52 protein-coding genes (2 of these 52 running past the window's edge) are annotated in these 57,671 nt (G+C 65.4%); 14 read left to right on the top strand and 38 right to left on the bottom strand.

The genetic code is table 11. The features are described from left to right. Window positions 1-90: the start of a hypothetical protein gene (locus K414_RS28240; RefSeq protein WP_027496391.1), read on the bottom strand. The gene continues 102 nt to the left of window position 1, outside the view; the window shows 90 of its 192 coding nt (coding positions 1-90); its start codon is at window positions 88-90; its stop codon lies off the left edge, out of view. Between the two features lie 156 nt (window positions 91-246). On the opposite strand from K414_RS28240, the gene K414_RS28235 reads away from it, so the two are divergent. Continuing rightward, window positions 247-2,262 carry an HNH endonuclease signature motif containing protein gene (locus K414_RS28235; RefSeq protein ID WP_152530427.1) on the top strand — a complete coding sequence of 672 codons (2,016 nt, stop codon included), beginning with the start codon at window positions 247-249 and terminating at the stop codon, window positions 2,260-2,262. A gap of 76 nt (window positions 2,263-2,338) precedes the next feature. Beyond that, a complete protein-coding gene (locus tag K414_RS0113410) occupies window positions 2,339-3,292 on the top strand; it encodes a HAMP domain-containing protein (protein WP_037220164.1) in 954 nt (317 codons plus the stop codon). Between the two features lie 35 nt (window positions 3,293-3,327). On the opposite strand, the gene K414_RS0113405 is transcribed toward K414_RS0113410, so the two are convergent. After that, window positions 3,328-4,257 (bottom strand): SDR family oxidoreductase, encoded by a 930-nt coding sequence (locus tag K414_RS0113405; protein WP_027496389.1) that lies wholly within the window; start codon window positions 4,255-4,257, stop codon window positions 3,328-3,330. Between the two features lie 111 nt (window positions 4,258-4,368). Further along, complete coding sequence (locus K414_RS0113400; RefSeq protein ID WP_027496388.1) at window positions 4,369-5,208, bottom strand: helix-turn-helix transcriptional regulator; 840 nt, start codon at window positions 5,206-5,208, stop codon at window positions 4,369-4,371. A 65-nt stretch (window positions 5,209-5,273) separates the two neighbouring features. Between K414_RS0113400 and K414_RS0113395 the strand changes: the two genes are divergently transcribed. Next, window positions 5,274-5,999, top strand: coding sequence for an SDR family oxidoreductase (locus tag K414_RS0113395; protein ID WP_027496387.1), 726 nt, complete (start codon window positions 5,274-5,276; stop codon window positions 5,997-5,999). 19 nt (window positions 6,000-6,018) lie between these two features. Here the strand turns inward: K414_RS0113395 and K414_RS0113390 are convergent, their stop codons facing one another. Together K414_RS0113390 and K414_RS0113385 are read right to left on the bottom strand one after the other, a co-directional pair. After that, on the bottom strand, window positions 6,019-6,519 hold the full coding sequence (locus K414_RS0113390) for a metallophosphoesterase (protein WP_027496386.1): 501 nt from the start codon (window positions 6,517-6,519) through the stop codon (window positions 6,019-6,021). Between the two features lie 54 nt (window positions 6,520-6,573). Further along, window positions 6,574-9,849, bottom strand: coding sequence for an error-prone DNA polymerase (locus K414_RS0113385; protein WP_027496385.1), 3,276 nt, complete (start codon window positions 9,847-9,849; stop codon window positions 6,574-6,576). A 127-nt stretch (window positions 9,850-9,976) separates the two neighbouring features. Here K414_RS0113385 and K414_RS0113380 point away from each other — a divergent pair, with 127 nt between their 5' ends. Next, on the top strand, window positions 9,977-12,106 hold the full coding sequence (locus tag K414_RS0113380) for an MMPL family transporter (protein ID WP_027496384.1): 2,130 nt from the start codon (window positions 9,977-9,979) through the stop codon (window positions 12,104-12,106). On the opposite strand, the gene K414_RS0113375 is transcribed toward K414_RS0113380, so the two are convergent. Continuing rightward, window positions 12,103-13,080, bottom strand: coding sequence for an IS481 family transposase (locus K414_RS0113375; RefSeq protein ID WP_027496383.1), 978 nt, complete (start codon window positions 13,078-13,080; stop codon window positions 12,103-12,105). The genes K414_RS0113380 and K414_RS0113375 overlap by 4 nt on opposite strands. Before the next feature lie 143 nt (window positions 13,081-13,223). On the opposite strand from K414_RS0113375, the gene K414_RS0113370 reads away from it, so the two are divergent. Together K414_RS0113370 and K414_RS0113365 are read left to right on the top strand one after the other, a co-directional pair. Next, entirely contained in the window at window positions 13,224-15,224 is a 2,001-nt protein-coding gene (locus tag K414_RS0113370; protein WP_027496382.1) for an SDR family oxidoreductase, read from the top strand. Window positions 15,225-15,338: 114 nt separating this feature from the next. After that, window positions 15,339-15,938 (top strand): isoprenylcysteine carboxylmethyltransferase family protein, encoded by a 600-nt coding sequence (locus K414_RS0113365; RefSeq protein WP_237606182.1) that lies wholly within the window; start codon window positions 15,339-15,341, stop codon window positions 15,936-15,938. Between the two features lie 12 nt (window positions 15,939-15,950). Here K414_RS0113365 and K414_RS0113360 read toward each other — a convergent pair whose 3' ends face one another. Genes K414_RS0113360 through K414_RS0113345 form a run of 4 tightly spaced genes read right to left on the bottom strand, consistent with a single transcriptional unit; the run spans window position 15,951 to window position 19,683 of the window. Then, window positions 15,951-16,460, bottom strand: a complete 510-nt coding sequence (locus K414_RS0113360) for a hypothetical protein (protein ID WP_027496380.1) — start codon at window positions 16,458-16,460, stop codon at window positions 15,951-15,953. A gap of 9 nt (window positions 16,461-16,469) precedes the next feature. Then, entirely contained in the window at window positions 16,470-17,222 is a 753-nt protein-coding gene (locus tag K414_RS0113355; RefSeq protein WP_145916631.1) for an alpha/beta hydrolase, read from the bottom strand. A gap of 26 nt (window positions 17,223-17,248) precedes the next feature. Continuing rightward, window positions 17,249-18,823 (bottom strand): DNA polymerase Y family protein, encoded by a 1,575-nt coding sequence (locus K414_RS0113350; protein ID WP_027496378.1) that lies wholly within the window; start codon window positions 18,821-18,823, stop codon window positions 17,249-17,251. Then, window positions 18,820-19,683, bottom strand: a complete 864-nt coding sequence (locus tag K414_RS0113345) for a hypothetical protein (RefSeq protein ID WP_027496377.1) — start codon at window positions 19,681-19,683, stop codon at window positions 18,820-18,822. Before K414_RS0113345 ends, K414_RS0113350 begins: the two co-directional genes overlap by 4 nt. A 205-nt stretch (window positions 19,684-19,888) precedes the next feature. Between K414_RS0113345 and K414_RS0113335 the strand changes: the two genes are divergently transcribed. Next, window positions 19,889-21,109 carry a serine/threonine-protein kinase gene (locus tag K414_RS0113335; protein ID WP_027496375.1) on the top strand — a complete coding sequence of 407 codons (1,221 nt, stop codon included), beginning with the start codon at window positions 19,889-19,891 and terminating at the stop codon, window positions 21,107-21,109. 23 nt (window positions 21,110-21,132) lie between these two features. Here the strand turns inward: K414_RS0113335 and K414_RS0113330 are convergent, their stop codons facing one another. From K414_RS0113330 to K414_RS0113320, 3 genes are read right to left on the bottom strand one after another with little or no spacing between them, the layout of a single operon-like run. Continuing rightward, on the bottom strand, window positions 21,133-22,140 hold the full coding sequence (locus tag K414_RS0113330; protein WP_027496374.1) for a MerR family transcriptional regulator: 1,008 nt from the start codon (window positions 22,138-22,140) through the stop codon (window positions 21,133-21,135). A gap of 53 nt (window positions 22,141-22,193) precedes the next feature. Beyond that, a complete protein-coding gene (locus K414_RS0113325; RefSeq protein ID WP_027496373.1) occupies window positions 22,194-22,841 on the bottom strand; it encodes a response regulator transcription factor in 648 nt (215 codons plus the stop codon). Continuing rightward, window positions 22,838-24,085: a PspC domain-containing protein gene (locus K414_RS0113320; RefSeq protein ID WP_051365358.1), complete on the bottom strand. Its 1,248-nt coding sequence runs from the start codon at window positions 24,083-24,085 to the stop codon at window positions 22,838-22,840. Before K414_RS0113320 ends, K414_RS0113325 begins: the two co-directional genes overlap by 4 nt. 278 nt (window positions 24,086-24,363) lie before the next feature. Here K414_RS0113320 and K414_RS0113315 point away from each other — a divergent pair, with 278 nt between their 5' ends. Further along, window positions 24,364-25,755, top strand: a complete 1,392-nt coding sequence (locus K414_RS0113315; RefSeq protein ID WP_027496371.1) for a PspC domain-containing protein — start codon at window positions 24,364-24,366, stop codon at window positions 25,753-25,755. Then, the gene (locus K414_RS0113310) at window positions 25,752-26,009 is read left to right on the top strand and encodes a hypothetical protein (RefSeq protein WP_027496370.1); all 258 of its coding nucleotides are present in this window, start codon (window positions 25,752-25,754) and stop codon (window positions 26,007-26,009) included. The genes K414_RS0113315 and K414_RS0113310 overlap by 4 nt, the downstream gene beginning before the upstream one ends. Window positions 26,010-26,014: 5 nt before the next feature. Here the strand turns inward: K414_RS0113310 and guaA are convergent, their stop codons facing one another. The 4 genes from guaA to guaB form a co-directional block, all read right to left on the bottom strand. Then, window positions 26,015-27,604: a glutamine-hydrolyzing GMP synthase gene (gene guaA / locus K414_RS0113305; RefSeq protein ID WP_032365606.1), complete on the bottom strand. Its 1,590-nt coding sequence runs from the start codon at window positions 27,602-27,604 to the stop codon at window positions 26,015-26,017. Between the two features lie 50 nt (window positions 27,605-27,654). Beyond that, the gene (locus K414_RS0113300) at window positions 27,655-29,409 is read right to left on the bottom strand and encodes a GMC family oxidoreductase (RefSeq protein WP_027496368.1); all 1,755 of its coding nucleotides are present in this window, start codon (window positions 29,407-29,409) and stop codon (window positions 27,655-27,657) included. Between the two features lie 191 nt (window positions 29,410-29,600). Next, entirely contained in the window at window positions 29,601-30,740 is a 1,140-nt protein-coding gene (locus K414_RS0113295; RefSeq protein WP_027496367.1) for a GuaB3 family IMP dehydrogenase-related protein, read from the bottom strand. Window positions 30,741-30,795: 55 nt separating this feature from the next. Beyond that, entirely contained in the window at window positions 30,796-32,319 is a 1,524-nt protein-coding gene (gene guaB, locus K414_RS0113290; protein ID WP_027496366.1) for an IMP dehydrogenase, read from the bottom strand. Between the two features lie 300 nt (window positions 32,320-32,619). Here guaB and K414_RS0113280 point away from each other — a divergent pair, with 300 nt between their 5' ends. Next, on the top strand, window positions 32,620-33,024 hold the full coding sequence (locus K414_RS0113280) for a DUF5319 domain-containing protein (RefSeq protein WP_027496364.1): 405 nt from the start codon (window positions 32,620-32,622) through the stop codon (window positions 33,022-33,024). 89 nt (window positions 33,025-33,113) lie between these two features. Here K414_RS0113280 and K414_RS26950 read toward each other — a convergent pair whose 3' ends face one another. From K414_RS26950 to K414_RS26945, 3 genes are all read right to left on the bottom strand, one after another. After that, on the bottom strand, window positions 33,114-34,130 hold the full coding sequence (locus tag K414_RS26950; protein ID WP_051365104.1) for an anti-sigma-D factor RsdA: 1,017 nt from the start codon (window positions 34,128-34,130) through the stop codon (window positions 33,114-33,116). After that, the gene (locus K414_RS0113270; protein WP_027496363.1) at window positions 34,123-34,701 is read right to left on the bottom strand and encodes a sigma-70 family RNA polymerase sigma factor; all 579 of its coding nucleotides are present in this window, start codon (window positions 34,699-34,701) and stop codon (window positions 34,123-34,125) included. Before K414_RS0113270 ends, K414_RS26950 begins: the two co-directional genes overlap by 8 nt. Before the next feature lie 135 nt (window positions 34,702-34,836). Next, the gene (locus tag K414_RS26945) at window positions 34,837-35,679 is read right to left on the bottom strand and encodes a hypothetical protein (RefSeq protein ID WP_152530426.1); all 843 of its coding nucleotides are present in this window, start codon (window positions 35,677-35,679) and stop codon (window positions 34,837-34,839) included. A gap of 687 nt (window positions 35,680-36,366) precedes the next feature. On the opposite strand from K414_RS26945, the gene K414_RS0113255 reads away from it, so the two are divergent. Then, window positions 36,367-36,660, top strand: a complete 294-nt coding sequence (locus K414_RS0113255) for a WhiB family transcriptional regulator (protein WP_027496361.1) — start codon at window positions 36,367-36,369, stop codon at window positions 36,658-36,660. A 79-nt stretch (window positions 36,661-36,739) separates the two neighbouring features. Here K414_RS0113255 and groL read toward each other — a convergent pair whose 3' ends face one another. Further along, a complete protein-coding gene (gene groL / locus K414_RS0113250) occupies window positions 36,740-38,353 on the bottom strand; it encodes a chaperonin GroEL (RefSeq protein ID WP_027496360.1) in 1,614 nt (537 codons plus the stop codon). Between the two features lie 98 nt (window positions 38,354-38,451). Further along, window positions 38,452-38,751, bottom strand: coding sequence for a co-chaperone GroES (gene groES, locus K414_RS0113245; RefSeq protein WP_008718149.1), 300 nt, complete (start codon window positions 38,749-38,751; stop codon window positions 38,452-38,454). A 522-nt stretch (window positions 38,752-39,273) separates the two neighbouring features. On the opposite strand from groES, the gene K414_RS26940 reads away from it, so the two are divergent. Next, window positions 39,274-40,959: an Hsp70 family protein gene (locus tag K414_RS26940; protein ID WP_051365102.1), complete on the top strand. Its 1,686-nt coding sequence runs from the start codon at window positions 39,274-39,276 to the stop codon at window positions 40,957-40,959. On the opposite strand, the gene tsaD is transcribed toward K414_RS26940, so the two are convergent. From tsaD to glmS, 8 genes are all read right to left on the bottom strand, one after another. After that, window positions 40,944-41,981, bottom strand: coding sequence for a tRNA (adenosine(37)-N6)-threonylcarbamoyltransferase complex transferase subunit TsaD (gene tsaD / locus K414_RS0113235; RefSeq protein ID WP_027496359.1), 1,038 nt, complete (start codon window positions 41,979-41,981; stop codon window positions 40,944-40,946). The two genes, K414_RS26940 and tsaD, sit on opposite strands and share 16 nt — an antisense overlap. After that, complete coding sequence (rimI, locus tag K414_RS0113230; protein ID WP_027496358.1) at window positions 41,978-42,466, bottom strand: ribosomal protein S18-alanine N-acetyltransferase; 489 nt, start codon at window positions 42,464-42,466, stop codon at window positions 41,978-41,980. The genes tsaD and rimI overlap by 4 nt, the downstream gene beginning before the upstream one ends. Then, window positions 42,463-43,137, bottom strand: coding sequence for a tRNA (adenosine(37)-N6)-threonylcarbamoyltransferase complex dimerization subunit type 1 TsaB (tsaB, locus tag K414_RS0113225; protein ID WP_027496357.1), 675 nt, complete (start codon window positions 43,135-43,137; stop codon window positions 42,463-42,465). The genes rimI and tsaB overlap by 4 nt, the downstream gene beginning before the upstream one ends. A gap of 124 nt (window positions 43,138-43,261) precedes the next feature. Beyond that, the gene (gene tsaE, locus K414_RS0113220) at window positions 43,262-43,732 is read right to left on the bottom strand and encodes a tRNA (adenosine(37)-N6)-threonylcarbamoyltransferase complex ATPase subunit type 1 TsaE (protein WP_230591195.1); all 471 of its coding nucleotides are present in this window, start codon (window positions 43,730-43,732) and stop codon (window positions 43,262-43,264) included. Window positions 43,733-43,781: 49 nt separating this feature from the next. Further along, window positions 43,782-44,795 carry an alpha/beta hydrolase gene (locus K414_RS0113215; protein ID WP_027496355.1) on the bottom strand — a complete coding sequence of 338 codons (1,014 nt, stop codon included), beginning with the start codon at window positions 44,793-44,795 and terminating at the stop codon, window positions 43,782-43,784. A 3-nt stretch (window positions 44,796-44,798) separates the two neighbouring features. Next, on the bottom strand, window positions 44,799-45,983 hold the full coding sequence (gene alr, locus K414_RS0113210) for an alanine racemase (protein WP_051365101.1): 1,185 nt from the start codon (window positions 45,981-45,983) through the stop codon (window positions 44,799-44,801). A 94-nt stretch (window positions 45,984-46,077) separates the two neighbouring features. Next, on the bottom strand, window positions 46,078-47,511 hold the full coding sequence (locus K414_RS0113205; RefSeq protein WP_027496353.1) for a bifunctional ADP-dependent NAD(P)H-hydrate dehydratase/NAD(P)H-hydrate epimerase: 1,434 nt from the start codon (window positions 47,509-47,511) through the stop codon (window positions 46,078-46,080). A gap of 51 nt (window positions 47,512-47,562) precedes the next feature. Beyond that, complete coding sequence (glmS, locus tag K414_RS0113200; protein ID WP_027496352.1) at window positions 47,563-49,425, bottom strand: glutamine--fructose-6-phosphate transaminase (isomerizing); 1,863 nt, start codon at window positions 49,423-49,425, stop codon at window positions 47,563-47,565. Between the two features lie 99 nt (window positions 49,426-49,524). Here glmS and K414_RS0113195 point away from each other — a divergent pair, with 99 nt between their 5' ends. After that, window positions 49,525-50,385 carry a dienelactone hydrolase family protein gene (locus tag K414_RS0113195; protein ID WP_027496351.1) on the top strand — a complete coding sequence of 287 codons (861 nt, stop codon included), beginning with the start codon at window positions 49,525-49,527 and terminating at the stop codon, window positions 50,383-50,385. Between the two features lie 282 nt (window positions 50,386-50,667). On the opposite strand, the gene K414_RS0113185 is transcribed toward K414_RS0113195, so the two are convergent. After that, window positions 50,668-52,572, bottom strand: a complete 1,905-nt coding sequence (locus K414_RS0113185; protein WP_027496349.1) for a hypothetical protein — start codon at window positions 52,570-52,572, stop codon at window positions 50,668-50,670. Next, the gene (locus tag K414_RS0113180) at window positions 52,569-52,874 is read right to left on the bottom strand and encodes a type VII secretion target (RefSeq protein ID WP_027496348.1); all 306 of its coding nucleotides are present in this window, start codon (window positions 52,872-52,874) and stop codon (window positions 52,569-52,571) included. Before K414_RS0113180 ends, K414_RS0113185 begins: the two co-directional genes overlap by 4 nt. Window positions 52,875-53,024: 150 nt before the next feature. On the opposite strand from K414_RS0113180, the gene K414_RS0113175 reads away from it, so the two are divergent. Further along, a complete protein-coding gene (locus K414_RS0113175; protein ID WP_027496347.1) occupies window positions 53,025-54,065 on the top strand; it encodes an LLM class F420-dependent oxidoreductase in 1,041 nt (346 codons plus the stop codon). Window positions 54,066-54,086: 21 nt separating this feature from the next. Here K414_RS0113175 and glmM read toward each other — a convergent pair whose 3' ends face one another. The 6 genes from glmM to K414_RS0113145 form a co-directional block, all read right to left on the bottom strand. Next, the gene (gene glmM, locus K414_RS0113170; RefSeq protein WP_027496346.1) at window positions 54,087-55,433 is read right to left on the bottom strand and encodes a phosphoglucosamine mutase; all 1,347 of its coding nucleotides are present in this window, start codon (window positions 55,431-55,433) and stop codon (window positions 54,087-54,089) included. A 106-nt stretch (window positions 55,434-55,539) separates the two neighbouring features. After that, complete coding sequence (gene rpsI / locus K414_RS0113165) at window positions 55,540-56,064, bottom strand: 30S ribosomal protein S9 (RefSeq protein ID WP_027496345.1); 525 nt, start codon at window positions 56,062-56,064, stop codon at window positions 55,540-55,542. Beyond that, complete coding sequence (rplM, locus tag K414_RS0113160) at window positions 56,061-56,504, bottom strand: 50S ribosomal protein L13 (RefSeq protein WP_027496344.1); 444 nt, start codon at window positions 56,502-56,504, stop codon at window positions 56,061-56,063. Before rplM ends, rpsI begins: the two co-directional genes overlap by 4 nt. 184 nt (window positions 56,505-56,688) lie before the next feature. Further along, a complete protein-coding gene (locus K414_RS0113155; protein WP_027496343.1) occupies window positions 56,689-57,030 on the bottom strand; it encodes a TraR/DksA C4-type zinc finger protein in 342 nt (113 codons plus the stop codon). A gap of 111 nt (window positions 57,031-57,141) precedes the next feature. Beyond that, on the bottom strand, window positions 57,142-57,423 hold the full coding sequence (locus K414_RS26935; protein WP_032365622.1) for a WXG100 family type VII secretion target: 282 nt from the start codon (window positions 57,421-57,423) through the stop codon (window positions 57,142-57,144). A gap of 64 nt (window positions 57,424-57,487) precedes the next feature. After that, window positions 57,488-57,671 carry the 3' portion of a WXG100 family type VII secretion target gene (locus K414_RS0113145; protein WP_027496342.1) on the bottom strand. Its footprint extends 182 nt past the window's final position, so 184 of the gene's 366 nt are visible here — the last part of the coding sequence; the start codon falls outside the window, past its right edge — the gene reads right to left on this strand; the stop codon is at window positions 57,488-57,490.

Below are 57,671 nucleotides of genomic sequence, written 5' to 3'. Positions count from 1 at the left end.
GTCGGGTTCTGCACCGAACTCCAGGCCACCCGAGGCATTGAGAACCAGAACGTCGATTGCGCCGAACTCGGCAACGACAACGTGCAACATGGCGTCGATTGCCGCACCACAGCATCAGCCCGACGTATTCAGGCAGTGTCAGCACGTGCCCACGAGGCACCTTTCCATTCTTGTCGGTGGGTGGAGATACGCTTTCCCCAGTTCGAACGCATGTTCTGAACTGGGGGTCACCGGGGGGTGAAAAAAATGGCTGCACCAGTGGTGTCGTTGGAGGCGTTGATCACTGCCGCGCGGGAAGAGAATCGGCATGCGGCCCGAAAGATCGCTGCCTGCTACGACTTCCACCTCACCTGCATCGCGCAGGATGCGAAGCATCGGCAGTACAGCCGGTACGGACGCACCGAGATGGCACTCGCGTTGAGCTGCTCCGCCACCGTCGCCGAAGCCTACGTGTCCGTCGGCGTGGCACTGCACATCCGGCTTCCTCTGGTGAAAACCGCATTCGAGGCCGGCGACATCGACCTCCCCCGCGTACGTACGGTGTGCCGGATCCTCGACAACCTCTCGGACGACATCGTCAAGTCCGTCGAGGGCGACATCGTCGAAGCGGCCCGACGGTCGTCACCGGGTCCACTGGAGAAGGAGATCTGGGACATTCTGCTGCGGGTCGCGCCCGAGGAAGCAGCAGCACTACGCGACTTCGCGAAGAAGTTCCGCAATGTTTCTTATGCCCCAGCTGGGGAGTTGGCGCGGATCCGAGCGGAGTTGACCGCGCCCGAAGCGGCGGCGGCATGGCAGTTGCTCGAGGAGATGGCCGACACGGTGTGTGTCAAGGATCCGCGCGGCAAACAGGAACGACTGTGCGATGCCTTCATGGCGCGGATGCACGGAGAGCCCCGGCTGATATGCCTGTGTCAACGTGAAGACTGCCCGAAGAAAGACGCAGAGCTGCCGGATCGTCGGGTGCCGTTGACGATGATCACCGTCGACATCGCCACCCTCATCGGACTGCTCGCGAACCCTGCGTATCTGGCCGGGCACGGATCCATCGACCCCGATCTCGCACGAGAGTTGGCACGCAACAGTCAGTGGCAGATCCTGCTCACCGAAGCAGTGACCCTTGCAGAGGCACTCGGACTGGCGGTGCAGAACCCGGAGACCGGGGAGTGGGAACGACGATCGGCTGAATCGACAGACACCACAGACACCACACCCCAGCCGAACACGACAGAACCCGAGCCGGCACAGCCGAAGTCGGCAGCATCGAACGTAGCCGAATGGAACGCGACGGAATCGAATAAACCTCCAGCGCATGCGGATACATGCACAGACACAGGCACCAGCACCGCAACGCGCGCAGCAGCGCCGACGGACAACGCAACGGAGAAGTCAGCGCCAGCGGACACGGCAGCACCGACAACTCACACCGAAGGCGCGACCAAGAATGCAACCGACAGTGCAGAACGCGTGGACGATGCAGGGCCGGGTCCGGGTTCGGCTGCTGCACAGACCGATTCGACGACTGTTCCGACACCACCCGAGCCGACCGTTGATGACGACACCCGGCAACGACGTCGGAATGCCCTTGCCTCCGCAGCGGCACTGTTCTGTACTCACACCCCAATCGGCCGGGGCGCACGGCACAGCTCTGCCCTCGACCTACCCTCGATGATCCGGTCGAACCGCCGCATCATGCACACACCGGCAGGCATCTACCTCGGCAATGCGTCCCTCGCCGCAGCACTCGAAGCCGCCATCGCCGCCGACCCCACTCTCGGCAAGTCCGTCGGGCGCGACCCCCTCACCGACCGAGCCCTGATCTACCGACCCGACGCCCTCACCACCGCCGCCGTCCGGCTACGCGACCGCCACTGCCGCTTCCCCGGCTGCCACCGACCCGCGGCACGCTGCCAAATCGACCACGTGATCCCGTTCGACCACGCCAATCCCCTCGGCGGCGGCTGGACCACCGTCAACAACCTCCAATGCCTCTGCGAATACCACCACAGCGTCAAAACCGCAGGCTACTGGACCGCCGTCATGCTCCCCGGCGGCGCCATCCTATGGACCTCCACCTCGAAGACCACCCGAATCACCCTGCCAGCCAACGGAACCACAGTACCCATCATCGGCAACGACCTCCGGCCACACATCCCCACCCAACCCAGAAGATCAGGCATCATCGCCTACCCCGACCCACCCGACAACCCGACCCCCGAGCCAGAACCGACCAACGAAGAAGACGAGGAGCCGCCCTTCTGAGTATCGGTGCGCTCTGCGGTGCCTCCTCATGGCAGCCTCGCGAATTCTGGTCGCTGCCGACCGGCATACTCGATCCATGACGTATTCACGTGCGCACACCCGCCCGAGGGCGCTGTCGTTGCACGGACGGATTCGAGTGTTGACGATGAGCCTGGCCGCGCTCGCCGTTGCGGTCAGCGCTCTGGCGATCTACCTCGTCGCAGAGCAGTCGCTTCGTTCGCAGATCATCGACCGTGTCGGCCGAAACAGCGATGCGCTGATCGCCAGCGCAGCGTCGGGAGTGCCGGCCGATCTGTTCGGGTTCGGGATCGAGGACACGGAAGGAACCGCGGTCAAAGTTGCGTTGATGACCACCGATGGCACCTTGGTGTCCTCGTCCAACGGCACCTACCCCTTCACCAACTCCGATGGTGGGCTCGACGATCCGGAGAAGGCGGTCACCGAGGGCCGCACCGATCGGTCACTGCGGGAGGTTCGCGGCTACTACATATCCGCCGAGCGCACCGATTCCGGTGAGACGATCATGGTGGCCGAAGCCCTGAGCGGTACCTCACCACTGCTCGGAAAACTCACGCTTGCCCTGATCCTCGTCGGGGCGTTCCTCGTGGCCCTCGCTGGTGTGGCCGGCGCAGCCGTCGCTCGCACCGGACTTCGTCCGGTCAGACGGTTACGCGCCGGTACGGAACGAGTGGCCAGGACGGGTGCCTTCGAGCCCATCGACGTCAACGGAGACGACGAACTGGCGTCTCTCGCCAACAGTTTCAACGAGATGCTGGCTGCGCTCTCGCGGTCGCGGGCACGACAGGGACAGTTGATAGTCGACGCAGGTGCCGAACTGATGGAACCATTGACCGCTCTGCGCACCAACATCGATCTGTTGATGTCCCTCGACGGCCCGAATGCCCCGGTCATGCCCGACGAGCAACAGGACCGACTGCGCGTGGAAGTCATCGAACAGATGGACGTCATCATCGGACTGGTGCACGACTTGGTCGACCATGCCAGAGAGCCCGCACCGACCCAGCAGTGAGAACCCAGCAGTGGGCACCGAGCAGGGCCCGCGACTCAGGATCCGAGTCGTACACCGGTGAGAACCTCGGATGCGTCCCACAGACGTCGCGCATCGTCCATGCTGCGCAACGGCTTCCATATGGAGACCTCGGCCGGGGGACCACCGATCAGGCGTCTGGGTCCTACGAACTGGTCGCCTCGCGACAGTGTTCCCGCTGCTGCCACCACAGCCGGCTGCGCGGCGCTGTCTACGCTCCCCGCAATCCCGACGCGAGCCAGAACGCTGATCAGCCCGCGGCCGGCCGAATCCTTGGGTCGTCCCAGGCCCGGTTGAGCCGCAAGCAGATTCGTCGGGGAGATTCCGGGATGCGCCATGTTGCTGGTGATTCCCCACCCGCCGGCCCTACTGCGCGCCTCGAGCTCACGGGCGAACAGCCCCACAGCGATCTTGGATTGGCTGTAGGCCTTCATGACGTCGTAGGACTGCTCCCAATTCAAGTCGTCCCAGTTGATGGCCCCCACGCGTGCCGCGATGCTGGTCTGGTGAGTGACCCGTCCTGCGCCTTCTCGGAGCAGTGGGAGCAGGCCGAGGGTGAAGGCGAAGTGACCGAGGTGGTTCGTACCGAATTGCAGCTCGAACCCGTCCTGGGTGACCTGCCGCTGCGGCGGTTGCATGACACCGGCGTTGTTGACGAGAACGTCGATCGGTCGGCCTTCCGACAAGAACTCGTCGACCGATGCGCCAACGGAGGTCAGTGACGACAGATCGAGGAGCCGAGTGCTGACCTTCGCGTTCGGCACGGATGACCGAATCGATTCGACTACCCGCTCTCCCTTGGCGGCTGAGCGCACGGGCATGACGACCTCGGCTCCCGAACGAGCGAGAGAAGTCGCAATCACCGCGCCGAGACCGTGACTCGCTCCGGTGACGACGGCACGCTTTCCAGTGAGATTCCTGATCGATGTATCTGCGATGCGGACCATTGTGAGCTCCTCGGCTGTAGTGATCGAGCGATTTGGATGCGCTGACATCCATGGTCGTGCCACACGCCGCTCTGATCCAGGACTTGCCGATCCACTGATGAGCAGACCTCGTCAGGTCAGTACGTCAGTACCGACAACCGAGAGCAGTTCCAATCTTGCATAGCTCTCGCTGCCCGGCACGGCTGTGTACACCAGCAGTCGATGCGATTGCTCGGGGTCGAGCAGCGTCTGACAATGCAGCTCGATCTGGCCGACCGCCGGATGGATGAAGGTCTTGAACTCGGGGGGACGAACACCCACTTCGCGCCGCTCCCACAACACTCGGAATTCCTCGCTGGACGCTTGGAGTCGAGCGGCCAGTCGAGCCGCCTGCGAGTCCGGGCCGCGCACGGTCGCGACTTCCCGTAAACCCGAGGCGTATGCCCTCGACAGCAAGGCGCGATCTTCGAGCGGATACGACTGCTGGACAGCAGGATCGGTGAACCAGCGATATCCGAGACTTCTATCCGGCCCGGTCCGGTGCGTTGCGTCTCCGGTCAAGGCTGCTGCCAGAGGCGTCTGTCGAAGGGTCTCTCCGATCTCGGAGATGATCTCGGCCGGCGTGTCGTGCAGGCGATCCATGATGCGCAACAGGCCAGGGCTGACGTGCTCGCTTGCCGCACCGCGTACCGGTGGACTCTGGCCGGCCAAGCGGAAGACGTGGTCGCGCTCGTCCAACGACAGGTGCAGACCCTGCGCTATCGACGCGATCATCTGCTCCGATGGAGCGGGGCCTGTTCCGCGCTCGAGGCGCGCGTAGTAATCGGTCGACATGTGGCACAGGCCGGCTACTTCTTCCCGGCGCAGACCCCGCGTTCGACGCCGTTGTCCACGCGGAAGTCCGACATCCTCGGGCTGTAGCGCCTCTCGGCGCTGCTTGAGAAAAGCGGCCAATTCCGGTCTGTCGATCAACAGAACCCTCCTCTGTCGTGCGTTGCCCGCCATTGTGCTCCTTCGGTACTCGCTATTGTCGAACGATGAATGCCCCTTTGACGATCGTGACCGGCGGCAGCCGCGGAATCGGAGCCGCAGTATCTCGGCGACTCGTGGCCGATGGGCACGACGTCGTGATCGCCTACCGCTCGGATTCTGCGGCCGCCGACGCAGTGGTGAACGAATTGTCGAGCGCCGACCGAACGGTCGTCGCGATACGTGCCGACACCACTGACGAGCGGTCGGTGATCGATCTGTTCGCTGCTGCTGCCGAGATCGGCACTGTCACCGGATTGGTGAACAACGCCGGATCGGCGCGTGCAATAGGGACCCTGGCGAGCAACGACATCGAGACGATCAGGGCAGACTTGGACGTCAACCTGGTCGGCGTCCTGATCTGCTGCAAGTACGCCATACACGCGATGGCCGACCACGGCGGTGCCATCGTCAACATCTCCTCCGCGGCAGCCACCATCGGAAGTCCCGGTATGTACGTGCACTACGCCGCGGCCAAGGCAGCCGTCGACACCTTGACGGTCGGTCTGTCCAAAGAGCTTGCCGCGCAGAACATTCGTGTCAACGCCGTCGCGCCGGGAGTCATCGAGACCGAGTTTCACAAAGACCGTGAGCGACCACGGAAGATGGCGTCGAGCATCCCCCTCGGCCGCCCCGGAGTGCCCGACGAGATCGCCGGCGCGGTGTCGTGGCTGTTGTCCGAGGATGCGCGCTACGCCACCGGAACGGTCGTCCGAGTCGCAGGCGGAATGTGACGGACACTCGACATGCCGATCAGCGAGGCGGAAGTCGATGCAGCTCGACGTCTGTCAGCTCGCCGCCATCGGCAACCGCGGTGAGGTAGGTACAGAACGGCTGCCGACGCCGATCCGTCGGAGATCCGGGGTTGAGCAGCCGTAGACCGTTGTCGGCCGTCGTATCCCACGGAATGTGACTGTGTCCGAACACGAGGACGTCGGTATCGGGGTATTCGGTCGCCATCCGGCGCTCGCGTCCTGTCGCGGCTCCGGTCTCGTGGACGACGGTGAAGCGCACGCCGCCGAGTACCACGTCGGCACGTTCGGGCATGACCGCACGCAGCTCGTCGCCGTCGTTGTTTCCCCAGCAGGCGACCAGCGAACGAGATCGCTGCGAGAGTGCCTCGAACGTCGCGAGATTCACCCAATCGCCGGCATGGATCACCACATCGGCGTCGTCGACGGCGGCCCACACCTGATCGGGCAGCACTTTCGCTCGGGTGGGCAAGTGAGTGTCCGCAATGATCAGTAGCTTCACGCCTCGATTCTGCACCGGCGTCCTGCTCGATGACGCGCGGGCAGGCCGAGTTCATCAGCGAAAGTCTCTGGATCGGGACGCAACTCGCAGATCCATCAATTGCAGATGGTCTGCCACCACGGTCACCGCTCCCTCGGCATTCTGCACTTTGCCTCGAATGAGCAACGCCGGAGCGGTGATTGCGAGTTTGCGGTACTTCGCCCACAACCCCACCGAGCACACGACGTTGACCATGCCGGTTTCGTCTTCGAGGTTGATGAACGTGACGCCTCCCGCGGTTGCCGGACGTTGACGATGCGTCACTGCACCGCCGACGAGAACCCGGTCGCCATCGGGGATCTTCAGCAGCCGATTCGCGGGCACCACGCCGAGGGAATCCAGCCGATCCCGGAAGAACTGAGTGGGGTAGGAATTGGGTGACACTCCCGTGGCCCAGACATCGGCCGACGCCAGATCGAGGTCCGTCATACCCGGCAGCGCAGGCGCTTTCGTCGATGCGCCGACGCCGGGGAGCAGACCGGGCCGCTCCCCCGCGGCCGCTCCGGCAGCCCACAACGCCTCTCGACGAGTGATGCCGAAACACCCCAGCGCGCCGGCCGTGGCCAGTGCTTCCGCTTGCGCCACCGACAGTTCGACGCGTCCCGTCAGATCCAGAAACGAGGTGTACGGCCCGTGTGCGTCTCGCGCATCGACGATCTTCTGGGCAAGTGTCGTCCCGATGAACTTCACGTCCGCCAAACCCATGCGGATCTCGAGACCGTCTGCCTCGAGATTTGCATGGCCGAGGCTGGCGTTGACGTCGGCACCGTGCACGACCACGCCGTGCCGTCGGGCATCGGCCACCAGAGACTGAGGTGAGTAGAAGCCCATCGGCTGAGCGCGTAGCAAACCGGCACAGAATGCCGCCGGATGGTGCAGCTTGAACCACGACGAGTAGAAAACCAACGAGGCGAAGCTCTGCGAATGGCTTTCGGGAAAGCCGAAGTTGGCGAATGCCGAGAGCTTTTCGTAGATTCGATCCGCGGCTGCACCGGTGATGCCGTGCAGATCACGCATTCCGTCGTAGAACCGTCCACGAAGCAATTCCATCTTTTCCGGAGACCGTTTCGATCCCATGGCTCGACGCAGCTGATCGGCATCGGCGGCGCTGAAGCCCGCGACGTCGATGGCCATCTGCATCAGCTGTTCTTGGAACAGCGGCACGCCGAGAGTTCGATCGAGAGCTTTCTTCAGCGACGGATGATCGAAGGTGACCGGTTCGAGTCCGTTGCGCCGCTTGACGTACGGGTGCACCGAGCCACCTTGGATGGGACCGGGACGAATCAAGGCGACCTCGACGACGAGATCGTAGAAATTACGCGGCTTGAGCCGCGGAAGAGTGGCCATCTGGGCCCGCGACTCGACCTGGAACACACCGACCGAATCGGCCCGTTGCAGCATCTCGTACACCGCATGTTCGGACAGGTCGATCGAGGCGAGGTCGATCTCGATGCCCTTGTGTTCGGCGACCAGGTCGATCATGTAATGCAGAGCCGAGAGCATCCCGAGCCCGAGCATGTCGAACTTGACCAAACCCACTGCGGCACAATCGTCTTTGTCCCATTGCAGCACACTGCGATTCTCCATCGTCGCCCATTCCACCGGGCACACGTCGGCGATCGGTCGGTCGCAGATCACCATTCCTCCCGAATGGATGCCGAGGTGACGCGGAAAGCCCTCGATCTGACGCGCGAGGTCGAGAACGGAATCGGGGATCCCGTCGCCGTCCTGATCGCCGATTCCGGACCACCGGGTGATCTGCTTGCTCCACGCGTCCTGTTGCCCCTGGGAGAACCCGAGAGCGCGGGCCATGTCTCGTACCGAGGACTTCCCGCGATAGGTGATGACGTTGGCGACCTGAGCGGCATGGGTACGGTCGTACTTGGCGTACACATGCTGAATGGCCTCTTCCCGCCGATCCGACTCGATGTCGATGTCGATGTCGGGTGGTCCGTCGCGTTCGGGTGCGAGAAACCGCTCGAACAGCAACTTGTTGGCGACCGGATCGACATTCGTGATTCCGATGGCGTAGCAGACGGCCGAGTTCGCCGCCGAACCTCGCCCCTGGCACAGGATGTCGTGGGTCTTGCAGAAATGAACGATGTCGTGCACCACCAGGAAGTAACCCGGAAATTCGAGCCGCTCGATGATGTCGAGCTCGTACTCCAACTGCGAATATGCAGCCGGGTTCGCCGACTGCGGGCCGTACCGCCGGGCAGCACCCTCGAACGTGAGCCGCCGCAGGTAACTGATCTCGGTGTAACCGTCGGGCACCTCGAAGGGTGGGAGACGAGGCGCAATCAGTTTCAGATCGAACGTGCATTCTCGACCCAGTTCGACGGCACCGCGCACTGCACCGGGATAGTGCTCGAACAGCTCCGCCATCTCCGCCCCCGACCGCAGATGTGCACCGCCCGTCGGTGCCAGCCACCCTGCCGCCTCGTCCAGACTGCTCCGGGCACGTACCGCAGCCATCGCCATGGCCAACCTTCGGCTACGTGGACTGGCGTAGTGCGCCGCCGTGGTGGCGATCATCGGCAGACCGTACCGGCGAGCCAGGGCCGCGAGAGCGTCGTTGCGCTCGTCGTCGTCGGCAGTGCCGTGCCTGGTGAGCTCGACGGTGACGCGCTCGGCCCCGAACCGATCGACCAGATCACGCAGCGCGAGATCGGCCGCCTCCGGCCCACCCCGCGAGAGCGCTTGGCGGACATGCCCTTTGCGACAACCGGTCAGGATCTGCCAGTGCCCTCCCGCCGATTCGGTGAGTTCGTCCACGTCGTACCGCGGCTCACCCTTGACTCCGCCGGCCAGATGCGCGGCCGCGATCCGACGCGACAGCCGTCGATACCCTTCCTGTCCACGAGCGAGCACCAGAAGATGCGTACCGTCGGGATCGGTCGCTCCGGCCCTGGACCGGTGGGTGTCGAGCGACAGCTCGGCACCGAACACCGTTCCGATGCCGAGGGCTCGTGCTGCCTCGGCGAAACGTACGACGCCGTAGAAGCCGTCGTGGTCGGTGATCGCAATGGATTCGAGTCCCAGACGCACCGCTTCCTCGACCATTTCCTCCGGCTGCGATGCGCCGTCGAGAAAGCTGAACGCAGAATGCGCATGCAGTTCTGCGTACGGTGTCGACGGCCCCACCGAATCGAGCCGGCGACCCTGGTAGGCGTCGCGTTTGCGCGACCACGCCGGGCTGTCGCCCCCATCGCCTTCGACGACCGGCTTGGGGCGCCCGGAGAGGACTCGCTCCATTTCCGACCAGGTGGGCGGCCCGTCGTTCCATCCCATCGAGACCACCTCCTTCACACCGTCACACACATCGTCGAACACTTGTTCTAATGAGAACACGAGGGTCCGACACGATCAACTACAGTCGAATCGCTACTCACCCCTTCCACAGAGCCGGAGCACAGTTGTGACGCGTTGGGCATCGTTCGTCGTATCGCACAAGCGATGGGTGCTCGCCGTCGTCGTCGCGGTCGTAGCCGTCGGCGGCGTGCTGGGACTGGGCGTCTTCTCGAAACTGAGCGAGGGCGGATACGCCGACGCAGGCAGCGAATCGTCACAGGTCGCGCGGCTGGTCCAGGGCATCGGCCAACCGACCCCCGACATCGTCGCGATCTACACCGCACCCGACGGACGAACGATCGACGACATCGGACCACAGGTGCAGTCGACACTCGACGAATTCCGCAGCCGCTACACCCTCGGAAACGTGAACTCCTACTGGACCGCAGACCCGGTGACCAAGGAATTCCTGGTCTCGAAAGACCGAACCAAAGCACTGGTGACGATCTCCCTCGGTGCGAAATCGGGAGTTACGTTCAACACGTTCGGTGAGCTACCTCCACAACTCGTCGTCCCCGGCATCGAGTCGCAATTCGCCGGCGCATCGGTCGTGGGAGTCTCGCTCAGCCAAACCCTCGAGCGAGACCTCGTGCGCTCGGAGATCATCGCCGTCCCCATCACACTTCTGCTTCTCGTCTTCATCTTCGGTGGCGTGATCGCCGCAGCGGTACCGGTATTCGTCGGGATTCTCAGCGTGCTCAGCTCGCTGGCAATCCTGCGGGTGCTCACCGAATTCACCGAGGTGAGCTCGTTCTCGATCAACGTCGCGTCGCTGCTCGGCCTCGGCTTGGCCATTGATTACGGACTGTTCATCGTCAGTCGATTCCGCGAGGAACTCCGCACTGGGTCGTCGTCGATGGAGGCGACCGTACGTACCGTGTCCACTGCAGGGCGCACCGTCGTCTTCTCCGGACTGCTCCTGATCTGCGCGTTCGCGGGCATGCTGGTCTTCCCGCAGGCGGTGATCCGATCCCTCGGTTTCGGTGCCATGGCCGCGGTGGCCAGCGCCGCCCTGCTGTCCCTGACCGCGGTGCCCGCCCTGCTCGCCCTTCTCGGCACTCGCATCAACTCCTGGACCTGGTCGCGTACCGCCTCGGACCGCAGCGACGCACGCGCACACAAGTTCTGGGGTGGTGTCGTCACCCGAGTGATGAAGAATCCAGGAATCGTCGCCGCCGTCATCGTCGCCGGCTTGTTGATTGTCGCCACCCCGATTCTGAAGGTCTCCCTGGGGGAGGTCGACTACACCGCACTACCGAAGAACGACCCGGCACGGGCAGCCTTCGAAACCCTCGCCACCGACTTCGAGTCCACCGGCGACGGTGCCACCGTGGTGCTGCGGGGTCTCGACGGCGTCAAGCCTCAGGGCCCGCCCGTTGCGGAACTGACCGCAGCGATGAACACCACCCCCGGCGTGGCCCGAGCCGAATTCCTCGGATCCAAGGACGATTTGGTGGCATTCCAGGCGTCCTACAGCGAACCCAGCGACGGAACGACCGAGGCTCGGTCCCAATCGAATGCGGTGACTGCCCTCCGAGCGATCACTCCACCGGACGGCACCGAAATCCTCGTCGGCGGCGGACGCGCGAACGTCGACGACGGTAATGCCGCGATAGCGAAATGGCTGCCGGTGATGATCGCGATCATGGTGATCTCGACGTTGGTCCTGCTGTTCCTGGCCTTCGGCTCGATAGTGCTGCCGATCAAAGCAGTTCTCATGGCCGGGCTGAGCCTGGCAGCGACCTTCGGAGCACTGACCTGGGTGTTCCAGGAAGGTCACGGTACAAGCTTGCTGGGAGTGACGCCCGGTCCGCTCGAGTCGACCTTCGTCGTACTCATTCTCGCAGTCATCTTCGGCCTGTCGACCGACTACGAAGTGTTCTTGATGTCTCGGATGGTGGAAGCGCGCTCGGCAGGTGCTTCCACCGAGGAGGCCGTCATTTTCGGAGCCCAACGCACCGGACGCATCGTCACTGCCGCGGCCCTGATCCTGATCGTCGTCACCGGAGCGTTCACGATCTCGGGCCTGTCGATCATGAAGTTCCTCGGCTTCGGCGTGATTCTGGCGCTGATCATCGACGCCACCATCATCCGCATGCTGCTGGTGCCCTCCTTGGTCAAGCTCATGGGCGAAGCCAACTGGTGGGCCCCGGCGTGGATGAAGAAAGTGCACGAGAAGGCCGGTATGGGGCACTAGCTGTTCTTCCCGGGGACGTTGTGGACGGTCAGTCGCTCGATGGGTGACTTGCCGCCGATGCCGGTATGGGGTCGGTGGTGATTGTAGTGATGGATCCAGTCTTGGTAGGTCGCCGCTCTGGCTTCGTCGGAGAGGTAGGTGTTCGCGTAGGCCCATTCCTGGTTGAGGGTTCGGTTGAATCGTTCGACTTTGCCGTTGGTCTGCGGCCGATACGGCCTGGTTCGCTTGTGCTTGATTCCAGGGCCTAGGGTCTGCGCGAACAGTGTTGAGCGGTAACAGGATCCGTTGTCGGTCAGCACACGCGCGATCGTGATGTCATGGGCAGCGAAGTAGGCTTTGGCGCGCTCGAAGAACCCCGAGGCGGTTTCTTTGCGTTCATCACCGAGAATCTCCGAATACGCGAGCCGGCTGTGATCGTCGACAGCGTGATGGACGTAGGAGTAACCGCGGCCCTGTTTCTTGTTGTGCCGCTTTCCGATCGCGCGGCCGAGCTTGCGATGTCCGCCGCCGTCGGGGATTCGGCCGAGCTTTTTGATGTCGATGTGGATCAGATCCCCGGGAGCGGGATGCTCGTAGCGATGCGGCTGCGGGCGTCGTACAGCAAGTCCGGTGTTCTGGTCGAGGTGGCGAAGCAGCGGCATCTTGTAGCGGCGCAGGACCGCTGAGACGGTGCTGTGCGGCATGTGTAGGTGGTAGCCGATGCGGTGTGGTCCCCACCGGCGGAGGAAGCGCAGGTTGATGATTCGGCGTTCGGTGCGGGTCGGTGTCCGGTTCGGGTTGTGGTGGGGTCTGCTCGAGCGGTCGGCCATTGCCGGTGGGCCGCCGGTGCGGTATCGGTCGGCCCATTTCTTGGCTGTGGTCGGTGAAACCTGGAATCGTTCGGCCGCTCGGCGGATCGACCATCCGTCGTCGACAATCGATGCCGCGAGTTTCAATCGCCCCTTCGGGGTGAGCAAGGCATTAGCGTGTGACACGAGGACCTCTCGGTTGTCGGTGCAGTTGTGGTAACCACACCGATACCGGAGGTCCTCACCTATCTGTCGCTGCCACGCCGTCCACAACGTCCCTGCTCATTACAACTAGCCGTCAAACTTACCGAGGAGTAAGGTCGCCTCGCATGGCGAGCTACATCGTGACCGGCGGTACCGGGTTTCTGGGTAAGAACGTGCTGCCCCGACTTCTCGGACGTGATGCGGACGCCATCGTCCATGTACTCGTTCGACCGCAATCGGTCGCTCGACTCGAGAAGCTGGCCGACGAGCTGGACGGCGGCGACAGAATCCGCCCACTGATCGGCGATCTCGTCGAACCCGGGCTCGGCCTGAAAGACGTTCCGGCCGACGTCGATCACATTCTGCATCTCGGTGCCGTCTACGACCTCACGGCGGGAGACGAGCAAACCCCGACCAATGTCGCCGGAACGGCGTCGGTGGTCGAACTGGCGAAAAGGACCGGCGCTCGTCTGCACCACATCTCGTCGATCGCAGTGGCAGGTGACTACCGAGGGACGTTCTCCGAGAACGATTTCGACAAGGGGCAGAACTTTCCGACGGCGTATCACCGCACCAAGTTCGAGTCCGAGAAACTGGTTCGCGGCAGCTACGCGGACTGGCGGGTGTACCGCCCCGCTGCCGTGGTCGGGCACTCCGAGACCGGCGCGACAGACAAGATCGATGGCCCGTACTACTTCTTTCCACTGTTCGCCGAGCTGGCGAAACTGCCGGCGGTTCTGCCGATCACGGTACCCAAGATCGGACACACCAACCTGGTTCCGGTCGACTACGTCGCGGACGCCATTGTGGAACTGGTTCACCGAGACACCCCGTCCGGCAGCGTTTTTCACCTGGTGAATCCGGAGCCTCAGTCGATGGCCGAGGTGTACTCCGCATTCTCTTCGGCTGCCGGATCCCGCGCCAGAATCGTCGACATCCCAGGGAAGCTGGTTGCCCCCGTGGTGTCACCCACATCCGCAGCGGTTCGGAAACAACGCAACGCTGCGCTTCGCGATCTGGGCGTGCCGCCGGTGATGCTCGATCATCTGACTCTGCCGACCGTCTTCGAGTCCGCAACGACACAGAAAGCATTGCAGGGCAGCTCCATCGCACCGCCGCCACTGCGGACGTACGCCGACCGCCTGTGGCAATACTGGATGGAGAATCTCGACCCCAAACGCAACCGCCGAGACGATCCACGCGGTCCGCTGTTCGGCCGTCACATCGTCATCACCGGCGGGTCCTCCGGTATCGGCAGGGCCAGCGCCGAGGCCGCTGCACGAAAAGGAGCGGTGGTCATCGTGCTCGCGCGCGGCCAAGATCAGTTGGACGAGGTCGTCCAGCAGATTCGCGCCGACGGCCATGTCGCTCATGGGTATTCGTGCGATGTCACCGACAGCGAGTCGGTCGAACGAACAGTGAAAGCGATACTGCACGACCACGGGCATGTGGACATGCTCGTCAACAGCGCGGGCCGATCCATTCGCCGCGCGCTCTACCGTTCCACCGACCGACTGCACGACTACGAACGCACCATGGCCGTCAACTACTTCGGAGCGATTCGTGTGGTGTTGGCGCTACTGCCGCACATGCGCGAACGCAGCTTCGGGCATGTGGTCAACATTTCCAGCGCTGCAGTGCTGGGGCACCCTCCTCGGTTCTCGGCGTACGTGGCGAGCAAGGCAGCACTCGACGGTTTCACCGATGTTGCTGCAGCAGAGACGCTCTCGGACGGAATCACCTACACGACCATTCACATGCCGCTGGTGGACACCCCGATGATCACCCCGACGGGCGACAAGAACGTCGGCACTGTCTTCTCACCGGAGAAGGCAGCCGCGATCGTCATCCGCGCGCTGAGCGACAAGCAGAAGCGAATCGACACCCCGCTGGGAACACTCGGACAGTTCGGGGCCATCTTCAGCCCCAAGGGCAAAGATCGCACGATGCATCAGCACTACCGTAAATTTGCCGAGTCGGCCGCCGCCAAGGGCGAAACGCCGGTACCCGTCGAAGACGGGAAAGTGCCCTATCGGGTTCGGCCGTACGACCCGTCGACCCCCAGCGCGCGTATCGGCAAGGTCGTCCGCCGCATCGGCAGGTTGGTACCCGGCACCAGTTGGTGACGTGCACGTCAGGGGGCCACGGCAGTCCACAGGGTCCAGCGATCGCGTTCGATCGTGGAGTGGGCGGTCTGGGTGATGTTCCGTTACGGGTCCACGTCTGCGAAGCTGTCACGCGTGATCGCCGAGAAGCTGCCGTTGTTCGTGACCGATCGTGCGGCCGCTGCTGTTCTGGCGGCAGCATTCACCGGCTTCGTGTGGTCGGAATACAAGATGGGAATGCGGAAGCCGCGGGCCGGCTCTTCGAATCGAGACAATGGTTCCGGTCGCGCCGTCGGCCGCGGCCTTGTGCTCTCGTATGGCGGAGGCCTTCTCCTGAGCGTGATCTCGCCTGCCACTGTATGCACCCGCCACCGACGGGCGGTCTTCCTGACAGGGTTGGCCACCGCAACCCTCGGGCAGACACTTCGGGTCTCGGCAGCTCGCACACTCGGAGAGTCCTTCACCTTCGTGGTCCACACACACCCTGAACAACTCGTGGTTCGGACGGGCCCGTATCGGTTCATTCGCCACCCGTCGTATACCGGCGCACTGATCTGTGCGCTCGGTTTCTGTATTGCGTACGGGAACTGGCTTTCCCCCGCCATGGTGGCCTTTCTTGCCGGTGGATACGTACGCAGAATTCCGTCGGAGGAGGCGGCCATGCTCGAGGGATTGGGAGACGCGTACGCCGAATACATGGCACGCTCGAAACGATTGGTGCCCTTCGTCTTCTAGCCCGGGTTTTCCTCAGCGCAACAGAGCTCTTGCCCACACTCTCAGAAATCCTTGACTCAGGTATGTCAATGAGCCGAAGGCCAGTATCCATTTGACGGTGCTGACCACGGTGGTGGCGCGGACAACGGTGTCGGAGATCTGTTCTCGGTTGTCCACCAATATCAGCCCGACGATGTTTTCGATGTAGTCACCGGCAGCGGAGGCCACGGGAGCGACGGCCAATGCCGTCGTTACTGCAGGGCTCAGCGGAGTCTTCGCAGCCAAGCTCCTCGCACCCGCACGCAGTGCGATGGCATAGATGGCCGGGTGGACGAAGTCGGGCAGATAATGACTGCGGAAGCGGACGATCTCCGTCTCGTCCATGCTCGCCAGAATCTGTCGGTACCGCTGTTCGGACCAGGCCGTCTGCACGGCAAGCACTTTCGGTGCCGCGGGTCCCAGCAACCGGGCGATATTGGCCTGGGAGACGACGAACAACGCCGACCATCCCAGTAGCTTCCGATCCAGCACAGTCAGCGACATGAGAGCAGATTACTGTGTCAGAAATGGACGAACTACCGCTTCGAAGGCTGAGTAGCCATCGCGGTGGATGCTGTGTCCGGTCCTGAATGCCTCCACTCGACAGTTCGGAATGCTCGCCACCATCGCGTCGAGCCGAACCGGATCGACCATGCCGCCCGGACCTCCACGAAGTACCAACGTCGGAGCAGTGATGTCGGCCAACGACTCCCACCACCGCGGGTTCGGCCGACGGAACTGCTCGAGAGCAGTGGAGGTCATCGATCGATCGAACGCGAGTACCGCACGGGGATGCAGAACAACGCTGGTCGCCGCATGCCAAAGTTCGGTGACCGACGGCATCCGGCCGGTCAGGGTCGGCGGGGCGTCCCCGGGCCTGATCGGTATCGGAAGTTCTTCGAGAACCAGGCGTCGGACGAGAGACGGGCGACGCTGCGCCACGAGCGAGACCGCGTATCCACCGAGTGAATGCCCGACGAGATCGACTTCGGTGAGCCCGAGGTGATCGATCAGGGCGAGGAGATCACCGCCGAACATGTCGAACTCGTACGTGGGCGTGTGGGCACTCTTGCCGTGCCCGCGCAGATCGACGGTGATCACCCGACGACCGTGCGCGGTCAGAGCCCGAGCGAAGCGATCCCAGGTTCCGCTGTCTCCGCCCATGCCGTGCACCAGCATCACCGGTGCCGCACTCGTGTGTTCCAGCGGCGCGAACGAGCGATACGCGATGTCGACGCCATCGAGGTCGACCGTCTCGGACATCATCTGCATTTCCCCGACGGTAGCGGTTCCTACTCGTAGATTCCTTCCACCCGCCACAGACCGTCGTCGAACACCAGCAGCAACGCCCTCTCGTCGTCGAGCACCACCTGTGCCCGCGCCGTCGGCCCCGTCGATCCTTGCCCGCTGTCCCACCACCGTTCGTCGACGGGCCACGGCCCGGCCAGGCCCGTCAACTCCCATTCCTTGGTCCCCCACCGCAATCTCTTGGGCGGCGCATCGAACACACCGCGGTCGGTGACGCCGATTCCCGAACCCGCTCGGTTCATCAGCGTCACTGCCGGGCGTGTCTCGATCACCGCCGCCGGTGCCGGCTCGGGTAGTCGGCCCGGCCACGGGGCCGATGGATCGGACAGCGGCACCAACTCGTCTCCCAGTGGACGCAACGTGATCCGCTCGGCCGGCCCGCGTCCACCGCTGAGAACACCCCCGAGCACCGATTCGCCACCGAGCAGACCCTGAACGCGTACCAACGCCCGACGCGCCCTGTCGTCCTCGTCACCGACACTGCCCCACAAACCCAGCTGCAACTCCCCTGCTGCCACCACTTCGATCGGCTCAAGGCGCAGGACGGTGATCGCCGACGTCGGCTTGTTCTCGCTGCGTCCGGTGATCCAGCCGTCGAGTTGCCACCGCACGCGATCGGCCGTGCCCTCCGGCGTCAACGGCTCGGCGCACCGCCAGATTCGCGACAGATTCTCACCGTTGCCGGTACTGGCGTGCACCAGCAACCGAGTGCACGCAACAGCAGCCGCGGCGAGCTTGGTGTGCAGCTGCTCGGCCAATGCGCGCCCGGCGAACGCGGCTGCATCCACCCGATCGATCGGCGGATCGCACAGATACTCCACATCCAGGTCGGGAGGCAGAGCACGGGCAGACGGCGGCCTTTCGGGCTCACCGCGGGCACTGCGATGCGCCAGCACGGCATCGGTACCGAATCGCGATGCCACATCCGACGGAGACAGGGCAGCGAAGTCCCCGATTCTGCGTAAACCCAAGCGGTGCAACAGATCCACCAGTTCACCACGATCGGCCGCGGCCATACTGGGCTCCGCCGAGAGTTCGGCGATCGGTAACGGCGAAAGAAACCCGGCACCACCACCGCGCGGCACCACCTGTGCGTACCGCGCGGCGACGACTGCGGTGGACAACTCGTCGGCAATCCCGATCTGACATTCGACACCTGCAGCCGACGCTTCGTCGATCAACCGCTCCGCGGCGCGATGCTCGGTACCGAAGTACCGTCCGACACCACGCGCTGCAAGAACCAACAGGCCCGGCCGCAGCACTTCGACGCCGGGGGCGATGGCCGCGACAGCCGAGACCACGGGCTCGAACAGGCGTGCATCACGATCGGTATCGGCAACGGCCACATGCACGTCGGGGCACCGCGCCTGCGCCTCCCGGCGACGTAGGCCGCGCTTGATGCCCGACGCCCGTGCAGTGGCCGAGCAGGCGACGACCCGGTTGGCAGACGTGACGACCACCGGGTGCGTCGCCGGTAGATCGGCCTGAGCTGCTGCGGCGACGGCAGGCCAGTCGGGACACCACAGCGCCAGAACACGGTTGGACTGGCCGGTACTCATGTCGAGACCGCGATCGACAACGGATTCGACTCCTGCTGTTCGGCGTGCCATTCGATGCGGCCGTTCTCCGCACGCAAGTCGAATCGAACCGTACGAGGACGCATCGCTTTACCCCGCGCGCACACCGACAGTCGAACCCCGCGCAGCCGGCCACGCCCCAGCTCACGGCCGGTGCCGAGGCCGTCGTAGCCGTGTACCGACGCGTCGAGTCGTAGCTCGGCTCCGTCCCAGTGCCCGTCGGTCACCACCAACGTCGACCCTTTACTGCGGGCGCGCGCGACCACGGCCCTGGCCCGAGTCGGTGGTACCGACAGGCCACCGAGGCCGAGGACGACGAGATCGACGCCGTCGAGCAGGATCGCCGCCACTTCCACCGGGTCGGGGCCGGGATCGGGAATCAGAGCCAACTTGCTCAGTTGCGCGCCCATCTCCACCGCAGCCAGCAGCCCGAAGCGGGGCTGGCCTATGACTGCGACATGGCCACCGGCACCGGTCACCGCGGCCACCAACCCGATCAACAACGAACCGGCACCGGACACCGAGGCCACCGTTCCGCGCACCAGACCACCGTGCGGAAGAACCTCCATCAGCGCCGACGGCACCGGAAGAACAGGCCGCCTACGGGTCGGTACCGACACCTGCTCCGAGCTGTCGACGACGTCGGATTCGGGGTCGGAATCGGGGTCGGTAGGGCGGGGACGAACGGAAGCAGAACTCTCGATGCGCACCGAGGCCGTTTCACCGCGAGACGGTACGGCAGCCATCCGACTGCGTAGCAGCGCCACCCGCTCGGGAAGCGACAACCCGTCGAGCGCATCCGGCGGTACGGAAGCCTGTGCTGCAGCCTCGGAAACAGACATGTCACTCCCCTTCACTGCATGAAAAATCGAGCCGAAACACCGGTGTTCGACGGACGCGGGAAGTGACGTATTCGAACACAATTTCGATCTGCACCCAGTAAAGCCGTTCGGACGGCAACTCGTCAAGGCGATGCCGTAGCCCCTGGTAGAGGCGGTAGTACCGCTGCTGCGGGCACACCGCGGCATCGTCCACTAACCTGTGGACGTGACCGATCAGCAGCGTGTTCGACGGGGAGTCGGGCCCGACTACCTCCTCGCCGGCAGATACCGTCTCGCCGGCAAGCTCGGCGGTGGCGGCATGGGCGCGGTCTGGCTCGCCACCGACACCCTTCTGCACCGGCAGGTGGCCGTCAAACAGGTCACCTCCACCACCCGATTGACCCCGGAACAGGCAGTGGACGTGCGCAACCGGGCCATGCGCGAAGGACGGATCGCGGCCCGCCTGTCGAGCCCACACGCCATCGCGATGCACGACGTCGCTCTCGTCGACGGCGAGCCGTGGTTGATCATGGAATACCTGTCCTCACGCAGCCTCGCGCAGGCGCTCGGCGTCACCGACTCACTACCACCGTTCGAAGTCGCTCAGATCGGTGCGCAGATCGCCGACGCCCTGACCGAAGCACACGACGCCGGAATCGTGCATCGCGACATCAAGCCGGGCAACATTCTGATCGCCGACCGCGGCAAGGATCTGGGCATCGTCAAGATCAGCGATTTCGGCATCTCGCGAGCCAAGGGCGACGTGGAGGAAGCCGACGACAGCGTCATCACCGGCACCCCCGCATACTTCGCCCCCGAGGTCGCGCGCGGCCAGGACCCCACTGCGGCCAGCGATGTGTTCTCCCTCGGCGCCACCTTGTACACCGCAATGGAAGGTGCGCCGCCCTTCGGCATCGATCACGATTCGATCGCACTCCTGCACCGAGTTGCCAAGGGGCAGATCATCTCTCCCACTCGCAGCGGAGACCTCACCGGCCCACTACTGCACATGCTCGAGCCCGATCCAGCTCGACGCCCCACCATGGCGCAGGCCCGTGACGAGATCATTCTTGCCGCAATAAGCAAGCGCGGCACCATCTCTCAGTTGCGCGGAGTACCTCTGACCTCAGCGGACGGCGTCGTCCCCGCCTGGGCGAGACGGTCGACACCCGTCTCGGAATCTCGCCGACCGCCCCGAGAATTCGGACGCACCATCGCCGGTCTGCCCGCCGTGCAACCGGGAGAGAGCCGAACGGATCCGACTCCCTCCTCGTACTCACCGCCGCCGTTCGACCTGCCGAAGAAGAGAAAGAACCCGGTCCAGGACGCACTCATGCGCATCGAGGACGTCATCGGCGACCGGACGTCCATCCCGGCGACGGCCATCCTCGGCGGACTCGTCGTGGTCGTGATTCTTCTGATCCTGGCCGTCGTCCTGTTGCTGTAACAACTCCCGCGCAGTCCGTCCGTTCAGCCGAGAACCGGCATCACCAACGTCGTCAGAGCGCCGTCGACCGCGGAACGCACCAGCATCGGTTGATTCGGTGCAGCGATATCGAGCATCAGATCCGGTCCGACGGCCGATGCGACGGCGGACTGCAGAACGGCCGCATCGAAGAACACCACACTCTGTGAACCGGTCACCCGTGCAGGAACCGGAACACCATCGACCGAGAAACCGTCGGGCCCGGCCTCGATGCGCAGGGTACTGACGTCGACGGGAACGAAATCTCGTTGCAGCACAACCCTCGTCACGGTCGGAGCCAGACCGTCCATCATCGTGCGCCAGTCGGGGAATTCACCGTCGACCGTGTTCACCGCCACCCGAGAACCGTCGGAGTCGATCACCATCGACTCGTCGGTTGGCGTCAGCACGAGGGTGCCCGAGGCGGGGACGTCCGCGAGGCATCCGACGGCCACGATTCGCGACCACGGTAGTCCGGGCGAGCACTGCGCGACGAGACTGCGCGTGGACAATCGATACCGATCCGTCGCGGTGAGGGTGACACTGCTTCCGTCCACCTCGATCAGTACGCCCTGCAGTACCGGAAATTCTATGCTCACCCCGGCCGCCGACGAAACCTGCGCCATCGCCGAGGCCAAGTCCTCGGCAGATACCGTTGCCGTGCAGTATTTTTCGTCGAACAACCGGCGAATCGACACTGCTGCCTCGGCTGCCGCCCGCGCCTGTGCAGCCAGAGCTTCGACGTGTCGATCCACGATTTCGATGGCGGCAGTTCCATCGCCGTCGAGGGCAGCGGCAACCTTGTCGAGTGGCAACCCGATCTCGCGCAGCTGGCGAATGATGTTCGCCCGCTTCGATTGTGCGCGGGTGTAGTAGCGATAGCCCGATTGTGCATCGATGGACGCCGGGGCCAGCAACCCGCAGTCGTCGTAGAACCGCAGCGCGCTGGGGGTCAGCCCGCTCTCGCGCGCGAACACACCGATGGTCAGGAATTCTTCGTCCGAATCAGTCATGCCGAAATCCTGAAGCTTCGTGTCGGTCGAAGGTCAAGCCCAACGCAGACGGCCTAATCGATTCGACGCTTGTGCGCCCACCGCGTCAGTGCATTCCTGTTCGATTGTTGGGTCTTGCGAAGAACATTGGAGGCGTGCGTTTCGACGGTTTTGACCGAGATGAACAGATCCTCGGCGATCTCGCGATAGGTGTAGCCGCGCGCCAGCAACCTCAGCACTTCGAGTTCACGGGGCGTCAAAGAATCCAATTCCGGATCCAACGGCGGCTCGGGAGCTGCGCTGCGGCCGGTGAACGAGTCGAGGACGAAGCCGGCCAGACGCGGGCTGAACACCGCGTCTCCCCCGGCTACGCGTCGGACGGAATCGGCCAGTTCCGAGCCGGAGATGGTCTTGGTGACATACCCTCTCGCGCCGGCCCGGATGACGGCGATGACGTCCTCCGCTGCGTCGGACACGCTGAGCGCCAAGCACACCGGGCCCTCGGCGATTCGGTTGAGCACGGCCACTCCACCACCGTCGGGCATGTGCACGTCCAGGAGCACCACGTCGGGCTTGGTGGAATCGATCCCCGACACCGCCTCGGCGACTCCGCCTGCTTCCCCGACGACGTCGATGTCCGCTTCACGGCCCAGTTCGGCGCGTACTCCCGAGCGAAACACCGCGTGGTCGTCGACCAGAAAAACGCGGAAAGGGTCGGTCACGTCGGCTGCTCCTGATGGTTGGATTCGGATTCGGTGGTCACTGCCCCGCCGTTGCGTGGCATGAAGATTCGTACTTCGGTTCCCCTACCGACTGTGGACCGCACCTGTACGGAACCGCCGCGGCGTTCGATTCGACCACGGATGGACTTGGCCAGTCCCTGTCGGTCCTCGGGCACCGCGGACTCGTCGAAGCCCGTACCGCGATCGCGGACGAACACACTGACCTGCTCGGGTTCGGTTTCGGCGAACAGATCGATGTTGGTCTCACCGGAATGTTTGGCCGCGTTGACCAGAGCTTCACGAGTGGCCCCCAGCAGCGCGGTGAAGCTCTCTCGCGACAGCCCCGATTCGACGTCGTCCGGCAACAGATGCACGTCCCCGACCGTGATGGGACGGACCGTCACGCCGTGTTGATCCTCGACCTCGCCGGAGATGGTCTTGAGCGCATCGGCCAAGCTCGAATTGTCGGTGTCGCCGCCGTCGAACAACCACTTGCGCAGTTCTCGCTCCTGCCCACGCGCCAACCGCATGACCTCCTGCGGCCGATCCGCCTGCTTCTGAATCAGCGCCAACGTCTGCAGCACCGAATCGTGCAGATGCGACGCAATCTCTTCACGTTCGTCGTTTCGGATACGCGCCGATCGCTCGGCCCCGAGCGCACGCCAGGTCCGCAACCAGATCGGCACCGTCAACAGACCGACACCGACGAGGGTGACCACCACGGCCAACAGGGACGACCGAAGCGACGCGAGATCGACGCGGGCCAACACCACCACGGCAAGGCCCAGGACGATCAACGTCGCGCCGCCGACGACACGAGCCCAGCTGAGCACGGTCGGTTGCTTGGGCAACCCCAGCGCCGTCCGCGGCCCCTCGGCATCGAATTCTCGCCACACCAGGGCAGCACCGACGACGACCACGACGACCGGCACGACGACCGATGCCGCAGTACCACTGAGCAACCAGGCCAGACCGACGGCGAGTCCGAGGCCGATGGCGGCCAGTCCCAATGCTCGTTGCCGCTCGGTAGCGCTCGGACGTGCCGTGTCGTCACCGACCGGGGTGAACATCCAGATCAGGCCGTACGCAACGATCCCTGCACCGGCGGACGCCGCGAGCAACGCGAACGCCACCCGGATCTTGAACACGTCGACACCCAGATGATCGGCGAGTCCGCCCGCGACGCCGCCGACGATACGACCGCCGCCGCGGCGCCGATACGGTGCGGGGGCCGAACGTTCCAACGCTGCACGAGAAGCCGACCCCGACGCAAGGACAGGGTGCGGCGGGAGGGGACGGGTCGACGGCGCAGCACCGGGCGCGGCGGACGCGCCGACGGCGGCGTCAACGGCTGGATTGTCGACAGGGTGCACGCCCACGATCCTGGCACGGCCGAGGGCGGTACCGCATCAGGGTTCGCCCTGATCTTTCGCCCTTGCAACAGACCCGGGTGCAAGTCCGGGGTACGAGATCAGGGGAATCCCTGATGTGTTCCGAGGTTCGAGCCGACACGATGGTCATCATGAACAACGTGACCGTCTCGGATCAGCTACAGCAGATGTGGCGCACCCGTCCGCACCGCTTGCCGCAACGCGGACACGTGGCGGGTGTAGCAGCCGGTATCGGCTACCGATACGACGTCGACCCCGTACTGATCCGGGTCGCATTCGTCGTGTCCACCCTCTTCGGCGGCACCGGAATCGTGCTGTACCTGGCGGCCTGGCTGGTCCTCAGCCGCGCCGGCGACTCCGCCTCGGGGGTCGAATCCATGGTGGGCCGCGGGCACAGCTCCGATTCGACGACGAAGACCGTCGTCGTGGCGGTCGCGTTGGTGATCGCACTGTCGACACTCGGTCCGGCCGGTGTGGGACTCGGCGGATCCGGCGTGATCTCTCTCGCGGCGATGCTCGGCGGACTGTGGTTGCTTCACCAGCGCTGCCCCGAGCCGCCGCCGTACCTGCGAACAGCGGAATTCACCCGGCAGCAGTACGCACCGACCCCGTTCGGCTCGTCCACCACCTCCGCGGAGCAGTGGTCCGCCGCGCAATACCGGCCGCCGCAGTTCCAGTACGAGCAGTACACCCCGTACACGACGCTGCCCAAGAGCTACGAGCCGACACCGCAGACAACACAGCCGGTATCGGAATCCGGTACTGCACCGACCGTCGACCTCACCAAGAGCACACGTGCCGAAAGTATCTCTGCCACTGCCGTTCCGACCACACCCCAGGCCGTGACACCTCCGTCGTGGGACCCGTTGGGAGTGGCACCGTTTGCGTGGGACCTCCCCGAACCGGCCGGCACCTTCCCACCGGCAGCGATCGAACGTAAGCGTCGATCGCGTTGGACGGCAAGCTTTCTCGGCCTTGCATTGCTCGGCGCTGCCGTCACCACCGGGCTCGGAGCACTGACAGGTTCCGACTGGATCACTCCGGGCCGCGTCGGTGCCGTCGCGTTGTCGATCATCGCAGTGGGTCTGATCCTGGGCGCATTTCTCCGAAAGGGCTACGGCCTGTTGGTCGTCGGCGCGCCGCTGGCCGGGTTCGTCATCCTGGCATCGGTTGTCGGGCCGGTGAATCTGGACGACAGTGTGTCGGGCGCGCAACGGGTTGCCCCGCTCACCGCCGCCGCACTTGCCCCCGCCTACGACGTCGGCTTCGGTGAACTGGACCTCGACCTCACCGGCCTGACGCTCACCGAGAACAAGACGGTGACGATCGATGTGACGTTCGGCAGTGCTGTGGTGACCGTACCGAGCACGATGAGCATCGAGACGAAATGCAACGCCGAATTCGGTTCGGCCGAGTGCGGTGATCCCGGCGTCCGCGCCGGAAAGGACGCACGACCCGACGCGCCGGTCTTGACGATCGAAGGCGATGCGACATTCGGAGAACTGAAAGTGGTGCAGCAATGAGCGACAACGGGATTCACACCGAATACGGCCACGGAGACAGTTCTTCGGACACCGCGGCACAGAGTTCGAGCAGGCAGGGCCCGTCGGCTCCGTTGTTCCTCGCCGGACTCGCCGCGCTGATCGTGGCGATCGCCGCGCTGATCGGCCAGGACGCCGTCACCGCCCTGGCCGAGGTTCAGTTCCGCTGGGTGTTCGTCATCGCTGCGGTAGTGGTGGGTGCGGCCTTACTGCTGGGTCCCAGCAGAAAGCACTGAACCCGCTACTCCCACTCGATGGTGCCCGGCGGCTTGCTCGTGACGTCGAGTACGACTCGGTTGACCTCCGGAACCTCGTTGGTCACCCGAGTCGAAATCGTTTCCAGCACGTCGTACGGCAACCGGGTCCAGTCCGCGGTCATTGCATCCTCGCTCGACACCGGACGCAACACGATGGGGTGTCCGTAGGTCCGACCGTCACCCTGCACGCCGACGCTGCGCACGTCGGCCAACAGCACCACCGGGCACTGCCAGATCTGCTGATCCAGGCCTGCGACCGTAAGCTCTTCTCGAACAATGGAATCCGCGTGACGCAACGTGGCCAGTCGGTCTGCGGTGATCTCTCCGACGATGCGAATGGCCAGTCCCGGTCCCGGGAACGGCTGTCTGCCGACGATGTCCTCGGGCAGGCCCAGCTCGCGTCCGACGGCGCGCACCTCGTCCTTGAACAGCGCACGCAACGGCTCGACCAACGCGAACTGCAGGTCGTCGGGCAGACCGCCGACGTTGTGATGGCTCTTGATGTTCGCGGTACCCGAACCGCCACCGGACTCCACGACGTCCGGGTACAGGGTGCCCTGCACCAGGAACTCGACAGAATCACCGTGCTCGGCGTTCTCGCCCAGCACTTCGGCAACGGCACCCTCGAAACTGCGAATGAACTCGCGGCCGATGATCTTGCGCTTCTCCTCGGGGTCCGACACGCCTTCGAGCGCCCCGAGGAAGGTGTCGACGGCATCGACGGTGACGAGCTTGGCACCGGTCGCGGCTACGAAGTCCTGCTGCACCTGCTCGCGTTCGCCTGCGCGTAGCAAGCCGTGGTCGACGAAGACACAGGTGAGCCGATCACCGATCGCACGCTGCACCAAGGCCGCGGCCACCGCGGAATCGACACCACCGGACAGGCCGCAGATCGCCTTGCCCGTCGGACCGACCTGTTCCTGGACGGCGTCGACCAGCGCGTCGGCAATGTTGGCGGCGGTCCAGTCCGGCTTGATTCCGGCGGTCTCGTGCAGGAATCGGCTCAGGACCTGCTGTCCGTGTGGCGAGTGGAGTACCTCGGGGTGGTACTGCACACCCGCCATCCGCTTCTCTTCGTTCTCGAAGGCAGCAACCGGAGCCCCGGCACTGGTCGCGGTGACGGTGAAGCCGTCGGGAGCAGCGGTGACCGCGTCACCGTGACTCATCCAGACCGGCTGGGTGGAAGGCAGACCGTCGTGCAGGCGGCCGCCGTCGACGCTGAGCTGAGTACGCCCGTACTCACGCGTTCCGGTGTGCTCGACGGTTCCGCCGAGCGCCTGCGCCATGGCCTGGAAGCCGTAGCAGATACCGAATACCGGGACGCCCAGTTCGAGCAGAGCGGAGTCGAGTTCGGGTGCGCCCTCGGCGTAGACGCTGGACGGCCCACCGGACAGCACCAGAGCAACGGGATCCTTGGCGGCGATCTCCTCGGCGGTCGCGGTGTGCGAGATGACCTCGGAGTACACGCTGGCCTCGCGCACCCGGCGGGCGATCAGCTGTGCGTACTGGGCTCCGAAATCGACGACCAGAACCGGCCGTGCGTGTGCGGGATCGTGTGCAGAGGAGTCGGTCACCTGGTCAGTCTAGTGGGACGGCTTCGGTGTACTCGCAGCACCCGAATCGCTCACGCGACACCCGAATGTTCGACGGGCATGGCCGCCGAACCGGACCTGATCTGCACGATCGGCAGCCGCAGGCCGCCGGGTGCGTCGACGGGCACGACGGGCGAGTTCGGAGCGATCGGATCGAGTCGCTGGTAGGGCTGGCCCTGCGCCGGACGCAGGTCCGACTCGCCCTTGTTCGGCCACAGTGCAGCGGACCGCTCGGCCTGCGCGCTGATGGTCAGCGACGGGTTGACTCCGAGGTTGGCCGAGACTGCCGCACCGTCGACCACGCTGAGGGTCGGGTAGCCGTGGACGCGGTGGTACGGGTCGATGACGCCGTGCTGGGCGTCCTCTCCGATAGCGCACCCGCCGAGGAAGTGTGCGGTGAGCGGGATGTTGAACAGCTCGCCCCACGTCCCGCCCGCGACGCCGCCGATCTTCTTGGCAATTCGCCTGGTGGCGTCGTTGCCCTCGGGAATCCATGTCGGGTTGGGCTGTCCGTGTCCCTGGCGGCTCGAGATCTTGCGGCCGAAGGGGCCCCGCTTGGTGAACGTGGTGATCGAGTTGTCGAGGTTCTGCATCACCAGCGCGATGATGGTCCGCTCGCTCCAGTGCCGGACGTTGACGACGCGGACGAACTGGATCGGATGGGCGATGAGCGCGAAGACGAATTTGAGCCAGCGCGGGATCTTCCCTCCGCCGTCGGTCATCAACGTCTGCAGCATGCCCATCGCGTTGGAGCCCTTGCCGTAGCGGCACGGTTCGATGTGGGTGTTGGGGCTGGGGTGGAACGAGGACGTGATGGCGACGCCGCGCGTGAGATCCATGTTCGGATCGACCGCCAACTTCGCAGCTCCGACGATCGACTCCGAGTTGGTGCGGGTCAGCTCACCGAGAGTGTCCGACAACCGCGGCAACGTGCCCGTGTCCTTCATCTTGTGCAGGAGGTTCTGCGTGCCCCACGTGCCGGCTGCCAGCACGACATTGGCAGCGCTGTACGTCTTGCGACCCTTGCGCAAACGCGCCCCGGTGCGCTCGGTGTCGACGTCCCAGGTGCCGTCGGACCGAGGATTCAGGCCGGTGACCGTGGTCATCGGCACGATCTCGGCTCCGGCACGTTCGGCCAGCCCGAGGTAGTTCTTCAGCAGAGTGTTCTTGGCACCGTGGCGGCACCCGGTCATGCACTCGCCGCATTCGATGCATCCCGTGCGCTCGGGGCCGGCACCACCGAAGTACGGGTCCGGGACGGTCTTACCTGGTTCGTCTCCGAAGAACACGCCCACCGGTGTCTGAATGAACGTGTCGGCGACGCCCATGTCCTCGGCCACCGACTTCATCACCTCGTCGGCGGGGGTCATGTGCGGGTTGCGCACAACACCCAACATGCGGGTGGCCTGGTCGTAGAACGGAGAGAGCTCACTGCTCCAGTCGGTGATGTGCGCCCACTGCTTGTCCTCGAAGAACGGTGCCTGCGGCTTGTACAGCGTGTTCGCGTAGTTCAGCGATCCGCCGCCGACCCCTGCACCGGCGAGGATCAGGCAGTCGCGCAGCAGATGCACTCGCTGGATGCCGTAGAGACCCAGCTTGGGTGCCCACAGGAAGCGCTTGAGATCCCAGCTGTTCTTGGCGAAGTCCTTGTCCTCGAATCGCTGCCCGGCTTCCAGGATTCCGACGCGGTATCCCTTCTCCACCAGCCGAAGCGCGGTGACGCTTCCACCGAAGCCCGAACCGACGATGAGAACGTCGTAATCCGTTGCGCGTCCAGCTGAACCCATGGTGAAGACCTCCGCTACGTCCGTTACCTGTCGAACAGTATGCACATCGCTGTGTGACTACCGCCACAAGCGATTCTAGCTGTTACGGAAGGTATCACCAACCGAGGGTCGGCTTACCGGTGCCTGCCCGACGAACGACACAGGGCGCGCACCCGAAGATCGAGTGCGCGCCCTGTCGTATGGGGGTTCTGTCAGGCCCGAACGTTCAGGCCGACCTTCTGAAATTCCTTCAGATCGGAGTAGCCCGACTTCGCCATCGAGCGACGCAATCCGCCGACGAGGTTGATCGAGCCGTACGACTCACGCGACGGTCCGTGCAGCACCTGATCGAGGCTCGGACGCTCCCCCGCGGACATCGGCAGCAACGCGCCACGCGGCATCGACGGATGCGCCGCGGCGGACGGCCAGTACCAGCCGCCACCGGGAGCCTCGGCGGCCACGGCCAACGGCGCACCGAGCACTGCAGCATCCGCGCCGCAGGCGATGGCTTTCGCCAGTGCGCCGGACGTGGTGATGTCACCGTCGGCGATGACGTGCACGTAGCGTCCACCGGTCTCGTCCAGGTAGTCCCGACGTGCGGCCGCCGCGTCGGCGATCGCAGTGGCCATCGGAACACCGATGCCGAGCACCTCACCGGTGGTGGTGCCGCCTTCGACCGAGCCGTAGCCCACGATGACGCCGGCCGCACCCGTGCGCATCAGGTGCAACGCGGTCCGGTGATCGCTGACGCCGCCGGCGATGACGGGGACGTCGAGCTCTGCGATGAACGTCTTGAGGTTGAGCGGCTCGTCGTCGCCGTGCGCAACGTGCTCGGCGGAGATGATCGTGCCCTGGATGACCAGCAGATCCAGACCCGACGCGATCAGCGCAGGCGTCAGAGCACGGGCGTTCTGCGGGCTCACTCGTACAGCGACGGTGACGCCTGCATCCCGCACCTGGCCGACCGCGGCGGCCAGCAGATCGGGCTGCAACGGTGCCGCGTGCAGTTCCTGCAGGAACGCGATCGGCGCGTCGGGATCGAGATCGGTCTCGGCGATGTGGATCAACTGGTCGAGCTTGGCCTGCACGTCGGCGTGCCGCGCCCACAGCCCTTCGCCGTTGATCACCCCGAGCCCGCCTTGCTTACCGAGCTCGATGGCGAACGCAGGCGAGACCAACGCATCGGTCGGATGGGCGAGCACCGGGATGTCGAAGCGGTACGCGTCGAGCTGCCAGGCAGTCGAGACCTCCTTCGACGACCGAGTGCGCCGAGACGGCACGATATCGACGTCGTCCAGCTGGTAGGTGCGACGGGCTTCTCTGCCCATGCCGATTTCAACGAGGTCGCGCACGCGCGCACCTTTCTACTTCGAGAGCGAATCGTTCGGCCACCAGGGGCCGACGCGACTATCGGGTGGTGTAGTTCGGAGCCTCAGCGGTCATCGTGATGTCGTGCGGGTGGCTCTCCTTGAGACCGGCCGCGGTGATCTGCACGAACTGAGCCTGCTGCAGGTGCTCGATGGACGTCGACCCGGTGTAGCCCATAGCAGCGCGCAACCCACCGGTGAGCTGGTGGATGACCTGATTCAACGGACCCCGGTACGGGACGCGACCCTCGATACCCTCGGGAACCAGCTTGTCCTCGGCCAGCACATCGTCCTGGAAGTAGCGGTCCTTCGAGAACGACTTCGCTCCCCCGCGTCCCTGCATCGCACCGAGCGAGCCCATGCCGCGGTAGCTCTTGAACTGCTTGCCACCGACGAGGATCAGCTCGCCCGGAGACTCGGCGGTGCCGGCCAGCAACGATCCGAGCATCGCGGTCGACGCGCCGGCAGCGAGTGCTTTGGCGATGTCACCGGAGAACTGCATGCCGCCGTCGGCGATGACCGGCACACCGTGCGGCTTGCAGGCGGCCACGGCTTCGAGGATGGCGGTGATCTGCGGGGCCCCGACGCCGGCGACCACGCGGGTGGTGCAGATCGATCCGGGTCCGACGCCCACCTTCACCGCGTCTGCACCGGCCTCGACGAGAGCGAGTGCGCCCGCGCGGGTGGCGACGTTTCCACCCACGACCTGAACACGATCGCCCACCTCTGCCTTGAGCTTGCTGACCATCTCGAGGACCTGGGAATTATGGCCGTGCGCGGTGTCGACGATGATGACGTCGACACCGGCATCGGTCAGTGCCATCGACCTGGCCCACGCATCCTGCCCGACGCCCACTGCCGCGCCGACCAGCAGACGACCGTCACGGTCCTTGGTGGCGTCGGGGTGCTGCTCGGTCTTGACGAAGTCCTTCACCGTGATCAGGCCGGTGAGTGCGCCCTTGCCGTCGACGATCGGTAGCTTCTCGATCTTGTGGCGACGCAGTAGGCCGAGGGCCGCTTCGGCGGTGACCCCCTCCTGCGCGGTGATCAACGGAGCTTTCGTCATGACGTCGGCGACGCGACGGTTCTGATCCACCTCGAACCGCATGTCGCGGTTGGTGATGATGCCGACCAGCGCACCGGTCTCGTCGGTGACCGGGAGCCCCGAAATACGGAAGCGCGCGCACATCGCGTCGACCTCGGCCAGCGAGTCGGTGGGCTTGCAGGTGACCGGATCGGTGACCATACCGGCCTCCGAGCGCTTGACGGTCTCGACCTGAGACGCCTGATCGTGCAGCGAGAGATTGCGGTGCAGCACACCCATGCCGCCTGCACGTGCCATCGCAATGGCCATCCGCGCTTCGGTGACGGTATCCATCGCAGAACTGACCAGCGGAACTCGTAATCTGATCTCACGGGTGATCTGACTGGACGTGTCCACGGCGCTGGGGATCAGATCCGAAGCGGCCGGCAGCAGCAGGACGTCGTCGAACGTGAGGCCGAGCATCGCGACCTTGTTGGGATCGTCGCCGCCTGTGCGGACGTGGGCTCCGGGACTACTCATACGAATCTGGCCCTCCCTAGAGCCTGGTTGCATCGTGGGCGCGGCATGCGGCCGGTGAGAGCTCGCAGGCGCACCGCGGTGCGGTGTTGGAGAACGGATGGAGTTTCGGCACTTGCACTCATCTGTTCAGCGCCGTGAACCATGGTATCGGCCTGCGGCACAATCAGTGCGCACGCCTCCCGCTGCGGACGCTCGGAGGCACCGAATCGCAGACCGTACGGGGGTCGGCGGTACGGATCGTCCGGCATGTCGCGGTCGAACGGCTGGCGCAGACCCACCAGTTCTGCGTACCGTGGAGGCGTGCGCGATCAACTGCCTCCCGGTCTACCCCCGGATCCGTTCGCCGGAGACCCAGCCGACCCGTCGGCCGCCCTCGATGCAATCGAGCCCGGCCAGCCTCTCGATCCCCAAGAACGACTGGCCGTGGAAGAGGACCTGGCTGACCTCGCTGTCTACGAGGCACTCCTGGGCCACCGCGGTATTCGTGGACTCGTCGTGTGCTGCGAGGACTGCCAGCAGGACCACTACCACGACTGGGACATGCTGCGAGCCAATCTGTTGCAGCTCCTGGTCGACGGCACCGTGCGTCCGCACGAGCCGGCCTACGACCCGGTGCCCGACGCGTACGTCACCTGGGACTACTGCCGCGGTTTCGCCGATGCATCCATGAACGACGCTCTGCACGGAGACGGTTTCGAGAGCTGAGACCCCAGACAAACGAAGAAGCCCGACACGATCATCGTGTCGGGCTTCTTCGTTGTTCACGGTCTGCGTCGTCGAACAGGGCCTGTCGCTCAGCTTCCGCCGGACGGAACCGACATGCGGTCGCCGTTCTCGGGCGAACTGCCACTGGCAGTGGCCGTCGGCTGATTCGGGTTGTCGAGCACCGTCGGCGTGACGTCGGTGGTCGTCGGACTCGGACTCGTGGTGACGGGCGGGCTGACCGGTGTCGTCGTTTCCGGATTCGGCGTGCTCGGAACCGCGGTGGATTCCGGTGCAACCGTCTCCACCGGAGCCGTCGGAACCAGGGTTGCTTGGCTGGGCACCGACAACGGGGCTGCCGGGGCCACACCCATCGGAGGTACCACGGGCGGCACCGTCATGGCCTGCAACTCCTGCAGCAAACGGGCCAGCCACTGGTCGAGTTCGGCTCGCTGAGCATCGTCGATGACCGCGGAACTGCGGTTCGATGCGTTGTCGAGAAGAGCGCGGGCAGCGTCGGCATCGCCGGACGACAGAAGGTTCTCCGCCTCCTGCAGCTTCGATGTCGTATCTATCTGCGCGACAGTCGAATCGGCCTGCTCGGAGAACACGACCGACTTGACGCTCCACAGCGGATCCTCGGGCGTCGAGTTGTACGAGATGACCACCAGACCGCCCAACACGACTGCGATCGCGGCGGCGGCACCGGCGAGCGGACGCAACAGACGCATCCGGCCCCCGCGGTTCGCCGCGCTGGATCGAGCCATGTCGGCTGCCACCTTCTCTCGCTCGACGGCCGCAACAACGGTGTCGAGAGAAGGACCGGCCGGCATGGACGGTGTGATCACGTCCGCTCGCCAATTGGCGAGCAGGAGCGCGAGTTGGTAATCGTCCGCATCATCGGTTGCGATCGGTCCGTCACCACTGATCGCGTCGATGAAGGCATCGTCACGACGAACGGCGACGAGGTCCACCGGACCACCGTCTGCGCCGATGTCGGCATAGGGATCGTTCTGCTTCGGTCCAGTGGGTGTCACGTGCTCTCCGATACGCGAGATTCCGCGACGCGGGGTCTCACCGGGGCCACCGTGACCATTGTCCCTAGCCATACATTTCACCTGCTCTCACAACTTCGTTCTTCAGTTTTGCGATAGCTCGGTGCTGAGCCACGCGGATAGCGCCTGCAGTGCTGCCGACCGCAGCTGCCGTCTCCTCGGCCGACAATCCGACGATGAGTCGGAGCACCAGAATCTCGCGGTGCTTGGCGGGCAAGGTGTCCAGTAGTGCAGTCATCTGACGACTCGACTCGGATTCCAGAGCTCGCTGCTCCGGACCGTGTTCTGTCGACACGACATCTGGTACTTCGGCGGCCGGGTCCGATTTGTTACGCGAGGCACTGCGATGAGCATCTGCGACCTTGTGCGCCGCGATGCCGTACACGAATGCCATGAACGGACGACCTTGATCCTGGTAACGCGGCAAGGCGGTCATGACTGCCAAACAGACCTCCTGCGCCACGTCGTCGGCCGAAAGCTGACCACGCTCAGCCGAACCGACTCGAGCCCGGCAATACCGGACGACGAGTGGTCGGATGAATTCCAAGACCCGGGACAGAGCCAGTCGATCGCCTTGCGCTGCGGCAACGACGAAAGAGTCCAACTCCTCACCCGCACTGTTCATCGTCGACAAATTTCCCCGCGTTACAGGTACGCACCCGCCTGGGAGCGCTTCCACGTGGTGGTGGAACGAACCAAGGATAGCGATACCGACGGCCCACAATCGAACCGCTCGGTCCGTGTGCGGCTACGGTCCAGGTCAACCGACCGCGGATCCACCCAGTCGTTCGAGTGCGGCTCCCAGGTCGCGCGCCGGAACCATATTCGGATCCGCTCCCCCGGTTCCTTCGCACAGCATCGTCGCGGCCCAGCGCAGGGGCAGTAAACCGTGCATCGCCGCAGCGCAGGCCACGTCGACGGCTCCTGCACGTGCGCGCTCGGTCGCACCGGCGCAGCTCAGGGCAGCGGCCATCACCAGATCGGTTTTGATGCGATGCCGTAACGAATCGGTGTCGTCGGCAAGTGCGCGAGCAGACTCGGCGTGTCGGAGCGCTCCCGAGCCGTCCCCACGCATCATTGCCAGCTCGGCTGCCACCCAGTGCGCGCGCAGCGCCGGACGCCACAGATCCGACCCGCCACGCACCGAGAGCAGCTCTGCGTTGCGCGCCAGGAACGCATCCGCGAACCCGAATCGGCCGGTCCCCAGTGCATCCGCCGCCAATCCGACCAGCGCATCACTGCGCGCCTCCACCGCGTCCGTCGTTCGCGCCTCGCCGGTGAGCCCGATCAGGAACACCGCCCTCCCGTCGAACCCGCGGGCGAGCCGGTGCCGACCGACCTGGCGTAGCCATGACGCCCTGGTCGACTCGTACAGGGACTCGAGCGCCTGCGACGTCGGCCGGAACCGCCGGAGCTCGACCCGGGCGGCGTTGTACCGACCCTGGCCGGCCAGTGCGACGCCGCGGCACCAACTCTGCCGCGCATCGGTGGCCGCCGGAAGGTCGGTTCGACCGGGGTCTGCTCCGAACGCCGCCTTTTTCAGCTCGAGCCCGATGCAGTCGGACTCTCCGGTGACGGGCGAGGACTTCGAAACCAAGTGCACGACGTCAGGGTATGGCCACAGCCGGACCGCAGGCACGCGAGTCGGCCGACCGAGAACGCCGGACACCGCAACGCACGAATGCGAATGTCGCGCCGGATAGCTGTCGCATTCACGACGACCTTTCGGGACGCCGCTGCAGTTTTCACAGAATTAACAATGTGAATAGGTGTTGTTTCGGAAACAGTTGTCTGAACGCTGTGTGGCGAATGGGTTAAACGGCGGGTCGTTTATCGGAGCCGGACAAGAATGCGTCGGGCACATTCGACACCGCCGATCGGAATCGTTCGGCAACAACGACCGACTCCTCGCTCGATCCGCTCGGCCGCTCGTGCGTCGAGGCCGAACCCGGCCCGCCACTGCTCGACGCTCTGCGACAACACCTTCGAGCTGCAGGTCTTCGAGAAACGCGCGGTGGAATTCGGAGCGACACCGGCTCGCGCCGACACGTCACCGTCGATCCTGCGCCGCGTCGTGCCATGAGCATCGTCTCCCGACTCGGCCGATTTCTCAACCGGAAGCGCACACATGCGAGCGGCTCGAAGTAAATATCGAGCGTGTTAATTCTTCGCCCTCCCGCTATGCATTTGCCCACGATCGAGCTCTATTGACTCGATTTCGTCGACCCACATAACGTTGTCGCTGTTCGGATCACGAATCCGTCGAAGCCACACCACCCTAGGAGTTTCCATGCCGCAGCCGAATCACCTCCCTGGGCCGAACGCCGATATTTGGGATTGGCAGATGCACGGCCTGTGCCGTGGCGTCGACTCGTCCATGTTCTTCCACCCCGACGGCGAGCGGGGTCGGGCGCGAGCACAGCGAGAGATGCGCGCCAAAGAGATGTGCCGCAGCTGTCCGGTACTCGCTCAGTGCCGCACCCACGCACTCAACGTCAGCGAGCCGTACGGCATCTGGGGAGGGATGTCCGAGACGGAGCGCGAATTGCACGCCCGGCACAACCGCCGCCGCATCGCGGTCTGAGCACACGACATTCACAGCTGCACACACGACGAAGCCCCCAACCCGTTCGGGTTGGGGGCTTCGTCGTACTACCCGAAAATCAGTGAGCGTGTCCGTGGCCGGTTGCGGCCTCGGACTCTTCTTCGGGCTTCTCGACGATGGAGCTCTCCGTCGTCAGGATCATGCGCGCGACGGATGCGGCGTTGACCACGGCAGATCGGGTCACCTTCACCGGATCCACCACACCGTCGGCCAACAGGTCGCCGTACGTCAGGGTCGCAGCGTTGAAACCGTGGCCCTTCGGCAACTCGGCCACCTTGCTGACGACGACGGAACCGTCGATGCCGGCGTTGGTGGCGATCCAGAACAGCGGTGCGTTCAGTGCAGTGCGCACCACTGCGACGCCGGTGGCTTCGTCACCGGTGAGGCCGAGATCGTCGGCCAGCGACAACGCGGCCTGAGTCAGAGCGGAGCCACCGCCGGGAACGATGCCTTCTTCCACTGCAGCCTTGGCCGCTGCAACTGCATCGTCGACGCGGAACTTGCGCTCCTTGAGCTCGGTCTCGGTTGCGGCACCGACCTTGATGACGGCGATGCCTCCGGAGAGCTTCGCGAGCCGCTCTTCGAGCTTTTCACGATCCCACTCGGAGTCGGTGTTCTCGATCTCGCGACGAAGCTGGCCGACGCGGGCATCGATGTCGTCCTGCGAGCCGGCACCGTCGACGATGGTCGTCTCGTCCTTGGTGACGACGACGCGACGCGCCCGGCCGAGCAGCTCGAGGCCGGCTTCCTTCAGGCTCAGGCCGACATCTGCAGTGATGACCTGGCCTGCGGTGACGACTGCGAGGTCGTCGAGGAACGCCTTGCGACGGTCGCCGAAGAACGGAGCCTTGACGGCAACGGCCTTGATCGTCTTGCGGATGGAGTTCACGACCAGAGTCGACAGAACCTCACCCTCGGTGTCCTCGGCGATGATCAGCAACGGCTTGCCGCTCTCGGCAACCTTCTCCAACAGCGGAAGGAAGTCGGGAAGCGAGGTGATCTTCTCGCGGTAGAGCAGGACGTAGGCGTCCTCGAGCACAGCTTCCTGCGTGTCGACGTCGGTGACGAAGTACGGCGAGAGGTAGCCCTTGTCGAACTGGACGCCCTCGGTGACCGACAGCTCGGTGAGCAGAGTCGAGGACTCCTCGACGGTGACGACGCCGTCTGCACCGACGCGAGTGAGCGCCTCACCGACGAGTTCGCCGATCTCGGGGTCCCGCGAGGACACGGTGGCAACCTGAGCGATGGCCTGCTTGCCCTCGACCGGGGTGGCGGCGGCGAGAAGTGCCTCGGCAACCTTGTCCGCTGCCTTGGAGATACCGGTGCCCAGCGCGATGGGGTTGGCTCCGGCGGCGATGTTCTTCAGTCCGCCGCGGACGAGAGCCTGTGCGAGAACGGTCGCCGTGGTGGTGCCGTCGCCTGCGACGTCGTTCGTCTTGGTGGCGACGCTCTTGACCAACTGGGCGCCGAGATTCTCGAACGGATCTTCCAGGTCGATTTCACGAGCGATCGACACACCGTCGTTGGTGACCGTGGGGCCACCGAAGGCCTTGGAGAGGACGACGTGGCGACCACGCGGTCCGAGAGTGACCTTGACTGCGTCGGCGAGCTTGTCGACGCCGCGCTCGAGAGAGCGGCGCGCTTCCTCGTTGAATTGGATTTGCTTTGCCATGTTTCGGTGTTACTCCTTCGAGTAAAGAAACTCGATCGAACGCACTCCGCCCCGGGACCGACACTGAAATCGGATTCCGGGGCGGGATGCGTTGTGGCCTACTTGGCGATGACTGCCAGCACGTCGCGTGCCGACAGAATCAGGTACTCCTCGCCGGCGTACTTGATCTCGGTGCCGCCGTACTTGCTGTAGATGACGGTGTCACCTTCTTTGACGTCGACCGGGATTCGGTTGCCCTTCTCGGTGACACGGCCTTCGCCAACGGCGACGACGGTGCCCTCCTGGGGCTTCTCCTTGGCTGTGTCGGGGATGACCAGACCGGAGGCGGTCGTCGTCTCGGCCTCGTTGGCCTGGACGAGGATCTTGTCCTCGAGCGGCTTGATTTTCACGCTCGCCACGTTGAGCCCTCCAAAGTTATGGGGTACGCGTCCGGGGTCGGATCCCCGGACAGCTGTGTGTAAGTACTTCTCGTGCGGTCCTGACAAACTCAGCACGAAACTCGGTCCCGTCGTCGCGGGTGCCGGGACTTCGCTCGGTGCCAACTAGCACTCTATACACGAGAGTGCCAGCACTCAAGGGCTGGGTTCGCCAGGCTTGCGTTCGGGCGACCGACTCGGCCGGATCGCACTTCCACCCGACCCGCACCGGTCGCCTCGGCACGCGACACGGGGATTTCCACACTTTTTTCTCGACGCCACGACACTGCCGAAGGCGCAGGTGAGGCCGCACCCGAGCCTACGAAGTAACCGACCGAGCAGATTATTACGGTCGCGCAACGGGATCGGTAACGTTACGATAACGGAGCTGTCCGAACGATAACGATCGACAGCCGTGCCACGACTCGACAGATAAGAGGCACTGCACGACATCGGCGGGAACCGAACGGTTCCCGCACACGGACAACGGGGCGGAGGTACACCATGCGGGTAGGAGTCGGTGTATCCACCGGATCCGAGGGCGTGTGCGCAGCCCTGGTCACCGTCGAATCCGACGGCAGCCACGCAGTCGAATACCGCACCGTCTCCGCGGACCGCCAGGCGAAGATCGATGTCGGTGATCTCGTGACGTCCGCGGTCGAGCTGATGGCGTCCCTCGTTCCCGGCGACCGGCAGCCCGATTCCATCGCAGTCACCTTCCGAACCGAAGAACATGCGGCGCGCATCCGCGCTGCACTCGCACACACCACGCGAGACGTTCGGCTCGTTCCGGAAGCCGCCGCCGCGTCGGCACATCTGGCCACCACCGGTCTGGTCGACGGGTACGACACCATCGCCCTGGTGGACCTGGGAGCCAGTGGACTGTCGGTGACCGTGGCCCGCCGTACCGACGGTGTCGTTCTGTCCTACGGCCGATCCGAGGCCATCGGCGGCGTCGTTCTCGACGCACTGGTCAAGGACCTCGTTCAGAACATGACGCTCGACAATCTGCGAGACGACATTCGCGACGACCGCGGAATCGGATCGGCGCGGTACCGGGCGATCAAAGAACTGCTCTCACACGAGAACGAAGCACGCATCGAGCGATACAGCGGTGTACCGCTCACCGTGAGCCGCGCTGCATTCGAGACCGCTGCATCGCCCCTCTTCGACGAGGCAGCGCAGTTCGTGCGCAGCGTGTTCGACGAAAGCACCCACGAACCCGAGGCCATCGTGCTGATCGGCGGCGGTGCCCACATCCCGCTGCTGGCCACGTCTCTGACCGACACGTTCCATGCACGCATCGTTCGTCTCCCCGAGCCGGATGCCGTGCTCGCTGTGGGCGCGGCCGTCGTCGCCGCATCAGTGACCGACAACGATTACCCCCTGGTCTCGGCCGCACGCCGGACTGCGGGCCGGATGGGTCGCTACTCGGGTGCGATCGCGGCGGCCGTCGTCGCAGGCGGGCTGGTCCTCGCCTACGGGCTGCAGACGATGACCCCGGCAGACGACCCCAGCGTGTCCCCTGCCGGTAGCGCCACCGAACCCGTCGCAGCCGGGGACGCAGGACGACCCGCAGCCGAGGGCTACTCGCCGAGCGATACGCCGACTTCGACCCGTTACTCGGCTGACCCGATCGGCCCCGCAGCGACCACAGCCAATTCCTCGCGTCCGACGTCCCGACTCCCCGCGTCCTCCGCACCGACCACCACGCCGACGCTGCGACCTGCTCCCGACCTCCCGCGGATCGACTGGCCCATGGATCCGGCACCGGAGTCGTCGTCGCCCGACGCGGGCACCAGCGTCACCGTCGAGCCGTCGACGCCGGTCTCGCCCGAGCCCACGACGACGCCCCCGCCGACCACCAGCTCGCCCGTCGAGCCGACCCCGGCCCCGGGTGAGACTTCCGAACCCACCACGCCGTCCGGCCCGATCGAGCTCAGTCCAGGACCGACACCTCGGCCCTCGGCAGGGTCGGTTCCGGAAAGCTCGGAAGTCCCGACCGGATCGATCACCGTTCCCACGACGGTCGTCCGTGGCTCGGATTCCACTCCGGAATTGACCGCTCCGCCGACGGTCTGGTCACCACCACCTGCTGTATCCGGTCAGAGCGTCGAACCCCGGACGTCACCGGACACGGCAGCGCCGCGAACCTCCGAGCCCCCTCAGGACGCTCAGCCGGGAACCTGACTGGTCGCGACCGACAGGCCGGGGTCCGTCACCGCTGTCAGAGCCGACGGTGCCGCGCCCCCGGCAACCAGGTGAGCACCGAGGGCGGCAATCATGACACCGTTGTCGGTACACAGCCGCGGCTTCGGAATTCGCAGCGTCAAACCCTGTTGCGCGCACCGTGATTCGATCAACGAGCGAATCCGCGAGTTGGCCGTTGCACCTCCACCGAGAACGACGGTATCGACGTTCACGTCGGTCGCGGCGCGAACCGCCTTCATCGTCAACACATCCGCAACGGACTCCTGGAACGACGCCGCGATGTCTGCGACCGGAATCGGATCTCCGGCCCGCTGACGGGCCTCGACGAAGCGGGCGACGGCCGTCTTGACCCCCGAGAACGAGAAGTCGTAGCGAGCGTCCCGTGGGCCGGTCATTCCGCGGGGAAAAGCAATCGCAGTCGGATCGCCTTCGCGCGCCGCATCGTCGAGCGCCGGACCGCCCGGGTAGCCCAGACCGAGCAGGCGGGCCACCTTGTCGAACGCCTCACCGGCCGCGTCGTCGACAGTGGTACCCAGCTCCGCGATGGGCTTGGACAGATGGTCGACGTGCAACAGATGAGTATGTCCACCGGAGACCAGAAGTGCCACGCACGACGGCATCGGACCGTGCTCGAGGGTGTCGACCGCGACGTGGCCGCCCAGATGATTGACGGCGTAGAAGGGGACGTCCCACGCCGCTGCATAGGCCTTGGCAGCGGCAACTCCGACCAGCAAGGCACCGGCCAGTCCCGGTCCGATGGTCACTGCGACCGCGTCGGGACGATCGATGTCGGCGGCGGCGAGAGCGCGGCGCATCGTCGGAACCATGGCCTCGAGGTGGGCCCTCGACGCCACCTCGGGCACCACTCCGCCGTACCGGGCGTGCTCGTCGACACTGGATGCCACCTCGTCGGCCAGCAACTCGCACAAACCCGAGTCACGCCAGCGGACGATGCCGACTCCTGTTTCGTCGCAAGAGCTTTCGATACCCATGACGATCATCGGGCAGCCTCCGTCTTCTCCGGCCGACGCATGGTGAACGCATCGGCTCCGCTGGGCTGGTAGTACTTCGCCCTGGTACCCACGATCTCGAAGCCCTCACGTCGGTACAACTCGATGGCCGGGTCGTTGTCGGTGCGCACCTCGAGAAACACCGGCCCACCGTGATCGTCGGCGACGCGCAACAATTCGCTCAACAGTCGTCCGCCGATCCCCCGGCGATGGTGCGCGGGATCGACACCGATGGTGTGCACCTCGGCCTCACCGGCGACGAATGCGCCGCGGCTCGGTTGCCCCAGCAGAGAGATTCCCGCGTAACCGACGATCTCGCCGGCCTCCTTCGCCGTGACGTAATGATTGTGCGGCGCAGCCAGTTCCGCCACGAATGCGTCTGCCGACCACGGGTCGTCACCCTCGAAGAGAACCGTCTCGAGATACGCGCATCGTGCGCAGTCGTGCACCGTCATCGGTTCGATCGTCACCGTCATGGCGCGGCCTTCTCCGCAGCCCGTTCGGCGAGTGTCTTCGCGTCCGGGCGCCGCAGATAGAGCGGAACGAGCGGTCCCGGTTCAGTCCCGCTGCCGATGTCGGTGGCAGCCACCCGGACCAGACCTGCCGGGGACGGGGCCTGCACGTCACGCACCGGCAACCCGAACAGTGCGGCATGCGGCGCGGAACCGGCGACAGCGTCGACGCCTCCGTGCTCCAGTTCGGCCGGAGCGATCACGTCGGGGCCCGCTACCCGAACCCCGGCTTCGTAACGTGCCCAATAGATTTCACGACGACGTGCGTCCGTGACCACCAACAGCGATCCGGATTCGTCGACGTCAGCCGCGATCGCGTCGAGACTGCAGACACCGTGGACCGGCAGTCCGAGCGCATCACCGAATGCAGCCGCGGTCGCCATCCCCACCCGCAGGCCGGTGTACGGACCGGGGCCCACCCCCACGACGACGGCCGCGAGATCGGCAGCCACGATGCCGGCCTCGGCCAGGCACTCGAGGATGTGAGGAGTCAGAACCTCGGCGTGCGATCGCGCATCGACCTTGATGCGGGTGGCGACGGTGGTGACATCGGCCCCGTCGGCAGCGGAGTCGGACAACCGCACCACACCTGCGGTGACGGCAGGGGTCGAGGTGTCCACGGCAAGTACGAGCACGAGGATCAAGGCTACCCGCCCGGTGGCCGCACCCAGCACTCCCGTAGCCGTGGCACCGCGAACCCGGGATACCCGCTTCGCACGCTTCGTCGAGTGCCGTTACGGGCGCGCCGGGTTTCGGTGCTCACTCGGGTAGGCGGCCGAGCGCATCGCCATTCACCCGGCGAGCACTCACCCTTCGGACGTCCGATTCCGGATCGCGTGACAAGCGCACGGAGACATGCTGATCCGTCAGGGTCTCCACCACGCCCTCGCCCCACTCGACGACGACGACGGCGTGCTCGAGATCGGTATCGAGGTCCAACGCGTCCAGCTCGTCGAACGCGGACTGCCCCGTCATACCCAGACGGTAGGCGTCGACGTGCACGAGGGCGACAGGCGGTAAACCGTTGGGGCGCACGCCTGGTCGATGCTCGCGGGCGATGACGAACGTCGGTGAGGTGACGCGACCGTGCACCCCGAGACCCGCCGCGATCCCCTTGGTCATCGCGGTCTTCCCCGCACCGAGCGGACCGTCGAGTACGACGAGATCGCCGGCGACCAGAATGTCCGCGAGCCGAGCACCGAACTCGGCCGTGTCCGTCGCCGTCGCCAGTTCGGCCTCGACGGGCAGGTCGAGCCGGGAGTTCGGTGGACTCTCGGAATCAGACAACGCCCCACCGCTTCTTCTTGGGCTCCGATGCTCGCGCCACCAGGCGAAGGATCGCACCGTTGACCTGTTCGGGGAACTCCAACTGCACCAGGTGCCCACCTTGACGCACCCGCACCATCTCCGATTTCGGCAGAGCGTCGGTGAGTGCTTCCGAACTCGCGAAGGGAATGATCCAGTCTTCGTCGCCGCACACCACCGACACCGGAATGTTCTCGAATTCCGCCAGAGCCGCCGACTCGTCGTGCAGTTCGAGCGTCTCGAGAAAATTCACGATAGTGACAACGGAGGTGTCGTCGATCATCGACTGCGAGAATGCCACCAGCCGAGGAGACACCCGCGTTCCGTACGAGGCCGCGCGCAGCACCGGTGAAATGATGGCGCGCACCGCTCCTCGCCCGAATTGCACCAGGCCGGGTGACGTGCGTACAGCCAGTCGAAAAGCATCGACCGCCGGATTCTGCAGGCTGCGGCCGACTCCCGTCTGTGCGAGGCCGGCAGCCGTAGTGGAGATCAGCACGGCACCGATCACTCGCTGCCGGACGACGGACGACCGCTGGCGCGCCATGGAAAGAATCGACATGCCGCCCATCGAGTGCCCGACCAGGACGATGCGTCCCTTGGGCACGACCGAACGGATGACCGCGTCGAGGTCGAGGCCGAGCTGACCGATGGTGCAACTGCTTGCACTGGGCACCCCGGAGCGGCCATGACCGCGCTGGTCGTAGAACACCATGCGCACGCTCGAACCCCACTGCTGTTCGAGCGCACGTCGTTGGAAATGCCACGACGACATGCGCAGGCAGTATCCATGCACGAACACGACGGTCAGTTGTGCATCCGCCGGCCCCACCTCGCGGACCGCCAGCGGAACACCGTCGTCCGCCGTGACGATACTGCCTCGATCGGCGTCCATCAGGTCGAGATTCTCGGTCGCCAGCGGATCCTTGTTGGATCGAAACGCCGTCTCCCGCACCACTATCGCAAGACTCTCCAGCAATCCCAGCATGGCCTACTTCGTCGCCTCCCCTGAGCGCGTGCCGACGAAACGACGTCGAACACGTCCACGAACGCCGGTGACGACCTCGTAGCCGATGGTGTCGAGCGCATCCGCCCAATCCTGAGCGTGCGACTCTCCGCTGTCCCCCGGCCCGAACAGTATCGCCTCGTCGCCGATGGCGACACCCGAGCTGTCGCCGCCGAGATCGACGACGAATTGGTCCATGCACACGCGCCCCACCGACGGGTAGCGACGACCGTCGATGGTCACCTCGAAACGACCGCTGAGTCGGCGCACGACCCCGTCGGCGTAGCCCAGCGCCACCAGTGCGACCACCGTGTCGGTCGGAGCTGTCCAGGTGTATCCGTACGACACCGATTCACCTCGGTTCACCTTCTTGATGTGGGCCACCTGCGCGGACAATGTCATGACTGGACGCAAGCCGAAATCTCCCATATCGGGCACCGGCGACAGGCCGTACAGCGCAATACCCGGACGCACCATGTCGAAACCGAGGTCCGGCCTGGTCAGCGTTGCCGCCGAGTTGGACAGATGCACGACGGCCGGCGAGATACCGCGCCGGCCGGCTCGGGCAACCGCGTCGCGGAGCCGCTCTGCCTGGGCGTCGTTGGCCGGGTGATTCGGTTCGTCGGCACAGGCGAGATGCGAGAACATCCCCGTCAATCGCACGGACCCCTCGGCGACGGCGGACGCGGTGGCATCCAGGACGACGTCGAGGTCCGCCCGCGCAACGCCGTTGCGATTGAGGCCGGTATCGATCTTGAGCGAGAGGTCGGCGGTGAGACCGGTCCGCCTGGCTGCGGCGATCACCGAGTTCAGCTGGCCGGCCGTGGAGACCCCGACTCCGATGTTCTCGGCGATCGCAGCACCGAAGTCCGAATCGGCCCGGTGCAGCCACGCCAGCACCGGCACGGTGATTCCGGCTGCGCGCAATTCGAGGGCCTCGCCGATGGTCGTGACCCCGAATTCGTGCACGCCGGCCGCGACGGCAGCGTGTGCCACGGGGCCTGCCCCATGGTTGTAGGCGTCGGATTTCAGGACGGCCATCACGGCGGCGTCGCCTGCGAATTCCTGCAGAACCCGGACATTGTGGGCCACGGCATCGAGATCGACGGTTGCCAGAGCACCCGAATCCGTCCGCGGATCGGTCTCCACGTCGCCGTTACCGATAGTCACAACATTCGATAGTGCCATCCCTGCCGCACACACCACGGATCAGGTGGCACAACTCATGACACACAGTTAGGTCGGCCGGCGAGCCCAGTGCAACTCAGACAGCGACCGAGCGGACCGTCCGGATGGCTTCTCGCAGGCTGTTCGACAACGGTGTCGCCGAGATCGGGGCGGCGAATTCGCCATCGGCTCCGTGCGCGGCATGGGCTGCGGCCAGTGCGTGCACTTTGGCCCCGCACGCGGCCGCGGTCGACGGTGCCATTCCGGTTGCGAGTAGGGCACCGAGGACGCCGGACAGCACGTCCCCGGATCCGGCGGTGGACGCGGCGGATCCGCCCGCGTCACTGACGAACGCGGTGCCGTCCGAGTCGGCGACGACCGTCGCGCGGCCCTTGAGCAGCACGGTGACGCCCCACCGAGCGGCGAGGCGTCGTACGGCCGCTACGCGGTCGGGACCGGGTTCCGATCCGGTCAGGCGGGCGAACTCCCCGGCGTGCGGGGTCAACAGCGTCGGTGCAGTGCGATCGACGACCCACTGCTCGTTGTCCGCGAGGATCGTCAATGCATCGGCGTCGACGACCACCGGCAGATTCGATTCGAGAACTCGACGCACGATGTCCGCCGAGGATTCGTCAGTGCCGAAGCCGGGGCCGACGACCCACGACTGCACCCTCCCCGCTGCATCCAGATCCGGTGCGACGACGACCTCCGGGTGGTGCGAGACCACTTCTGCGCCGGCACTTCCCACGTACCGAACCATCCCGGACGTGGCGGCGACGGCTGCGCCGACACACAGCAACGCAGCCCCGGGATACGTGGCGCTGCCGGCCAACACGCCGACGACTCCCTGCGAGTACTTGTCGTCCGACGCGGTGGGAATCGGCCAGATTCGGCCTACGTCGGCCGGCTCGAAGGACTCGATCTCCGGTGCCGGCAGGGTCAGCCCGATGTCGATCACGTCGATTCGGCCACAACGAGGTACGGCCAACACGTGCACCGGTTTGCGAGCGCCGAACGTGACGGTGACATCGGCGGTCACCGCCGGTCCCGACACCTCACCGGTTTCTGCATCGACACCACTGGGGATGTCCACGGAGACGACGGGCGCGGTGATCCGGTCGACCATCCCGGCAGCGTGGGGACGCAGCGGACCCTTCCCGGATATCCCGACGATGGCGTCGATGACGAGGTCCGGATCGTCCGGCTCCGTGACGACCCGTCCCCCCGAGGCTCGCAGGGCCGCAAGACCTTCGGTGTGCACACGGTCCGGATCGAGCAGCAGCGCGGACACCGCGACGCCGCGCCTGCGCAGGAACGCACCTGCCCACAGGCCGTCTCCGCCGTTGTCTCCCGATCCGACCAGTATCAGTACTCGTCGCCCCGCGACGCCGCCGGTTCGCGAGAAGAGTTCGCGCGCCACCACCGAGGCCAAGCCGTACGCAGCGCGGCGCATCAACGTGCCGTCGGGCAACGATTGCAGCAGCGGAGCCTCGGCGTTCCTGATCTGCTCGGGTGTGTAGTAGCCGCGCATGCCGAGGTCCTCCCGCTCGTGCCGTCGTGTGTGTCGAGCCCGCCGGTCCTTCTACTCGACCGTGACGGACTTGGCCAAATTTCGCGGCTTGTCCACGTCGTAGCCGCGCGCCTGAGCGACCTCGGCTGCGAAGACCTGCAGCGGAATCGTCGAGAGCAACGGCTGCAGCAGTGTCGACGCCGCCGGGATCTCGATGAGGCTGTCCGCGAAAGGCCGGACCGCTTCGTCGCCCTCCTCCGCGATGACGACCGTCCGAGCGCCGCGGGCCTGGATCTCGCGGATGTTGCTGAGCATCTTCGAGTGCAGCACCGCACGGCCCTTGGGCGACGGCATGACGATGATGACCGGAACGCCGTCCTCGATCAGCGCGATCGGACCGTGCTTGAGCTCACCGGCGGCGAAGCCCTCCGCATGCATGTAGGCGAGCTCCTTGAGCTTGAGCGCGCCTTCGAGAGCGACGGGGTAACCGACGTGTCGACCGAGGAACAGGATGGTCGACGACGTCGACAGCTCGCGCGCGAGCGCACGCACCGGCTCGACCGTCTCGAGCACCCGCTGCACCAACTCCGGCATCGCTTCGAGTTCGGCGAACTCGCGCGCCACCTCGTCCGGGTACTTGGTGCCGCGCGCCTGAGCGAGAGCCAAGCCGACGAGGTAGTTCGCGGTCACCTGGGCGAGAAACGCCTTGGTCGACGCGACGCCGATCTCCGGACCTGCACGCGTGTACAGAACTGCGTCGGCCTCGCGGGGAATCTGCGAGCCGTTGGTGTTGCACACCGCAAGAACGCGCGCCTTCTGGTCCTTGGCGTGCCGCACTGCTTCGAGGGTGTCGGCGGTCTCGCCGGACTGCGAGATGGCCACGACCAGGGTCGACCGATCCAGTACCGGGTCGCGATAGCGGAACTCGCTGGCCAGTTCCACTTCCACCGGCAGCCGGGTCCAGTGCTCGATGGCGTACTTGGCGAGCAGACCGGAGTGGTAGGCACTGCCACAGGCGACGACGAACACCTTGTCGACGTCACGCAGTTCCTGATCGGAGAGACGCTGCTCGTCGAGCACGATCCGGCCATTGGCGAAGTGGCCGAGCAACGTGTCGGCCACGGCGGCGGGCTGCTCCTGGATTTCCTTCAGCATGAAGTAGTCGTGGCCGCCCTTCTCGGCGGCCGCGAGGTCCCAATCGATCCGGAACGGACGCCCCTGCGCCTCGTTGCCGTCGAAATCGCTGATGTCGTAGCCATCGGCCGTGATGACGACGACCTGGTCCTGCCCGAGTTCGACGGCGTCGCGCGTGTGCTCGATGAATGCCGCGACATCGGACCCGAGGAACATCTCGCCCTCTCCGACTCCGAGCACCAGAGGGGTGGACCTACGCGCCGCGACGATCGTGTCCGCGTGATCGGAATGAGTGAAGACCAGCGTGAACGCACCTTCGAGGCGACGCAGCACCGCCTTCGCACTGGCGACGAAATCGCCCGCGGTAGGCCCGTCCGCGTATGCCCGAGCGACGAGGTGGACAGCGACCTCGGTATCGGTGTCGGACAGGAACTCCACACCCGCCGTTTCGAGTTCGGCACGCAGCGGACCGAAGTTCTCGATGATGCCGTTGTGCACCACCGCCACCGTTCCGGACGCGTCGCGATGTGGGTGAGCGTTGCGGTCGGTCGGACGCCCGTGCGTCGCCCACCGCGTGTGTCCCATGCCGGTGGTCCCGACGAACGTATCGGTGCCGATGTCGTCCAATTCGGCCTCGAGGTTTGCCAGCCGCCCGGCCTTGCGCTCCACCGCGGTAGAGCCTGCGCCGTCCAGTATCGCGATTCCTGCGGAGTCGTAGCCCCGATATTCCATACGCCGAAGCGCCTCGACCACCACACCCAAAGCTGGGCGGTGGCCGACATATCCAACGATTCCGCACATGGTGCATCAGGGTACTCGGCACGACGCGCACGACCCATTCGCTCAGGTCGCCGTGTCCGGCGTCCCCATACCCGAGCACATTCGGTAGCGTCATCTCTCGTGGCGAAACCGAAGAAGCTGGCATCTGCTCTCTCCAAGCGTGGCCCGCACAAGGTACTCAGAGGGAACCTGGCCCTGGCCGGGCAACCTGGCGTCGTCTACACCCCGGCCGAGGGCTTCGGCCTGCCCGGTGTGGCGTTCGCGCACGGTTGGATGCTGCGCCCCGGCAGTTACACCGACACCCTGAAGCACCTGGCGTCGTGGGGGTTCGTCGTGGCAGCACCCGACACCGAGCGTGGCCTCGTGCCCTCGCACCGCGGACTCGCCACCGACCTGGGCACTGTGCTCGACATCATGACCGGCGTTCGCCTGGGCTCGGGCAACATCAGTGTGCATCCCGAGAATCTGGCCACAGTCGGTCACGCGATGGGCGCCGGGACCGCCGTACTCGCTGCCTCCCGACGACCGGATGTCAAAGCGGTCGCCGCCCTGTTTCCGGCACCGACGGCACCGTCGTCCGAGGACGCCGCCGCAGGCCTCGACGTGCCCGGACTGGTCGTCGGCGACAGCTCGAACGCAGATTCGCTCAACGACAATTCACTGGCTCTCGCCCAGGCCTGGCACGGACCATCCGTCCTCCGACGGATCGACGGCTCGACGGCAGACGGATTCGTCGAAGGCCGGCGAATGCTCCGCGCACTGGGAGTCAACAGCTCCGACCGCAAGACCCAGCAACGCACCCGCGCTGTACTGACCGCATTTCTGCTCTACCACCTGACCGGCGACTCCGACTACGAGGAATTGGCCGGAACGAACGGCGACATCGCCGGCACCCGTGCTGTCGACCCTCACGCGCCGCTGACCGAGCAGCCCAAGCCGAAGGCGACCGCGTCGATCAAGGCATTGCTGGGTCGCGGCTGACCCACCGGGCTCGGCGTCGTCACACCAGCCACGATCGGGGTTGCTCGTCGGGGTCCGGTTCGACGTGTGGTGCGCCGTGCCGCCGATCCAGGTGAGCCGGGCGCAGGACCGAGCCCGCTGCCAACCGAGTGTCACTTCCGCTCAACCGGTCCGAAACCCCCTGTCCCACATCGGTTCTCGCCGGTTCGCTCGGATTCCGTAGCCGTTCGGCGGCATCCGCCATCGCCGACCGATGCGCGTCGCGAATACGGTGCAGTTCACGACGCCACGCGGGGTCCGAATTCACAGTGCACCCGCCTCGCTCAAGCCCGCGCCGGACCCCGCCGAGCTGGGCTGAGGTTCGGTGACCGGAGGGGCCACGGGGGCTGCAGGTACCTCATGAGTCTCGTTCGAGCCCTGCCGGACGGAGCGCTCCTCGCCCGAAGTTTCAGGAACGCATACCTCCGGGGTGTCCGCGGTCGATGCGGGCTGCAAGTCCGTCGGTGCACTACCCACCTGCGGCTCGTCGGCCGGTGCGACATCCACCGGCGGTGAGGTCGCTGTGTTCTGCTCGGGAGCGCCGGACTCGGCAGAAGGAGGTGCCGGTTCGATCTCGGGTTCTGCATCGGGTGTGGTTCGATCCCCCGCGGCGGGCTCCGGCGGTTCCACGGTCGCCGAAGACCGGTTCGACACCCCGACACCGCTCGGATCGACGGTCCCGGGAACTTCGACGATCTCCGGCAATCCGAAAGGACCAACGCGCAACTCGAACGTGCGCACCCCGAGGCCCGGTGTCTCGAGTCGAAGCGATACGGCCCCATCGTGTTCGAGCGCGATACGGGCACGATGGCCGTCGAGTTCGGCCTCGAGATGGCCGCGCTCGCCGACGACCTTCGATGCATCACCGAATTCCGGCGACGGGATCGAAGCGGGCGGATCATCGAGCGTTGCAGTCGGATTGGGTACTGCGGTGGGGTTGGAGCCTTCCGTAGGGTCGGGTTCTGCGGTGGGGTCGACATCGGTCTCGTCGCTGACACTCCCGTCGCCGGTCGTGTCACCGAGCGCCTCGACAACCCGGTCCACGATGTCGTCCACAATGCCGTCCACGATGCCGTCCACCATGCCGTCGACGAGTCCGGCGACTGCATCGACCCGACTGTCTTCACGACCATTGTCGTTCTCGGTTTCGCCCCACGCCGTGGGACCGGTGGCACGTGCATCCGGAGCAGGTGCCGGTTGCGCCGGCGGAGCCGAGGCCGGCACCTCGGACGGAGGTTGGGCTGCCGATGCGGGTCCGGTGACGGCTGCCTCTCCCCCGGCTCCGCCCGTGACCGCCGCAGGGCAGTTCTCGGGCGACGACCGCTCGCTCGAGTGCTCGGCAACAGCCAGCGGCACCCAGCTGCGCTCGTCGAGCTCGTCGAACACGGGGTGGACGACTTCCTCGATGACCTTCACCACCAGGGCCAGGCACTCTCGAACGGCCGTGTCCGTGGCCGTGCAGGCAGACGAAACCGCTGCACACGTGCGTTGCACATGTGGCACGAACTCGCCCTCGATCCATTCTCGAGACCGGTCGGCGACCTCGGCCGCGAACTCGCCCGATACGTCTGCTCGCGCAAATCGCTCGGCCCATTCCGGAAACGCCGGTGCCAGGCGGGCGAACACGGTTGCCCGGTCGACCGGGACGCACTCGATGCCCGAGGCCAGCAGAAGCGCATCGATTCGGTCGGGATCGTGTCCTTCCACGGCGTCGGTATCGAGGCTTCCGACGAGCTCGGCCTTGTCGGTCACAGCCTCACGCAGTACGTCCACAGCCGCGTACATCGTTTGCAGCGCATCCTCGACCGAGTCGAGAAGCACCCCTGCTCTCTCCTGCTCGGTGGCCACATATCGCTGGGCCGTCTCACCGGCGTCACCGTGCCACCGCAGTCGAAGAACGATCAGGAGCTGCGTCTGCTCGTCCAATTGTTCACCCAGCGCCGCAGCCATAGCCCCGACCGCATCTGCGTCGGACGCCAGAGCCTCCAGGTTCAGGCCGCGCTGCTCGTCGTACCGTGCACACACCTCGTCGTAGCGCGGGACTCTGCTGCCGGGAACGCGCTCGGCCAACGGCAGGAAACGCTCGAAATACAGCAGCCCGACGGCATTGGCGTCGAGAATCTCGTCGACCGATGCTGCCTCGGCGGGCGAGGTGGAAGAAACAGTCACCGCAACGAGTCGATCGCGTGGGCACCGGCGTCGTCCTGTATTTCGTACGCGCTCATCGCGGCGACGAGGGCATCCGCGATGTCGTCGACCGACGATCGCCACACCCCGACGGCTCGCCCGAGCCCGGAGTGGGCGTCGAGATAGGCCGCGCCCAGGTCTCCGTAGTTCCGTCCTGCGGCGGCGGTACCGAATCCCGGTGATGCGATCGAATCGGCTGCCGTGCCCAGGGCCTCCGCCGACGCCGTCATCGAGTTCGCCACCTCGCGCACGCGGACCGCGTCCACCCAGAATCCGTCGCTCATCGCCCGCCCGTTCCCGCTCGAAGTGCCCCTTTCCCACTATGACGTGCGCCGACTCCCATCGGTTCCCCGGCGAGCGGTAACGTCCCGATACGAAACGTCGGTAACAGACAACCGAGCAGCTCCACCAGCTACTCGAGAACGAGGAGTCCCATGCACATCGGAACGATGCTGAACTACAGCGGTGGTTTCACCGAGACCGTTGCCGAGGTAGCCGAACTCGAGAAGGCGGGCCTCGACATCATCTTCGTGCCCGAGGCCTATTCTTTCGACGCCGTCAGTCAACTCGGGTTCCTTGCGGCCAAGACGAGCACGATCAAGATCGCGTCGGGCATCTTCCAGATCTACACGAGAACGCCGTCGCTGACGGCCATGACGGCCGCCGGCCTCGACTACGTTTCCGACGGGCGCTTCGTTCTCGGACTCGGCGCATCCGGGCCACAGGTCGTCGAGGGTTTCCACGGCGTCAAGTACGACGCACCCATCGCCAGAACCCGTGAGGTCATCGAGATCTGCCGCCAGGTGTGGCGTCGAGAGAAAGTGCAGTATCAGGGCAAGCACTACCAGATCCCGTTGCCGGCGGACAAGGGAACCGGCTTGGGCAAGCCACTGAAGCTGATCAATCACCCTGTGCGCGAACGCATTCCGGTCGTCATCGCCGCTCTCGGACCGAAGAACGTCGAGCTCACCGCGGAGATCGCAGAGGGCTGGCAGCCCATCTTCTACTTCCCGGAGAAGGCAGCCGACGTGTGGGGCGAATCGCTGGCCGCAGGCAAGGCCAAACGCGATCCGTCACTCGGCGAACTCGAGGTGTTCGCCAGTCCCACACTGGCCATCGGCGAGGACGCCGACAAGTACCTCCCCTGGGTCAAGCCCCACCTGGCGCTCTACATCGGCGGCATGGGAGCCAAGGGAAAGAACTTCTACAACTCCCTCGCTCAGCGCTACGGCTACGAAGCCGAGGCCGAGAAGATTCAGGATCTGTACCTCGCCGGCAAAAAAGAGGAAGCAGCAGCGGCGGTTCCGGACGAGCTCGCGCGTTCGGTGAATCTCATCGGACCGGAGAGCTACGTCAAGGAGCGCGTGGCAGCCTTCGCCGAAGCCGGCGTGACGACACTCAACGTCGCACCGTTGGCCGAGGACACCGCAGGACGCGTCGCGCAGCTCACCGCCTTGCGAGAACTCACCGCCTGACGATCGGACACTGCCTGACGATCAGACCGCCGCGACCCGGCCCGCCAACTCCTCGGCGAGCCGGGTCGCAACGTCGAGTTCCGACGCTTCCACCATCACTCGCACGAGCTGTTCGGTCCCGCTGGGACGCAACAGAACTCGCCCCGATTGGCCGAGCTCGAGCTCGGCGACGGCCACGGCGTCCGACACCGACGGTGCCGACGCCACCGCAGCTTTGTCCGAGACACGTACGTTGATCAACACCTGGGGCAGCGTGCGCATCGGCGACGCCAGATCCGCCAGGGTGCGTCCGGTCCGGGCCATCCGCTCCATCACACGCAGCGCGGTCGCGATCCCGTCGCCGGTCGTCCCGATCGCAGGGAGTACGACGTGTCCGCTCTGCTCACCACCGAGTGCGTACCCTCCGCGGCGCAACTCCTCGAGGACGTATCGATCACCGACTGCGGTGGTACGCAACGTGATTCCCGCTTCGCGCATCGCGATGTGGAGCCCGAGGTTGCTCATGACGGTGGCGACCAACGTGTTGTCGGTCAGCGTGCCGTTCTCACTCATCGCGATGGCCAGCACAGCCATGATCGCGTCCCCGTCCACCACCGCACCGGAGGCATCGACCGCGAGGCAGCGGTCGGCGTCGCCGTCGTGCGCGATCCCGAGGTCGGCCCCGTGCTCGACGACAGCCTTCTGCAGCCCTTCCAGGTGCGTCGAACCACACCCGTCGTTGATGTTCAGCCCGTCGGGCTCGGCGTTGATCGCCACGACCGTCGCACCGGCCCGGCGGTAGATCTCCGGTCCGACCGTCGAGGCTGCACCGTGCGAGCAATCCACCACGACGGTGACACCGTCGAGTCGGTGCGAGAGCGGTGCGACGAGGTGCCCGGCATAGAGCTCGGCAGCGTCGGGAGCGACGTCGATGCGACCGATGGCAGCGCCGGTCACATCGACCGGCTTCTCGGTGCGGCCGTCCACCCCGAGCAACGCCTCGATGCGATCTTCCATGTCGTCGTCGAGCTTGTGCCCGCCTGCGGCGAAAATTTTGATTCCGTTGTCGGGCATCGCATTGTGCGAGGCGGAGATCATCACGCCCAGCGCCGCGCCGTATTCGCCGGTGAGGTAGGCGACCGCGGGGGTCGGCAGCACGCCCACGTCGATCACGTCGACACCCGAGGCAGTGAGCCCGGCCGACACTGCGGCACCGAGCATCGAACCGCTGATTCTGGGGTCACGGCCGACGACCGCTGTCCGTCGACCACCGTCGACATCCGGTGCCAGCACGGCGGCGGCAGCCCGGGCGATGGTCATGGCGAGCTCTGCCGTCAGGACCCCGCCTGCGAGTCCCCTCACTCCGTCGGTGCCGAACAATCGCGCCATGAATGAAGACCCCTTCGAACAGAGAGAACATCGTCGGAAAATGCCTCGAGGGCAGGCATCCGATCTTGCTGGAGCCTGCCCTCGAGGATGGAACGGGTAAGACGCGTCAGCGCTTGGAGTACTGCGACGCCTTACGGGCCTTCTTCAGGCCGTACTTCTTGCGCTCGACCGCACGCGCGTCACGCGTGAGGTAGCCGGCGGCCTTGAGAGCCGGGCGATCGTCCGGGGTGAGCTCGATCAGCGCACGCGAGATGGCCAGACGCAGCGCGCCTGCCTGTCCCGACGGTCCGCCACCGTGCAGCAGTGCCACGATGTCGAAGGACTCTGCGCGGTCGACCAGCACCAGAGGAGCCTTGATCAGCTGCTGGTGCACCTTGTTCGGGAAGTAATCCTCGAGGGTGCGGCCGTTGAGCTTGAATCCACCGGTGCCCGAGGACAACCGAACACGAGCGACGGCTTCCTTGCGGCGGCCGACGGTCTGGATCGGGCGATCGAACACGATGGGGGCCGGAGCTGCAGCAGCTTCGATTTCCGTGGCCACCTCGGGATCTTCCACTGCCACGAACTCGTCGGCGGCGATCTCTTCGATGTTCTCCTGCGACGTCACGTCATTTCCCTCCGGCGCCGTCACTGGGACACCTGCTTGATCTCGAACGGAACGGGCTGCTGAGCGGCATGCGGGTGGTTCGGTCCCGCGTAGACCTTCAGCTTGCTCGCGATGGCATTTCCGAGCTTGTTCTTCGGGATCATGCCGACAACGGCCTTCTCCACGAGACGGTCGGGGTTGTTCTCGAGCACCTGACGCGTCGAGCGCGACTTCAGACCGCCCGGATGGCCGGAGTGGTGGTGGTGGAACTTGCCATCGAGCTTGTTGCCACTGATGGCAACTTTCTCGGCGTTGATGATGACGACGAAGTCGCCACCGTCGACGTTGGGTGCGTAGGTGGGCTTGTGCTTACCGCGGAGCAGTGTCGCGGCCTGGACGGCGAGGCGTCCGAGCACGACGTCCGTGGCGTCGATCACATGCCACGTCCGGGTGGTGTCCCCGGCCTTCGGGGCGTAAGTAGACACAGAAAATTCCTGTCTTCATGATGTCGCTGCTGGCCAAGACGTGTGGATGCCCTCGGCGGCCAGTTGAGACCCGAGGACAAGAGCTCTGCACATCGAAGAAATGCGGCGAGCCCATACACGCCAACGGGGAACGATACCGGGAGCCGGCACCCAGGTCAAAACGCCTCCGACGCGGAAGACCGGCTCAGGACAGGCGAACGCACCGCACACAGCGGCGGGCCGCAGGCAATGCCTCGAGCCTGATCGCCGGTATCGACTCTCCGCACCGCTCACACGTGCCGTACGTACCGAGATCCCACCGCGTGGACGCAGCGTCGAGCTCGCGCATCTCGGACTCGGTGTCGGAGATCAGGGCTGCGATCTTGGCACGCTCGAAGGCGATGGTGGAACCCTCCGGGTCGTGTTCGTCGTCGTCGGTGGTCCACCGGCTGCCTTCGATGACCGACGCGAGCTCGTCGCGAAGGGAGTGCAGGCGGTGTTCGGCGCGAGAACGCTCGGCATCGATCGCCGTCCCGAAATCCGTCATCCGTCCAGTACACACCGCCACCACAACCCGCGCCAGGTGCCGCGCCCCTCGACAGTCGTATGCCCCGACCGACAAGTGCCGATCGGGGCATACGACGCTCGTGGTCGACGGTCAGCGCGCCATGCGCGCCTTGTTCGCCATCTCCACCCCGTGCATGGCCTCGCCGCCGGTGCGGGCGGCCGCGACGAGGCTCGACAGAATGAGATTGAGCTCGTCGGATGCGGAGTTCCACTGACGCTGGAGTTCGTAGTAGGACGTCATCGCGTCGCCCTCCCACGATTCGTAGAGTCTCTTCGCAGTGCCGTCCACGTCGGCGAGAAGGTCTTTGGTCACGTTCGCCTGCTTGTTCATCGCCTCGGTCAACGCCGCGATCTGAGCGAAGTCGTACTTCATGTCGAATCAGTCTCCTAAATAGAGCTCGGTCGTGTGGTCGGTCGTTCGGTGGCCGGTCGTGTCGTCAGTTGAACGTGGTCAGTCCCGAACCGAGCGATCCCGCCACCTGGTTCACAGCCGCCACGTTGTCGTCGTCCGCATCGGAGTAGCCGTGGCCGTTGGTCTTGATGTCCGCCGAGATCTGCTCGAGCGCGCTGCGCATCTTCTGGGCACTGGTGTCCCACTGCGACATGACATCCTGAAACGAC

Origin of the sequence: Rhodococcus sp. JG-3 (assembly GCF_000482405.1) — a bacterium.
Taxonomy (GTDB): Bacteria; Actinomycetota; Actinomycetes; order Mycobacteriales; family Mycobacteriaceae; genus Rhodococcoides; species Rhodococcoides fascians.
Note: the sequence above shows the minus strand (reverse complement) of the source record. Positions and strands in the feature narration are given on the sequence as shown.

Coding starts and splice junctions, on each gene's coding strand:
- K414_RS28235 (WP_152530427.1), top strand. CDS start 247: ATGGCTGCACCAGTGGTGTCGTTGGAGGCGTTGATCACTGCCGCGCGG.
- K414_RS0113410 (WP_037220164.1), top strand. CDS start 2,339: ATGACGTATTCACGTGCGCACACCCGCCCGAGGGCGCTGTCGTTGCAC.
- K414_RS0113405 (WP_027496389.1), bottom strand. CDS start 4,257: ATGGTCCGCATCGCAGATACATCGATCAGGAATCTCACTGGAAAGCGT.
- K414_RS0113395 (WP_027496387.1), top strand. CDS start 5,274: ATGAATGCCCCTTTGACGATCGTGACCGGCGGCAGCCGCGGAATCGGA.
- K414_RS0113385 (WP_027496385.1), bottom strand. CDS start 9,849: ATGGGATGGAACGACGGGCCGCCCACCTGGTCGGAAATGGAGCGAGTC.
- K414_RS0113370 (WP_027496382.1), top strand. CDS start 13,224: ATGGCGAGCTACATCGTGACCGGCGGTACCGGGTTTCTGGGTAAGAAC.
- K414_RS0113360 (WP_027496380.1), bottom strand. CDS start 16,460: ATGTCGCTGACTGTGCTGGATCGGAAGCTACTGGGATGGTCGGCGTTG.
- K414_RS0113355 (WP_145916631.1), bottom strand. CDS start 17,222: ATGATGTCCGAGACGGTCGACCTCGATGGCGTCGACATCGCGTATCGC.
- K414_RS0113350 (WP_027496378.1), bottom strand. CDS start 18,823: ATGAGTACCGGCCAGTCCAACCGTGTTCTGGCGCTGTGGTGTCCCGAC.
- K414_RS0113345 (WP_027496377.1), bottom strand. CDS start 19,683: ATGTCTGTTTCCGAGGCTGCAGCACAGGCTTCCGTACCGCCGGATGCG.
- K414_RS0113330 (WP_027496374.1), bottom strand. CDS start 22,140: ATGACTGATTCGGACGAAGAATTCCTGACCATCGGTGTGTTCGCGCGC.
- K414_RS0113315 (WP_027496371.1), top strand. CDS start 24,364: ATGAACAACGTGACCGTCTCGGATCAGCTACAGCAGATGTGGCGCACC.
- K414_RS0113310 (WP_027496370.1), top strand. CDS start 25,752: ATGAGCGACAACGGGATTCACACCGAATACGGCCACGGAGACAGTTCT.
- K414_RS0113300 (WP_027496368.1), bottom strand. CDS start 29,409: ATGGGTTCAGCTGGACGCGCAACGGATTACGACGTTCTCATCGTCGGT.
- guaB (WP_027496366.1), bottom strand. CDS start 32,319: ATGAGTAGTCCCGGAGCCCACGTCCGCACAGGCGGCGACGATCCCAAC.
- K414_RS26950 (WP_051365104.1), bottom strand. CDS start 34,130: ATGGCTAGGGACAATGGTCACGGTGGCCCCGGTGAGACCCCGCGTCGC.
- K414_RS0113270 (WP_027496363.1), bottom strand. CDS start 34,701: ATGAACAGTGCGGGTGAGGAGTTGGACTCTTTCGTCGTTGCCGCAGCG.
- K414_RS0113255 (WP_027496361.1), top strand. CDS start 36,367: ATGCCGCAGCCGAATCACCTCCCTGGGCCGAACGCCGATATTTGGGAT.
- groL (WP_027496360.1), bottom strand. CDS start 38,353: ATGGCAAAGCAAATCCAATTCAACGAGGAAGCGCGCCGCTCTCTCGAG.
- K414_RS26940 (WP_051365102.1), top strand. CDS start 39,274: ATGCGGGTAGGAGTCGGTGTATCCACCGGATCCGAGGGCGTGTGCGCA.
- tsaD (WP_027496359.1), bottom strand. CDS start 41,981: ATGATCGTCATGGGTATCGAAAGCTCTTGCGACGAAACAGGAGTCGGC.
- rimI (WP_027496358.1), bottom strand. CDS start 42,466: ATGACGGTGACGATCGAACCGATGACGGTGCACGACTGCGCACGATGC.
- K414_RS0113215 (WP_027496355.1), bottom strand. CDS start 44,795: ATGCTGGGATTGCTGGAGAGTCTTGCGATAGTGGTGCGGGAGACGGCG.
- K414_RS0113205 (WP_027496353.1), bottom strand. CDS start 47,511: ATGCGCGGCTACTACACACCCGAGCAGATCAGGAACGCCGAGGCTCCG.
- glmS (WP_027496352.1), bottom strand. CDS start 49,425: ATGTGCGGAATCGTTGGATATGTCGGCCACCGCCCAGCTTTGGGTGTG.
- K414_RS0113180 (WP_027496348.1), bottom strand. CDS start 52,874: ATGAGCGACGGATTCTGGGTGGACGCGGTCCGCGTGCGCGAGGTGGCG.
- K414_RS0113175 (WP_027496347.1), top strand. CDS start 53,025: ATGCACATCGGAACGATGCTGAACTACAGCGGTGGTTTCACCGAGACC.
- glmM (WP_027496346.1), bottom strand. CDS start 55,433: ATGGCGCGATTGTTCGGCACCGACGGAGTGAGGGGACTCGCAGGCGGG.
- K414_RS0113155 (WP_027496343.1), bottom strand. CDS start 57,030: ATGACGGATTTCGGGACGGCGATCGATGCCGAGCGTTCTCGCGCCGAA.
- K414_RS26935 (WP_032365622.1), bottom strand. CDS start 57,423: ATGAAGTACGACTTCGCTCAGATCGCGGCGTTGACCGAGGCGATGAAC.